The following is a 55,618-nucleotide window of genomic DNA, read 5'->3' as shown; positions in this document are numbered from 1 at the left end:
CGCCGAGTGGTACACGGAGAACGCCATCGAGCTGATCGCCGGCGATCCGGTCGATCACATCGACCGCGAGCGCAAGACCGTGGTCAGCCGTTCGGGCCGGGTCGAGCCGTACGACAAGCTGCTTATCGCGACCGGCTCCGACCCGTTCATCATCCCCGTGCCGGGCCGCGACCTGCCTGGCGTGGTGACGTTCCGCGATCTCGACGACGTCGACAAGATGCTTGCCGCGGCAGATCTGGGCGGGAATGCGGTGGTGATCGGCGGCGGTCTTCTGGGGCTGGAGGCTGCGCATGGCCTGTCCTTGCGCGGGATGAACGTCACCGTGATCCACCTGATGCCGACGCTGATGGAGCGGCAGCTCGACGAAGCGGCTGGCTGGCTGCTGAAGCAGGAGCTGGAACGGCGCGGGCAGACGATCCTGACCGGCGCGGATACCGAGGAAATCGTCGGGAAGGACGGCCACGTCGACGCCGTGCGATTGAAGGACGGGCGCGAGATACCCGCCGATATTGTCGTCATGGCCGTCGGCATCCGCCCGGCGACAAGGCTCGCCAAGACCGGCGGCCTCGAATGCGAGCGCGGCATCCTGGTGGACGATCACATGGTCACGTCCGATCCGGACGTGGTGGCGGTCGGCGAATGCGTCCAGCACCGCGGGCAGTGCTACGGTCTCGTCGCTCCACTGTGGGAGATGTGCCGGGCGCTGGCCGATCACCTGACCGAGCGAAAGCTCGATGGTTCGGGCGGCTACCAGGGCTCGGTCACTTCGACAAAGCTCAAGGTCTCCGGCATCGATGTGTTCTCGGCCGGCGACTTCTCGGGCGGCGGCGAGGGCGAGGACATCGTCATGCGCGACGCGGCGCGCGGTGTGTACAAGCGCCTGGTCCTCAAGGAAAACCGCATCGTCGGTGCGGTGCTCTACGGCGATACCGCCGACGGCAACTGGTACTTCGACCTCCTCAGGAAGGAGGAGGATATTTCCGACATGCGCGAGGGGCTGATCTTCGGCCAGGCCTTCGCGCTCGGCGGGGGTGCCCTCGCAGACTCTAACGCCGCCGTTGCCGCTCTTTCGGACGACGCCGAGATCTGCGGCTGCAACGGCGTATCCAAAGGCAAGGTCGTCGACACCATCCTCGCGGGGGCATGCAGCCTCGACGCGGTCCGTTCGCAGTGCAAGGCCTCGGCGAGCTGCGGGTCGTGCACCGGCCTGGTCGAAAGCCTGCTGGCACTGACGCTCGGCGACGAGGTTCAGGCCGGTGCCTCGACCATGTGCAAGTGCACCAGCTTCGGTCACGACGATGTCCGCCGCCTGATCCTGGAGAAGGAGCTGAAGGCGATCCCGCAGGTCATGCAGGAACTGCACTGGACCACGCCGGACGGCTGCGCCTCGTGCCGCCCGGCGCTCAACTACTACCTGCTTTGCGCCTGGCCGGGCGAGTACGAGGACGACCAGAAGAGCCGCTTCGTCAACGAGCGGCTTCACGCCAACATCCAGAAGGACGGTACTTATTCGGTCGTGCCGCGGATGTGGGGCGGGATCACCAACCCGCGCGAGTTGCGCGCGATCGCCGACGTGGTCGAGAAGTTCGATGCGCGGATGGTCAAGGTCACCGGCGGCCAACGGCTCGACATCTTCGGCATCAGGAAAGAGGACCTGCCGGCGGTCTGGGCCGACCTCAATGCCGCCGGGATGGTCTCGGGCCATGCCTATGGCAAGAGCCTGCGCACGGTGAAGACCTGTGTCGGCTCCGAGTGGTGCCGCTTCGGCACGCAGGATTCGACCGGTCTCGGCGTGAAGCTCGAGCAGATGAGCTGGGGCAGCTGGATGCCGCACAAGTTCAAGATGGCGGTCAGTGGCTGCCCACGGAACTGCGCCGAGGCGACGATCAAGGACTTCGGCGTGGTCTGCGTCGATTCCGGTTACGAGCTACACATCGGCGGCAACGGCGGGATCAAGGTTCGCGCCACCGACCTGCTGTGCAAGGTCGCCACCGAGGAGGAGGCGCTGGAGACCTGCGCCGCCTTCATCCAGCTCTACCGTGAGGATGCGCACTACCTCGAGCGGACCGCTCCGTGGCTCGAGCGCAAGGGGCTCGAGTGGATCAAGGCGCAGATGTTCGACGGTCTGGATGCGGTGCGGCAGCTCGCCGCGCGCTTCCGCCATTCGCAGAAATTCATGCAGGACGATCCCTGGGCTAAGCGGGCGGCGGGTGAGCGGCGCGACCTGCACAGTCACCTCGCCACCGTCGTCCCCGCCGGCATGGAGTACGCATGATGGAGGCGACATGGCTCGACCTCGGCCCGATCACGCAGATCGAACCGGGCATGGCGGCCACGCTGCCCGTGATCGGCGGCGACGAGATCGCCGTCTTCCACACCATGCGCGGCGAGTTCTACGCGCTGGTCAACAAGTGCCCGCACCGGCAGGGACCGCTCAGCCAGGGCATCGTGCACGGCGACAGCGTCACCTGCCCGCTGCACAACTGGCGCATCTCGCTCAAGAGCGGTCAGGTTCTCGGCGACGACGAAGGTTGCGTCCCGACCATACCGCTGAAGATCGACTGCGGCCGGATCTATCTGCTGCGCGAAAGCGTGGTCGGGCAGAAGGCCGCGTGATGCAGCACTTCGCGGGAACGAGCGAGAGGTCGGCCGGGAAGGGTCAGACCATGTCCTCCGGCCGCACCATACGGTCGAAGTCTTCGGCAGTGACGTGGCCACTCCGCAGCGCGGCTTCGCGGAGAGTGAGACCTTCCCGGTGGGCCGTCTTGGCGATTGCGGCCGCCTTGTCGTAGCCGATCGCGGGCGCCAGAGCGGTGACCAGCATCAGCGAGTTCTCGACCCCGCGGGCAATGTTCTCGCGCCGGGGCTCCAGCCCCTCCAGCAAGTGTTCGGTGAAGCTCTCCACCGCATCGGCGAGCAGGCGCACCGAGCGCAGGAAGTTCCACGCCATCATCGGGCGGTAGGTGTTGAGCTCGAACTGGCCCTGGCTGCCGGCGAAGGTCAGCGCGGCGTGGTTGCCGAACACCTCGATGCAGACTTGCGTCATCGCTTCGGCCTGGGTCGGATTGACCTTGCCGGGCATGATCGAGCTGCCCGGCTCGTTCTCCGGCAGCGCCAGCTCGCCCAGCCCGGAGCGTGGGCCCGAGCCGAGGAAACGGATGTCGTTGGCGATCTTGTAGAGGCTCGCCGCCAGCGTGTTGAGCGCCCCATGCGCAAAGAGCAGCGCGTCCTGCGCGGCGAGCGCTTCGAACTTGTTCGGTGCGCTGACGAAGGGCAGGCCGGTGATCGCTGCGATCCGCTCGGCGACCTTCTCCGCGAAACCCTTGGGCGCGTTGAGCCCGGTGCCGACCGCCGTGCCGCCTTGCGCCAGCTCGTAGAGACCGGGCAGCGTGGTCTCAATCCGTGCGATCCCGTTCGCGACTTGCGCCGCGTAACCGGAGAATTCCTGCCCCAGAGTCAGGGGTGTGGCGTCTTGGGTGTGGGTGCGGCCGATCTTTACTAAACTTGCCCAGTTGACCGCTTTGGAGTCCAGATCGGCCTGCATGGCCTTGAGCGCGGGCAGGAGGGTCCGGACGACCTCTCCCGCCGCGGCGATGTGGATGGCGCTGGGGAAGGTGTCGTTGGACGACTGGCTCTTGTTGACGTGATCGTTAGGGTGGACCGGCGCCTTCGAGCCGACCTCGCCGCCGAGCATCTGGATCGCGCGGTTGGAGATCACCTCGTTGGCGTTCATGTTCGACTGGGTGCCCGATCCGGTCTGCCACACGACCAGCGGGAACTGGTCGTCGAGCCGGCCCTCGATCACTTCCTGCGCCGCCGCGACGATCGCGTCGGCGAGCTCCGGCTCGAGAATGCCGAGATCGCGGTTCGCCTGCGCCGCGGCGCACTTGATGGTGCCCAGCGCGCGGATCAGCGGGAGCGGCAGGCGCTCGCCGCCGATGCGGAAGTTCTGCAGCGAGCGCTGCGTCTGCGCGCCCCAGAGAGCATCGACCGGCACCTCGACCGGGCCCAAGGTGTCGGTTTCGGTTCGCGTATCGCTCATCCCCGCCCTCGGTAGCTGGCGACGCCCTGATCGGGAACCCACAGCCCCTCTGGCGGCGCGCCGCTCTGCCAGAAAACGTCGATCGGAATGCCCCCGCGCGGATACCAGTAGCCGCCGATGCGCAGCCAGCGCGGCTTCATCTCGGCCGCGAGCCGCTGGCCGATGCCGACCGTCACATCCTCGTGAAAACCGCAGTGGTTGCGGAAACTGCCGAGGAACAGCTTGAGGCTCTTCGACTCGACGATCGTTTCGCCGGGGGCATAGTCGATCACGAGATGCGCGAAATCGGGCTGGCCGGTCACCGGACACAGCGAGGTGAATTCGGGCGCCGCGAAACGCACCAGGTACAGCGCGCCCGTGCGCGGGTTGGGGACATAGTCGAGTCGCGCCTCTTCCGGCGAGGCGGGCAGGCTGCTCGCCTGGCCGAGATGCATCGTCTGCGGTGTGTCGCTCATAAGCCGCATGTGGTCTCATCGCGTCACGGGCACAAGCCCGCGGGTTTGCCGTTTGCGATTCACAGCCTATTCAGCGCGACCCGGGATTCGGGAACACCTTCGGGATTTATGGACATTCGCACTTCAGTTTCGGCCGCCGTTCTGGCCCTGGCGCTCGCCACACCGTCGCTCGCGCAGCAGACGGGCTCGGTGCGCGACTTCCGGTTGCCGCCCGATCCGGATGCGACGCCGACGCCCGAGGTCCAGGGCCCGGTCGATCCGGAAGCCGAGGTGCGGACGACCCCGCGGGTGATCCCGACCGATACGCCCACGACAAGCACACCGACACCAACGCCGACGCCGACCCTGACCTTGCCCGCGTCGCGCTCCACCCCGGCCCGGCCCGCGCCGGCCGACACGCCGCGGTCGCAGCCGCAACCGGCCCCGGAGACCGCGCCCACCGCCACCCCGTCGCCCTCGCCGACCGCGGCAACAGACGAGCCGGCACCGCAGCCGACCGAATTCGCGCCCTCCATTCCGCCTACGGCTTCCGTGCCCCCGGCGACGATTGCCGAACCGCCGGAAAGCGGCAGCTCGATGATGATCTGGCTCGCGGCGCTGATCGCGGCGCTGGGCCTCGCCGGCGGCGCGTTCTGGTATCTCCGGCGCAGGGAAGCGCTCGCGCCCGTGCCGGTCATCGAGCCGCCGCTGGTGCGCCGCGAGACCCCGCCGCCCCAGCCGGACGGGCCGGCGCCGGCGACAGGCGAGGCACCCGCGCCCCGTCCCGCACCCCCTCCACCGCCGGTACCGGGAAGGACCTCCGGCCCGCCCGTCACGCTCCATGCGCTGCCGGTGCGGGTGAGCAAGAGCATGATGAACGCGACGTTCGCATTCCGCCTCACGCTCGAGAATCAGAGCATGGACCGGTGGGAGGGCGTCTCGATCGAGGCGGATCTCGTCACCGCCCACGGGTCCGCGCCGATCGGCGAGCAGGTCGCCGATCCCGCCACCGCGCTCGCGCCGCTGAGCACGCTCGAAGCCCTCGAACCGGGGGACAGCACCGAGATCGCCGGCGAGGTGCGGCTGCCGCTGGGCCAGGTCCGCGCGATCCCGCAGGGCCGCGCCGCGGTCTACGTCCCGCTGCTGCGTGTTCGCCTCACGGCAAGCGGCAAGCAGCCGATCGCGCGCACGTTCCTGGTCGGCCAGCTTCCCGACCGCCAGGGCGGCCGGCTGCGGCCCTTCCGGCTAGACGAGATGCCGCAAAGCTACAACGCGATCGGGTTGCGCCCGCTCGACTGACCCCCTCGACGCCGCGGACCGCCGCCGCTACCCCTGCGGCATGGACATGCTCGTCTCGACCGACTGGCTGGCGGACAATCTCGGCACGGTGACCGTGCTCGACGCCACCAAGCACCTGCCCAGCGCCGGGCGCGATGCGGCGGCGGAGTTCGCCGAAGGCCATATCCCCGGCGCGCGTTTTCTGGACCTCGCCACGCTGAACGACGACGCCTCGCCGATCGTCGCCGCCCTGCCGACGGCGGAGCAGTTCGCCCTGCGCCTCGCCGCGCTGGGGGTGAAGCCGGGCAGCCGCGTCGTGCTCTACGACGACAGCGCGCCGCGCACCGCCGCCCGCGCGTGGTTCATCTTCCGCCTGTTCGGGTGGGAGGAGGTCGCGCTGCTGGATGGTCGGCTGGAGAAGTGGCGCGCGGAGGGCCGCCCGCTGGAGACGGGCGCGAGCAACCCGGTCCCCGTCGCGCCCGGCACCTATACCGCCGACCTCCGCCGCGCGCGGGACAAGGCCGCCGTGCTCGCCAATATCGACGCCGGTGCCGAGCAAGTGGTCGACGCGCGCGACGCCGGCCGCTTCACCGGCGCGGACAAGGACACGATCCACGACCTGCCCGGCGGCCATATCCCCGGCGCCCGCAACCTCGACTTCCGCTCGGTGTTGAATGAGGACGGCAGCTTCAGACGGGAGGATGACCTGCGCGCCGCGTTCACGGATGCAGGCGTCGACCTGGCGCGGCCCGTGGTCACGAGCTGCGGCAGCGGCGTGACGGCGTCGGTCCTGCTGTTCGCCATGGCCCGGCTCGGCAAGGAGGAGGACACGGCGCTCTACGACGGGAGCTGGAGCGAATGGGGCGCCGACCCGGCCACGCCCAAGGAAACGGGGCCGGCCCGGTGAGCGCTTCGGACAAGAGCCACGGCGCCAACACGCGGCTCGTCGGCGCGGGCCGGCGGGAGGAATGGACCGGCCCCGTCGTCAATCCCCCGGTCTGGCGCGCGAGTACGCACCTCTACCCCGACACCGCCGCGCTCCGAGAAGGCGGCAAGCACAACGCGGACGGCCGGTTCTTCTACGGCCGCCGCGGCGCGCCGACGCAGTGGGCGCTGGCCGATGCGCTGACCGAGCTGGAGCCCGGCGCGGCGGGCACCGCGCTCTATCCGAGCGGCGTGGCGGCCATCGCGGGCGCGCTGATGGCCGTGCTGCGTCCGGGCGACGTGCTGCTGGTGACCGACAATGCCTACGAGCCCAGCCGGATCATGGCCAACGGGCTGCTCAAGCGCTTCGGCATCGAGAGCCGCTTCTTCGATCCGCTCGACATCGACGGGTTCGCGGACCGGTTCTGCGACCGTACCCGCGCGGTCCTGCTCGAAAGCCCGGGCAGCCTGACGATGGAGGTGTGCGACGTCCCCACGCTCGCCGCGATTGCGCGCGACAAGGGCGCGGTCAGCCTGATCGACAACACCTGGGCCTCCGCGCTCGGTTTCCCTGCGCTCGAACGCGGCTGCGACATCGCGATCATGAGCCTGACCAAGCATGTCGGCGGCCATTCGGACCTGATGATGGGCGCCGCCAGCGCGGGCGACCGCTGGTACCGCGCCCTGCGCCAGACCGGGCAGGCGCTCGGCCAGGTCGTCTCGCCCGACGACGCCTCGCTCGCCCTGCGCGGCCTGCGCACGATGGGCGTGCGGCTGGAAAAGTCCGCCGAAAGCGCGCTCGCGATCGCCCGCTGGCTGGCGGGCCGCGAGGACGTGGCACAGGTCCTCTGCCCGATGCTGCCGGGCGCGCCGGGACACAACCTCTGGCAACGCGACTTCAACGGCGGCTGCGGCCTGTTCAGCTTCATCCTGAAGGGCGGCGACGCAGCCGCCACCGCGCGCTTCGTCGACGCGCTCACCCTGTTCGGCATCGGCTTCAGTTGGGGCGGCTTCGAGAGCCTTGCCCTGCCGATCGATCCTTCCGCCATCCGCACGGACAGTCCCTGGCCTCCGGCCGCCTGGGACGCCGAGGATCGCTGGGGCATACGCCTCTCGATCGGGCTCGAGGACCCGCAAGACCTGATCCGCGATCTCGAACGCGGATTCGCCGCAATGGAGCGAGAATGAGTACCCCGACCGCCGCCACCGCCGCCCCGACAGCCACGCCTGTTCCCGCCGTTTCGCCCACCACGGTTCCCTCGGAAGTCGACGCAGTGGTGGGTGCCGAATCGCTGAAGGATGCGGTCGCGGAGCAGAGCCTGACGATCGGCGGCGCGATCGAGTGGCTCGACGCGATGGGCGTCACCATAGGCGACACGCGCATATCGCTGTGGAGCGTGCTGGTCGTGCTGATGGTGATCCTGGCGGTCTACCTGATGGCGCGCATCGGCGTGTGGATCGCACGCAATGCGATCCACCGGATGACCCGGCTCGATGCGACCCAGCGGCTGCTCGCAGAGAAGATCGTGTCGATCCTGATCTGGGCGGTGATGATCCTGATCGGCATCGACATCCTCGGCATAGACCTCACGGCCCTGGCGGTGTTCTCGGGCGCGTTCGGCCTCGCCATCGGCTTCGGTTTGCAAAAGACCTTCGGCAACCTGATCGCGGGGATCATCCTGCTCACCGACCGGTCGATCAAGCCGGGGGACGTGATCGCAGTCAGCGACATGTCGGGCAACGAGAGCTTCGGGCAGATCCGCAGGATCGGCATCCGGGCGATCTCGATCATCACCCGCGACCGCAAGGAATACCTGATCCCCAACGAGAACCTGATGATAAATCAGGTCGAGAACTGGTCGTACAGCTCGCGCGACGTGCGGGTGAAGGCGCCCGTCGGCGTCGCCTACGGCAGCGATCTCGATCTGGTCGAGAAGCTGCTGCTCGACGCGACGGTCGGCACGCCGCGGGTACTCGAAAAGCCGGAACCTGCCGTGCGCCTGATGGGGTTCGGCGACAATTCGATCAATTTCGAGGTCAGGTTCTGGATCAGCGACCCGGAAGAGGGGGTGAACAACGTGCGTTCCGACGTCTTCAAGAACGTCTGGCGCGCCTTCCAGCAGCACGGCGTCGAAATCCCGTTCCCGCAGCGCGACCTCAACCTGAAAGGCAGCGAGCAGTTCGAACAGCTCCTCGCCGCGATCGCGCAGCGGCAGGAAAAGAGCGAAAGCTAGGCTTGCGGTGCGCCTACCGGCGCTATCAAAACCAATCCTTACCGATCTGACATCCATTCTCGTTGGCGCCTGCGCGGCCCCCCGCGCATCTTGCACCCATGGAAAATGTCGGAACCGTCTATCTGGTCGGCGCAGGGCCCGGCGACCCTGACCTGCTGACGCTGCGCGCCGCCCGGCTGCTGGCGAGCGCGGAGCTCGTCGTGCACGACGGGCTGATCGATCCCGCCGTCCTGACGCTGGTGCCGCGCGATGCCGAGCTGATCTCGGTCGCCAAGCGCCGCGCGCGTCACACCTTGCCGCAGGAAGACATCTGCGCCCTGCTGGTGCGCGAGGCGCTTGCGGGCCGCGACGTGGTGCGCCTTAAGGGCGGCGATCCGTTCATCTTCGGCCGCGGCGGCGAAGAGGCCGAGGCCTGCCGCGCCGCCGGCGTGCCGGTCCAGGTCGTGCCGGGCATCAGCGCCGCCAACGGCGCGGCCGCCGCCGCGCAGATCGCCCTCACCCATCGCGATGCCGCGAGCGTGGTCAGCTTCGTCGCCGGCCAGTGCAAGGGCCTGTCCGACCAGAACTGGGCCGGCCTGGCCGGCAAGGGCCGCACGCTGGTGATCTACATGGGCGTGAAGACCGCGCCGCAGATCGCCGAGAAGCTCATGGGCGACGGCCTCGCGCCCGAAGTGCCGCTGGCGGTGATCGAGAACGCCTGCCGCGCGGACATGCGCGTGCTGCGCGGTCCGCTCGCCGGGCTGCCCGAACTCGTCGAGCGCGAACGGGTCAAGAGCCCGGCGCTCATCGTCATCGGCGAAGTCACCGCGCGCGCGGACGCGGCGCTCGCCCGGATCGCGCTGGAGGCGCAGGCATGAAGATTCTGACCGGCAACGACCTCAAGACCGGACAGGTCGTCTGGTGGGACGGCCAGGGCTGGTCGCTCCATGTCGAGGATGCGGTGGACGCGGGCGACAGGGCCGACGCGATCATCGCGCGCGAGGAAGCCGAGTGCCGGGTGAATGGCACCTACGCGATCGACGGCGAGAAGACCGCTGAGGGCTTCCGTCCCGCGCATATCAAGGACCGCATCCGTGCGCTCGGCCCGACCGTGCGCCCCGACCTGACTCTCAAACCGGCCGACCCCAGCGCCGGCAACTGGGTGATCTGATGTACAAGTACGACCAATACGACCAGGCGATGGTCGATGCGCGGGTGGCGGACTTCCGCGACCAGACGCGCCGCCGCCTCGAAGGCAAGATGACGGACGACCAGTTCAAGCCGCTGCGGCTGAAGAACGGTCTCTACCTTCAGCTCCACGCCTACATGCTGCGCGTCGCGATCCCCTACGGCACGCTGGACTCGCGGCAGATGCGCAAGCTCGCGTATATCGCGCGCACCTACGACCGCGGCTACGGCCATTTCACCACCCGCCAGAACATCCAGTACAACTGGATCAAGCTGGAGGACGCCCCCGATATCCTCGCCGACCTGGCGACGGTCGAGATGCACGCCATCCAGACCAGCGGCGAGTCCATCCGCAACATCTCCGCCGACCAGTATGCCGGCGCCACGGCGGACGAGATCATCGATCCGCGCCCCTGGGCCGAGATGATCCGGCAGATGACGACGTTCATGCCGGAATTCAGCTACCTGCCGCGCAAGTTCAAGATCGCCGTGATCGCCGCGGAAGCCGACCGCGCCGCCCTGCGCTGGCACGACTGCGCGCTGCGGATCGTGCAGAACGAGGCGGGCGAGATCGGTTTCCAGGTCTTCGCCGGGGGCGGCATGGGCCGCACGCCGTTCATCGCCTACAAGATCCGCGAATTCCTGCCCACGAACCAGATCCTCTCCTACCTCCAGGCGATCCTGCGGGTGTGGAACCGCAACGCGCGGCGCGACAACATTCACAAGCAGCGGATGAAGATCCTCGTCCACGAACTGGGCGAGGACGAGTTCCGCCGCCAGGTCGAGGAAGAGTTCGAGCATTTCCTCGCGCGCGGCGAGGACTTTCCGCAGGCCGAGTACGACCGCATCGCCGCCTACTTCGCGCCCCCGCCGTTCGAAACGGGTCTCAGCGAGGAGATCGACCGCTCGGATCCGGACTTCGCATTGTGGGTCGATCAACAGGTCGCTGCGCACAAGGCGCCGGGCTATGCGATCGTCAACATCAGCCTCAAGCCGGTCGGGCAGATCCCCGGCGACATCTCGGCCGAGCAGATGGAGCTCGTCGCCGATCTGGCCGAACGCTACAGCTTCGACGAGCTGCGGGCGACGCATGCGCAGAACCTCGTCCTGCCGCACGTCCGCAAGCAGGATCTCCATGCCGTCTGGAGCGCGCTCCACGAGGCCGGTCTCGGCGAGGCGAACCTCGATCTGGTGACCGACATCATCGCCTGCCCGGGTCTCGATTACTGCACGCTCGCGAATGCCCGTTCGATCCCGGTCGCGCAGAAGATTGCCGAACGCTTCGCGGACGCCGATCGCCAGAAGGATCTGGGCGAGCTCAAGATCAAGATCAGCGGCTGCATCAATGCCTGCGGCCATCATCACGCGGGCCATATCGGCATCCTCGGCGTCGATCGCAAAGGCACGGAGAACTATCAGCTCCTGCTCGGCGGCTCGGGCGACGAAGAGACCAGCCAGGCCAAGATCACCGGCCCCGGCTTCGACGAGGCCGGGATCGTCGACGCGGTCGAGCGCGCGGTCGAGCGCTACCGCGAGATTCGCGAGCCGGGCGAGCGGTTCCTCGACACCTACCGCCGCGTCGGAATGGATGGATTCAAGGAGGCGATCTATGGTTGACGGTCCCCGCGCGGGCGGCCCGGGCGGCGGGCCCGGCACCCTCGAACCCACGCCGGGCGGCGAGCGCGACTGGCTGCGCTTCCGCGACGATTCCGCTCCGGACGAGCCGGCCGTCTCGCTCGACGCGTTCCTCGATCAGTCGAACGCCGGCTCGGTGCGGATCGAGGCCGGCGACGACGTGCGGCTGCTCGGCCCTCACCTCGAGCGTCTGCGGCTGGTCGAGATCGACTTTCCCAAGTTCCGCGATGGCCGCGGCTTCTCCAGCGCGCGCATCCTGCGCGAGATGGGCTACGACGGGGAGATCAAGGCGACCGGCGAGGTTCTGGTGGACCTGATCTATTTCATGCGCCGCTGCGGGTTCGACAGCTTCGCGCCCAACGTGCCGCTCGATCGCGCCGACGTGGAGTCCGTGCTCAACCGCTATCCGCACGTGTACCAGCACGCGGCGGATGCGGCGGTGCCAATCTGGCAGCTTCGTCATGGCTGAAGCCGATCCGATCCGCATCAAGGACCGGATCGACACCGGCCCGCGCTTTACGGACGCCGATGCGATCCGGCTCAACCGCATGTTTCGCGGCGCGGACACGGTGGAGATGCTGCGCGCGGTGATCGCGGACGGACTGGTCGGCGAGCTTGCCACCGTCTCCAGCTTCGGCGCGGAAAGTGCTGTTCTGCTTCACCTTGTGGCGCAGATCGACCCTAGTCTGCCGGTGCTGTTCCTCGAGACCGGGAAGCACTTCCCCGAAACGCTCGCTTATCGCGACACGCTCGTCGAGCGGCTCGGGCTGACCGGGCTGGTCAACCTGCATCCCGATCCGGAGCTTCTCGCCAAGCGCGACGAGACCGGCCTGCGCTGGTCCTACGACCCCGACGGCTGCTGCGAGATCCGCAAGGTCCTCCCCCTCGCCGCGGCCCTGAGCGGCTTCGACGCGACGCTGACGGGGCGCAAGGCTTTCCAGTCGGCAACCCGCGCGAACCTGCCGCGGTTCGAGGTCGATACGTCGGACGCGCAGGGCCGGCTGAAGATCAATCCACTGATCGACTGGAGCGCGGAGGATCTCGCGAACTACATAGCCGAGCACGACCTGCCGCCGCACCCGCTGGTCGAGCAGGGCTATCCTTCGATCGGCTGCAGCCCCTGCACGCACAAGGTTGCGCCGGGCGAAGACCCGCGCTCGGGCCGATGGAAGGGCTGGGACAAGACCGAGTGCGGCATCCACACCCCGCTTACCAGCGAGGGTGAACTGCCTCCCGGGTTCGATCCGGCGTTCTAACTCCGCATGAGTCCGCGCGCAGGCGGGGACCTCAGGCCGCCAGGACCTTGGCTGAGCCTGCCAGCCTCAGCGAAAGCTGGGACCTTCCCCAAGCGAACGGAGCGCCAGCGGCACGAGGTCGCGGGGACCTCAGGCGGGGAGCCAGCCTTGTTCGCGATACCAGTCGGCCGTCGCCTTCAACCCCTCGCGCGTGGGAATGCGCGGCGTCCACAGGCTCTCGGGCACCTTGCGCGCCGGATCGGCCACCCAGTCGGGATGGCACATGTAGCTCACCCGGTCGGGCGTGAGCCGGGCACGGTTGCGCCGCACGGCGCAGTCAATGCGCGAGACCCATTCGAGTGTGCCGCGCGAGAGATGCGGCACCCACGGCCGCCGTCCCACGGCCCAGCCGATGGTGCGCGCGAGCTCGCGATGTGGCCAGCCGCCCTCGCGCCCGTCGTCGGGTTCGAACACGGCGCCGGTAACGCTCTCGCCACCCGGCACCAGGGCAAGGAGCAGGTCGGCGAGATCGTCGACATGGATCATCGAGGCATGGCCCGGCGGAGGCATGGGCACCACCCCCCGGCGGGCGGCGCGGAACAGCTCGAACATGTCTCGATCGCGCGGACCGTAGACCGCAGGCGGGCGGACGACGGTCCAGTCGAGCCCGCTGGCGGCGACGACCTTCTCCGCCCGCGCCTTCGATGCACCGTAGACCGAAAGATCGGGACGCCGCGCCGCGAGCGACGAGACGAAGATGAAACGCGGCACGCCTGCCGCCTTGGCCACCTCGATCAACGCCAGCGTCCCCGTGACGTTGGCCGCCTCGAATGCTGCCGGCTCGAGCGTGCTGGTGAGGCCGGCGATATGAATCACCGCCTCCGCGCCTTCCACGAGCCGGGCAAGCGCGGCTCGGTCGGCGAGATTGCCCCCGACCCATTCGATGCCCTTTCGCTGGTCCCTGGGGACGGTGCGAGCCAGCGCGCGCGCCGAGAGCCCGCGCCGCTCGATCGCATCGAGCGTCGCCTGGCCGACGAACCCGGTGCCCCCGGTCAGCGCGAGCGTCATAGCAGCACCATATGGTCGCGATGGACCACGGCCGCGCGCGGGGCGTAGCCGAGGAGTGCCGCATGCTCGCTACTCCGCCGACCCTTGAGCGCGGCGCAGTCGGCCGTGCCGTATTCGACGAGACCGTGCGCGATTGCGCGGCCTTGCGGATCGCGGATGGCAACGGCGTCGCCGCGCTCGAACGCGCCCTCGATCGCGGTCACACCCGCCGCAAGCAGGCTCCCGCCCTGTGCAAGCGCGGCAGCGCAGCCCGCGTCCACGGTAAGCGCCCCTTTCAGTCTCAGCCGCCCGCCGAGCCAGGCCTTGCGGCCCCGGTCACGGCGCGGCGGGAGAAACAGCGTGCCCGTGTCGCCACTCAGCGCACGCGCGATTGGCGCGTCGTGGGTGCCGTTGAGGATCGCCAGTGCGATCCCGGCCCGTCCCGCGATTTCCGCCGCCTGCAGCTTCGACACCATGCCGCCCGAACCGAGGCCGGAGGACGACCCGCCGTCCGCCATTGCGCGCACCGCGTCGTCCACCCCCTCGACCACCGGCACCAGCCGGGCGCCGACCTCGCGCGGGTTGCGGTCGTAGAGGCCGTCGACATCCGAGAGCAGCAGCACGGCATCCGCTCGCGCGGCCTGCGCCACGCGGGCAGCGAGCCGGTCGTTGTCGCCGAAACGGATTTCCTGCGTCGCTACGCTGTCGTTCTCGTTGACCACCGGCACCGCGCCGTTTTCGAGCAGGCGGGCGAGCGTGGAGGAGGCGTTGAGATAGCGGCGGCGATCCTCGAGATCGTCGAGCGTGAGCAGCAGTTGCGCTGCCGTCAGCCCCTGTGCGCCCAGCTTGTCCGACCACAGCGAAGCGAGCGCGATCTGACCGACCGAAGCGGCCGCCTGCGCATCGGCGAGATTGCCGCGTCCACCCTTCTCCAACCCCAGCCGCGCAGCGCCGAGTGCAATCGCGCCGGAACTGACCACGACCACTTCCTGCCCTCCGCGCCGCAGGGCCGCGATCTCTTCGCCGATCGAGTCGAGCCAGGCGCGGCGCGGCTGGCCTTCGCCATCGACCAGCAGCGAAGAGCCGATCTTGAGCACGATCCGCGGGCAGGCGGCCGCATCCGTCAGGTGGCGAAGCGCGAGGGTGGACATGCATGGCGCTTAGCCGAGGCTTTTTCCCCCGTCATCCCCGCGCAGATGGGGGTCCAGCCGACTTCTGCGGCGCTTGATCGAAAGGCTGGCCCGCTCGCCCCGGCGCGTGGCGGCGTTCCGCCGGAATGTCAGTCCAGCGGCGACCAGTCGCCCGCCTGGTCGGCCACGTCGTCCACTTCGCTGCCTTTGGTTTCGGTGGCGGTGCGGTCGGGGAGATAGCCGAGGATCGCATCGAGCAGGGCTTCGACGCCCTCGCCCGTCGCGCCGGATACGCCGAACACCTCGTCGGCGCCCGCAGCGCGCAGTTCCTCGGTGAACCCGGCGACAAGTTCCGGGTCGGCAAGGTCGACCTTGTTGAGCGCGATGAGCTGCGGCTTCTCGGACAGCCCTTCGCCGTAGGAAGCGAGTTCGGCCTGGACGACGCGCATCGCCTCCGCCGGATCGTTCCCCGCGATGTCGATCAGGTGGATGAGCACGCGGCAGCGCTCGATATGGCCGAGGAACCGGTCGCCGATCCCCGCGCCTTCCGCGGCGCCCGCGATCAGGCCGGGGATGTCGGCGAGCACGAACTCGCGCCCCTTGTGCCGCACCACGCCGAGCTTGGGGATCAGCGTGGTGAAGGCGTAGTCGCCGACTTTGGCCTGCGCATTGGTCACCTGGTTGATGAAGGTGCTCTTGCCCGCGTTGGGCAGGCCGAGCAGCCCGACGTCCGCAAGCAGCTTCAATCGCAGCCAGACCCACATCTCGTGCCCCGGCTCGCCCGGCTGGTGCTGGCGCGGCGCGCGGTTGGTGCTGGTCTTGTAGCTGGCGTTCCCGCGCCCGCCCATGCCGCCTTCGAGGAAGACGAGACGCTGGCCGACCTCGGTGAAATCGGCGAGCACCTCTTCCTTGTCCTCCGAGAGGATCTGCGTGCCCACGGGCACTTCGATCACGAGATCGGGGGCGGAGGCGCCGGTGCGGTCCTTGCCCATGCCGTGCGCGCCGCGCTGCGCCTTGAAGTGCTGGGTGTAGCGGAAGTCGATCAGCGTATTGAGGCCGGCCACGGCCTCGAACACGATGTCGCCGCCGCGGCCGCCGTTGCCGCCGTCCGGCCCGCCGTATTCGATATACTTCTCGCGCCGGAAGCTGACCGCCCCGGGCCCGCCCGCACCGGACTTCAGAAATATCTTGGCTTGATCGAGAAAGTGCATTTTTGTTTGGCCTCAAGCGCCGGCGGGGCGTTTTGTTTCCGCACGCACATCCGTGCGCGCGATATCCTCGCGCCTTCGGCGCTGCGGGCGGCCGGTCGGCCTTGCAGCCGGCTGGTCGCCGGCCGGACTAGCGCCACAACGAGACGAAGCGCAAGCTCGGTCGCCGAAGGCGGCCGCAAGCGCGACTGCGCGTCGCGGCCCCTGCCGCGAAAGCCAAGCGGCCCGGATGGGCCGCGCCCGGCGTCTGAGGGCCCACAAAAAAGAAACCAGGTTTTGATGAAATCAAAACCTGGTGGAGCCGAGCGGGATCGAACCGCTGACCTCGTCATTGCGAACGACGCGCTCTCCCAACTGAGCTACGGCCCCGTTCCAGGTCTGTCGCCAAGCGGCACGCCCGCTTGGCGAGGGCGCCCCTTAGCGAATGCGCAGCGCGCTGCAAAGGGCAAAATCGCGGCGCTTCACTCCCCGCCGGTTTCGCTTTCGTCCCCGCCTTCCGGGGTGGGTTGCACCGGGTCCGGCACGGGCGTGAGCACGATGGTGGGCTGCTCGGCCGGCTTCGCCGCCGCAGAAGCGCTTGCCCCTGCATCTTCGAGCGACGACCCGAAACCCGGCTGCGCCGCGCTCTCGCCCTGGACGACGGGCTGCGAAACCATCCGGACCGGCTGCTGCTCGGTGGCGGGAAGCGTAATCGCCTGCCCCGCCGCCGGCGCCGCGTCCATTGGCGGCAGGACCAGCATCCCGTCCGCAGACGGCTGGGCCGTGACGCTCGCCGCCGGATCGGACGTGGCGATCGACTGAACCGTCTCACCGCTGCCCGGAAGCGCATCCGATGTCGTCGCCGCCGCGCTGCTGACGTCGGTGAGCGTGCTGGCCGGCGGGGCCACCGCGCTCGGTGCGGGATCGATCGAAGAGGTCGCCGGCACCGTCTGATCGCCACTCGGAGGTGTATACGAGGCGGATAGCGCCGTACCGCTCAAGCCCGGGAGCATGCCAGCCGGCCGGGCCGCCGCGCTGGGCGAGGGATCGAACGACGCGATCGCCTGCGCGCCCTGATCGTTGCTCGGGAGCACGTCCGCCATCGCGAGTGCCGCGCCGGTCGCACCGGTGAGCCCGTCGGCCGGCTGCGGCGGCCCGTACTCGGCATCCCACGACAGCACGGCCGTGCGATAGCGCTCGAAGGCACTGAAGAAGTTTTCGAACACCGCCTCGATCACCGGCAGGCTGCGCAGCGCGAAGTTGTCGAGGTCGCCCGATTCCACCAACAGCGAATCGCGGGCGACTTTCTGCGAGGCGTCGCAGAAGTCGTCCAGCGCCGGCGGCAGCGCGAAGTAGTTGTAGACCTGCGTCATATAGCGGTCGTAGGCCTCGCGCCCGCTCGAACCATAGTTCTCGCGGTACTCCTTGAGCAGCGCGTCGTTGGTCTTGTCGAGCTTCCGCTCGTGCCGCTCGAGCAGCGACTTGTACGCCGGCAGAATGTCCGCGTGCTCGGCATCCATGCAATTGAGTGCGGCCACATTGAGCGCGGACCGCACGTTCCACACCGTCTGCGCGGTCGAGATGCCGTAGTTGACGGTACGCCGAATGCCATCGGGGCCGACCGGCGGAATGAACATCGAGGCGGTCGCGTTATCGGGCGGCGTCGGGCGCGGCGGAATGACTTTGACCGGCGGCGGAGGCGGCGGAGGAGGTGGCGGCGGAGGCGGCGGTGTCGCGCAGCCTGCCAGCATTGCCATGCCCCCGGCAATCGCCAGAAGCTGAATCCGACCTTTGGTCAGTGCGAACATTACTACGTACCCTCCATTGCCCGCGCCACGATCCCCCACCGTGGATTGCGCTAGCCTGAAGCACTGACTCTAAACGCTGACAGATGCAAAGAAAATGCCCGAGGCGCATGGAGCGCCCCGGGCACGATGAAACGAGTCCTGTACGCGATTATTCGCGCTGGCCCATGAAAGCCAACAGGAACTGGAACATGTTGATGAAATCCAGGTACAGGCTCAGCGCGCCGAGCACGATCGCCTTGCCGGCGAACTCGGTGCCGCGGAGCTGGAAGTACTGCTGCTTCAGCCGCTGCGTGTCATAGGCAGTGAGGCCCGCGAAGATCAGCACGCCGATGAAGCTGATCGCGTACATCAGGCCCGGCGACTGGAGGAACATGTTGATCACCATCGCAACCAGCAGTCCGATGACGCCCATGATCAGGAAGCTGCCGATGCCGCTGAGGTTCTTCTTGGTGGTATAGCCGAACAGGCTCAGGCCCGCGAAGGCCGCCGCTGTGGCGAAGAACGTCGCCGCGATCGAGGCGCCGGTGTAGACCAGGAAAATCGTCGACAGCGACAGGCCCATTAGCGCAGCGAAGGCCCAGAACATCGCCTGGAGCGCGGTCTTGCTGAAGCGGTTCACGCCGAAGCTCATCGCGAACACGATCGCCAGCGGCGACAGGATCACTAGCCACATGAGCGGGCTGCCGACCATCTGTGCCGCGAGGCCCGACCGCGCGGTCAGCGCGGCGATGATGCCGGTGAGCAGCACGCCCGAGGTCATGTAGTTGTAAATCGACAGCATATGCTGCCTGAGGCCCGCGTCGAAGGTCTCGCCGGTGGCGACCTGGCCGCGATAGCCGGGCGATGCACCGAATCCCGTCTGAGACCGGCGGGGTTCGTTCCAATCAGCCATTGTCTTTCAACTCTCCATTGCCAGCCTGCGGAATAGCGGCCGGCTCACCCCGCCAATATCTGCGGTTTGGGGAGGTTTTTCAAGGTCGATGCACGGAAATCGGACACGATTCGCGGGTCACCCGCCCCTGCGGGCGCTCAGGCTTCGCCCGCAGCGTCGATCAGCGCGCTGGCGAGCGCGTCGCGCGGCGCCTTGTCGCTCCACAGCACGAACTGGAAGGCGGGGTAGAACCGGTCGCACTCGTCGATCGCGGTTTCCACCAGCGCCTGCGCCTGATCGAGGCCCAGCAGCCCGTCGGAACCCAGCATCACGCCGTTGCGATAGACCAGCATGTCGCCCTGCGACCAGATGTCGAAATGGCCGAGCCAGAGCTGTTCGTTGACCAGCGCCAGCAGCTCGTAGGCGTCGCGCATCTTCTCGCGCGGGACACGGATGTCGGGCAGGCTGAGCAGCTGCAGCACCCGGTCCTCATGCCGCCAGATCCCGCGCAACTGATACTTGCCCCAGCTGCCCTGGATCTCGCCGAGGATTTCCTCCTCCGACAGCGATCTGCACGGCCACCCGCGCGCCTCGAACAACGCCGCGAGCATGTCCACGGGTGCCGCGTCGTCGCCGTCCAGAATGCCCTTCGCGCCCGTTCTCATGCAGTTAAGTCCCGGTTAGGAGTAACGAGCCGCTCGATGCAGCGAGAGGGGGCGGCGTGGCAATCGCCACCTCGCTTGCTGCTGGGGAGAACCGCACAAGACTGTTCAAAGCTTGTGCAAAAGCCGCGTATCCGGCCTAGCGGAGGGGGACGATCTCCTGTCCTTCCTCGCTGGTGAACGTGAAGCTGTCGAGCCCGGCTTCGCGCAACTTCGCGACCGCTTCCTCGGCAGCCTTCTCGCTCTCGAACGGCCCTGCCAACAGCCGGTTCGCCTCGACCCAGGGCGTCGTCATCGGCTTGAAATCACCCAGGATTTCCGGCGCCTTCCGGCTGATTCGGCGCCAGTCGTACTTGAAAGCGGAAAGATCGCGCCCCGTCGCAACCTGAACCCAGAAGCGCCGCGGATGCGCCGGCGGCTTGGGCTTGGCGGGCGGCTTCTCCGCGACTTCGCGGGGCGGTTCGATCAAGGTGATGTCGACCGCGCCCGTCGATCGTTCGAAGGACGGTTCGGGGCCGAGCTTGAACCCGGCGAAGGCGTCGGCGACGTTGGCCGGAGAGGGGGTGCTCGGGGCCGGGGCGCTGCTTTCTGCCACGGTCGACAGATCGAAGCCGGGCGCGGGTACCGGCGTAGCTGCCAGGGCGACCTGCGCCGGCGCCTGCGCGGCCTGCTGCGGCGCTTGAGCCCCTGGTTGCGGTGCTTGAGCCACTTGCTGTGGTGCCGCAGCTACCTGCTGCGGTGCCTCGGCTACCTGCTGCGGTTGCGCGGGCGGCAACTCGGCCGAGGTTGCACTGGCGGTCCGGGTCGGCTGTGGTTTTTCGGGTTCGGGTTCGGACTCGGGCACTTCCTGCACGACCGGCTGCGAAACCATGGCTTGCGGCGTAGCGCGCGTCGGGGTGTCGCCTGCGCTTGCCACCTGCTGCGCGGGCTGCTCGGCCGCACCCCGCGATCCGAGCGACTGGCCGGTCGGCGCGAGACGCGTGTCCGGCGCTGCCGGTGCACCGCCCGAATACTGCGCGATACGCGGATCGTCGCGGCCGATCTGCGCGGCTCGCGGAAAGACCCCGAGGTTGGCGGCCGCCGCCTGCTGGGCCTTCGTCAGGCGCCGCATGTAGCGCAGGTAGGGCGCGATCCGTGCCGAGAGATCGCGCGGCATAACCGTCTCGGCGATCGCGACCGCTTCCTCCTCGTCACCGAGAATGGCGAGCCCGAAGGCGCGCGTGCGAAATCCGGCGTAGTCCTCGCGCTCGAGCTGCGGGTAAAGCGTCGCCTCGAACCCCTTGCGGTCTCCTGCGATGGCCTGACTGATGGCGAGGCGGCGGACGGTCTCGTCGTTCTGCTCGGCCTCGAGCGCGCGGCGGTACTGCACCTGCGCGGCGGCGTTGTCGCCGACAAGATCGTAGGCAAGGCCCCGCGCGCTTGCGAGGGTCGCCGTCGACGCGCCCGCGCGTTCGGCTTCCTCGAACAGGCGAAGCGCCTCGATCGGACGTCCGGACCGGACGAAGGCACCTGCGAGTCCCAGCTTGACGCGCGCGTTCTCCGGCGAAAGCTCCTGCGCGCGGCCAAAGAACCCGATCGCCGCCTCGATATCGTTCAGGTCGAGCGACGCGTAGCCCGCATCGATCAATGCATCGACGTCGCGCGCATTGCGAGCGAGGCGGCGGAGCGCGTCGCCCAGGTTGCTGACGCTCGGCGGCGGCAGCGGCTGGACGACTTCGCGCGAGACCGGCTCGCCATTTTGCGCGGCGGCCGGCACCGTTCCCGCGAAAACCGCGACCGCGGTCGCTCCAGACAGGATATGGCCGAGATTTCTTCGCATAGCGATGGCGACCGGCCATAGTCGCCCATGGCTTACCTTCATAGGGCGGCTATCGCACAGGGCAGTTGAACCGTTGCGAAACGAAGCCCGGGTGCCCGCCTATTGATTGTTCTGGCGGCCCAGGAAGCGCGGGATGTTGAGCGAGCTGCCATCATCCTCATCGTCCCTGTCCTCGGTGCGGGCCTGATTCTTCGCATCCTTGTCGGCCGAGCCGCGCGAGAGGTTGGCCATGCGCTCGAACAGTGTCGAACCGCCGTTGGAACCGCCCTCGTCGCCGCTTACGAGCCCACGCCGGCGTCCGAGGCCGGGGCCCACGTCAACACGCGGCTGAACCGGGCGATTCTCCTCCGCGAGGCGGTCGGCATCGAGCAGAAGCTCGTCCTGCCGGGCCGACTCGCGTCCGGCGCCTGCGGGGGCTTCGGAAGTCAGATCGAGCGGCTCCTTGCGCGGACGCTGCTCGCCCTGTGCCGGTTCCTCCCGCGCGAAGCCGTGATCGGCGCCCACGACCCCGTGATCCGAATCGTCCGCCGGTTCGGTTATCCCTTCACCGCCGGCCGCACCGTTGCCCCGCGACTCGGCAATCTCGCTGCGCAGGCCAGCCAGCGGGTCGACCACGCCTTCTTCCTCCGCCTGATCCTCATCCTCGTGATCGGTCGAGGCGGCATAGGAGACAGGCTCACGGCTCGGCTCGGGCGCCTTCTCTTCCTCGTATTCGCTCTCGCTCGGCAATTCGAGCACCGGACGCTTCGGTGCGCGGCTGGCGGCGAGCGGCATCGGCCGGCTCTCCGCGCTGACTTCCGCATTCGCGTCGATGCCGGTGGCGACGACCGACACGCGAATCTTGCCTTCGAGATCGGCATTGAAGGCCGAGCCCCAGATGATGTTCGCGTCTTCGTCCACCAGTTCGCGGATGTGGTTGGCGGCCTCGTCGACCTCGAGCAGCTTCATGTCCTCGCCGCCGATGATCGAGATGATCACGCCCTTGGCGCCCTGCATCGAAACACCTTCGAGCAGCGGATTGGCGATCGCGCGTTCGGCGGCTTCGAGCGCGCGGTTCTCGCCCTCGCCCTCGCCGGTGCCCATCATCGCCTTGCCGGCTTCCTGCATCACCGATTCGATATCGGCGAAGTCGAGGTTGATGAGGCCGGGCATGACCATGAGGTCGGTGATCGAGCGGACGCCTTGCTGCAGCACTTCGTCGGCAAGCTGGAAGGCTTCCTTGAAGGTCGTTTCCGCCTTGGCGATCAGGAACAGGTTCTGGTTCGGAATGACGATCAGCGTGTCGACGTGCTTCTGCAGTTCGACGATGCCCGCCTCCGCCGCGCGCATGCGGCGCGTGCCTTCGAACAGGAACGGCTTGGTCACCACACCGACGGTCAGCACGCCCTTGCGGCGGGCGAGTTCGGCGATGACCGGCGCCGCGCCCGTGCCCGTGCCGCCGCCCATGCCCGCGGCGATGAAGCACATGTTCGCGCCGTCGAGCGCGTGCTCGATATCGGTCACCGTCTCTTCGGCCGCGGCCTTGCCCACTTCGGGGCGCGCCCCGGCGCCGAGCCCGCCGGTGATTTCCGGCCCGAGCTGGATGCGCGTGGGTGCGGGCGAATTGCTGAGCACCTGCGCGTCGGTGTTGGCGACGATGAACTCGACCCCCTCGATCTGCGCGGCCATCATGTTGGCGATGGCGTTGCCGCCCGCGCCGCCCACGCCGATCACCGCAATGCGGGGGCGCAGATCTTCGGATGCAGCGGGGCCGATATTGATGCTCATTGGGTGTCGCTCCAAGGGGTAGTATGCGCGAAGGTTTCTGGCCACACAGTTTGGCACAAAGCGAATCCCCGTTGCATAGGGCGCAATCGCTTATCCACAGTGGTTAACCGCCCGGCGTTCATATCAAAAATAGTCCCGCACGGCGCGAGCCACGCGGTTGACGAGCCCCAGGCCGGTATAACGCATGGTCGGCTGGTAGCTCGGACCCACCGAACGGATGTCGATCGGATCGTCCGCGGCATAGAGGCACAGCCCGGCGAGCGTCGCGAAGCCTGCGGTGGAGTGTGCCTCCGGCAAGCCGCGCAGCGCCGGCGGCTTGCCGATGCGCACCGGACGGCCGAGCGCGCTCTGCGCGAATTCCGCGATCCCCGCGAGTTCGGCGCCGCCACCGGTAAGAACGACCTGGCTGCCGCGCGATCCGGAAAAACCCATCGCCTTGAGGGCCTTGCCGACCTCGTCGGTGAGCCGCGCGAGCTGTTCGGTGACGACCGATACGAGTTCCGCGCGCGGAATACGGTTCGCCTCGCCGCCGCCGGCGTTGGCGGCGTCCTCCGCGCCGTCGCCCGGCCCGTTGACCGGGATCATCTCGCGGTGGTCGGTCGGGCTGGCGATCGCCGAGCCGGCAACGCACTTGAGCCGCTCGGCCTGGAAACGGCGGACGCCGAAGCTCGACGCGATCGCATCGGTGATGTCCGCGCTGCCGAACGGGATCGCCTTGAGGCCGAGCAGCATGCCGCCCGCGTAGAGCGACACATTGGTCACTTCGCCGCCGATCTCGATCAGCGCGGTGCCGAGTTCACGTTCTTCGGGCGTGAGGCAGGAGTACCCCGCAGCGACCGGCGCAGCGACCACGGCCTCGACATCGAGATGCGCGTTCTGGACCGCCTCGATCAGATTCCGCACCGGCGCACCGTCGGCGAGCATCACGTGGATGTCGACGCCGAGCCGCTCCGCATGGAGCCCCTTGGGATTGGAGACGCCGTGCGCGCCGTCGAGCGTATAATGCGCGGGCTGCGCATGAAGCACCATGCGGCCATCGGGCTGGATGCTCTCGCGCGCCGCGACGAGCAGGTGCTCGATGTCCTCTTCCTCGATCCGCCGCCCGCCGATGTCGATCTCGACTTTCGCAACCTGGCTTCCCAACCCCGCCCCGGCGCAGCCGATCCAGACGCTGGAGATGCTCGCGCCGGCATTCTTCTCCGCCCGCTCGACCGCATCGCGGATGGCGTAGGTCGCGGCCGCCATGTCGGTCACGTACCCCCGCTTGATGCCCTGGCTGGCCCGGTGGCCGGAGCCGAGCACGACCATCTCACCCGTTTCCGAGAGGCCCATGATCATCGCCGATATGCGGAACGACCCGACGTTGACCGCTCCGAAGACCTTGCCGATGCGCGGCATGCCCATCACTCGCCCCCCTTGGCTTCGAGCGTCTGCGCAGCGCGGCCCGGAATGCGCATGTAGATGCGGTCGGGCGCGCGCATGTCGAACGTCGCGACCTTGCCGCCGAGCAGGCGGTTGACCCCGTCGAGCCGCGCGAAGGCGACCAGCGCGCCGGCGGACTGGTCCTCGCCCTGCGGCAGCGCGAGAATTTGGCCGGTGTCGAACGTCAAATTCCACCGCCGGTTGCCGATCCATTCGGCTTCCTTCACCTGCGGCTCGAGCGCGGGCGCGGCGGCCAGCAGCTCGGACAGGGCCTGGACCTGGTTCTTGGCCCCGGGGCCGGCAATGACCAGCATCCCCTTCGCGTTGGCGGGTGCAATCGGCTCGAGCTCGGCCCCGGTCGGATCGATCAGCATCAGGCGGCCGGGCTTGCGCAGCACCGCATGCGGCGTACGCTCCACGACGTCGATCACGAGGCTGTCGGGCAACTGGCGCGAGACGCGCGCGTCCTCGACCCACGGCAGCTCGAGCAGCTCGGTGCGCAGCGCCTCCAGATCGACCAGCGGCATCGGCATGTCGCGCTGCGCCAGTGCGCGTTCGTAGACCTTGAGCTCGTTCATCCGATCGACGCCGGTCACCTTGACCTTGCGGACCTCGAACCCGGCATCGGACGCGAGCAGCGCCATCTGTTGCTGGGCCATGGCAGGCACGCCCGCGAGATTGGCGACGAACAGCGCCAGCGCGATCGCGCCGCCGAAAATGAGCGCCAGGAAGATGCGGTGAAGCTGCTCTTCGGTGAAGGGCAGCACCGCCATCAGCTTGTCGAGCAGGGAGCCGGTCTTCGCCCGCGCCCGCCGAGCGGTCTGCGCGCGTCCCTTGGCCGCGGCAGAGCGCCGCACGCCTTTCGTGGCCTTGCGGCTAACCGTCGCCATCGTCCCCTCCCCCCGCGTCGCGCCCATCCCCGGCAAGCGCATTGGCGACGATCGCCTCGACCAGATCCTCGTAGCTCATTCCGCAGTGCCGCGCCTGCTCGGGCACCAGGCTGAGCGGCGTCATGCCGGGCTGGGTATTGGTTTCGAGCACGAACAGCCCGTCCTCGCCCTGCTCGTCGTCCCAGCGAAAATCGGTGCGGCTGCAGCCCTTGCAGCCGAGCACGCGGTGCGCGCGTACGGCGAGGTCCATGCACAAGTGCGCGATAGATTCGGGGACCTGTGCCGGGCAGATGTGCTCCGTCAGCCCGTCGGTGTATTTCGCATCGAAGTCGTAGAAGCCCGACTTGGGCACGAGCTCGGTCACGGTCAGCGCACGCGGGCCGTCCGCCGCGTCGACCACCGCGACGGTCAGTTCGCGGCCGCGGATATAGGGCTCGGCCAGCAGATGGTCGAACTCCTGCCACGGGCCCTTCGCCGCGCGGGCGATGGGGTTGCCGTAGTTGCCGCCCTCGGTGACGATGGCGACCCCGACGGAGCTGCCCTCGTTGACCGGCTTGAGCACATAGGGCCGCGGCAGCGGGTCGCGTTCGTAGAGGCTCTCGCTTTCGACGATGCGCCCACCCGGCATCGGTATGCCGTGCGGCACGAGAGCCTGCTTGGTCAGTTCCTTGTCGATCGCAATGACCGAGGTGGCGAGGCCCGAATGGGTATAGCGCACGCCCATCAGGTCGAGCATGCCCTGCACCGTGCCGTCTTCACCGGGCACGCCGTGGAGGGCGTTGAACACAACGTCGGGCGCGGCCTCGGCAATGCGGGCAGCGACCTGCCGGTCCATGTCGATCCGGGTCACCCGGTGCCCGCGCGCTTCCAGCGCCTTGGCGACGCCCTCCCCGCTCATCAGCGAGACCGGCCGCTCGTGCGCCCAACCGCCCATCAGGACGACGATGTGGTGCTTCTGCATATCGCTCACGGCCGGCCCACCCGCTGGATCTCCCATTCGAGCATCACGCCCGAATGCGCGTAGACGCGCCGTCGCACTTCTTCGCCCAGCCCTTCGATATCCGCGCTCGTCGCGTCGCCGGTGTTGATCAGGAAATTGGCGTGCTTCTCGCTCACCTGCGCCCCGCCCATCCTGAGGCCGCGGCAGCCGGCCGCGTCGACAAGACGCCAGGCCTTGTCGCCTTCCGGGTTCTTGAAGGTCGAACCGCCGGTCTTGGTGCGCAGCGGCTGCGATTCCTCGCGCGCCTTCGCGATGCGATCCATCTCCGCGCCGATCTCGGCCGGATCGCCTGGCGTGCCCTGAAGCCGCGCAGCGACGACGACGGCGCCTTCGGGCAGCGCCGAGTGCCGGTAGGTATAGCGCAGGTCCGCGGCCGGCAAGCGAACCAGCTCTCCGCCGGGCATCACCACGTCGCAATCTATCAGAACGTCGGCCACTTCCCGCCCGTAAGCACCGCCGTTCATGCGCACGAAGCCGCCGACCGTGCCGGGGATGCCGCGCAGGAACTCGAGCCCGGCGATCCCGGCGTCGCGCGCCGTGGAGGACACGAGGATCCCGCTGGCCCCCCCGCCGCATTCGAGCACGTGATCGCCCTTCGCCTCGACCTTGGCAAAAGCCTTGCCCAGCCGCACGACCACGCCCGGCACACCGCCGTCGCGCACGATCATGTTCGAACCGAGGCCGAGTGCCATGACCGGCAGATTTCCGTCGAGCCGGAGCAGGAACTCCCGCAAATCGTCCAGATCGGCGGGTTCGAACAGCCAGTCGGCCGCGCCGCCCGTCTTGAACCAGACAAGCTTGGCGAGCGGCGCATTCGGCGTGAGCGCGCCGCGAATGCCCTCCGCCGAGACCGGCCCAGCCACGGCCCCTTCGACCGCGCAGTCCGGCGCCATGCCATCGTCGAGTTCGGCCCAGTCGAACTGGTCCATCGTCATGTCGCCCGCTCCCGGCCGATTGCATCGGCAAGGCCCGCCGCCCACTTGGTGATATCGCCCGCACCGAGGCAGACCACCAGATCGCCTTCCTCGACTTCACCCGCCAGAGTCCGCGCCAACTCGGCCTGATCGGCTATGGTCGTCGCCGCCCGGTGACCGCGCAGCTTCAGACCGGCAACCAGTGCGTCGGAATCGACGCCCGGCACCGGCTCCTCGCCTGCGGCATAGACCGGGGTGACATAAACCTGATCCGCGTCGTTGAAGCAGTTCTGGAAGTCGTCCATCAGGTCGCCGAGCCGCGAATAGCGATGCGGCTGCATGACGGCGATCACCCGCCCCGCGGCACTGCTCGAGACGCTCTCGCGCGCCGCGGCGAGCACGGCACGGATCTCCACCGGATGATGCGCGTAGTCGTCGATGACGATCGCGCCCGCTACTTCGCCGACCTTGGTAAAGCGCCGCCGTACGCCGCCGAACTGCCCGAATCCGTTGCAGATCGTCTCGTCCGAACACCCCATCTCGATCGCCACCGCGATAGCGGCGAGGGCGTTCTGGACGTTGTGCCGACCCGGCATCGGCAGGCGAACGCATTCGATCCTGCGGTCTCCGTCGTTCCGCTGGCGCACCACCACGTCGAATTCGTTTCCGCCCGGTACCGGCCGCACGTTGACCGCGCAGACGTCCGCCTGAAGCGAGAACCCGTAAGTCACCACGCGCCGGTCGCGGACCTTGCCGATCACCGCCTGGACCTCGGGGTGGTCGATGCACAGGATCGCCGCGCCGTAGAACGGCACGTTATGGATGAACTCGATGAAGGCGTCCTTCACCCCGTCGAAGTCGCCGTAGTGATCGAGATGCTCGGGATCGATGTTGGTGACGACCGCGATCGTCCCGTCGAGCCGCAGGAAGCTGCCGTCGCTCTCGTCGGCCTCGACCACCATCCAGTCGCTGTCGCCGAGGCGCGCGTTGGAGCCGTACTGCTCGATGATCCCGCCGTTGATCACGGTCGGATCGACCCCACCCGCATCGAGCAGTGCGGCGATCATGCTGGTCGTGGTCGTCTTGCCGTGCGTACCCGCCACCGCGACGGTGTTCTTGAGCCGCATCAGCTCGGCGAGCATCTCCGCGCGGCGAACCACGGGAATGCGATGCTCGAGTGCGGCGACGACTTCAGGGTTGGTGCGCCGCACTGCCGTGGAGGTGACGACGACCGCCACGCCTTCGACATTCTCCGCCACATGGCCGATCGCCACGTCGATCCCGCGTGCGCGCAGCCGCTCGACACTCGTGCTTTCGGCGATGTCCGAGCCCTGCACGCTATAGCCGAGATTGTGCATGACCTCGGCGATGCCGGACATGCCGATCCCGCCGATGCCGACGAAGTGGATCGTTCCGATATCGGTCGCGACGCCCTTCATGCCGCGCCTCGTCCGGCGGTTACGCCTTGCGTCGCGCCGCGCGGCTTGTCTGCGCCCACCCGGATCACGTCCATCATCTCGGCCCCGCCAAAGCTCTCGACGAGATCGGCGAGGTCCTTCACCGCGTCGGGCCGGCCGCAGTTCCAGGCCGCGTGCGCCGCGTTGGCAAGCGCTTGCGGATGCTGGGCGAGCGCCTGGATCTGCTTGGCCAGTTCCTTGGGCGTGAACCGTTCCTGCCGGATCATCCGCGCACCGCCCGCCTTGGTCAGCTCGCGGGTATTCGCGGCCTGGTGGTCGTCGGTCGCGATCGGCAGCGGGATCAGGATCGCAGGGCGTCCGACGGCGGTCAGCTCGGCGATGGTCGAAGCGCCCGCGCGGCCGATGAACAGGTGCGCGTCGGCGAGACGCGTGGCCATGTCCTCGAAATATGTGCCGAGCTCGGCGGGAATGTCGTGGCTGCGATAGCGCTCGCGCACCGCGTCGATATCCTCCGCTCGGCACTGCTGGGTGATCTGGAGCCGCTGGCGCAGCGCCGGGGGCAGCATGGCGAGCCCGTCCGGCACGATCTCCGAAAGCACGCGCGCACCCTGGCTGCCGCCGGTCACCAGCACGCGCAGCAGTCCGTCTTCGCTGAGGGGCGGAAACGGTTCCTGCCGCAATTGCAGCACCTCGGCGCGCACCGGATTGCCGACGAGGTGGACTTTCTCCGTGTGCTTCGGCTTCAGCCGCGCAATGTCGGGATAGGCGGTCGCGATCGCCTGCACGCGTCCGGCGAGCATGCGATTGACGCGGCCGAGCACTGCATTCTGCTCGTGCACCAGGCTCGGTATGTCGGCGGAGGTCGAGGCGAGCAACGCCGGCAGCGCCGGATAGCCGCCGAAGCCGACCACAGCGCTCGGCTCGAAAGTCTCGAACAGGCGGAGCGCCATCTTGCGGCCTTCCAGCACGGCGCGCGCGCCCTTTATCCAGGTGAGCGGGTTCTTGCCGAAGCGCCCGGCGGGCAGAACATGCGCCGGCAGGAACGACGGCTTGCCCGGGATCACAACGCCCCGTTCGTCGGTGACCAGCGCAACGTGATGCCCGCGCCGTTCGAGCTCGGTCGCCAGCGCGAAGGCCGGAATCAGGTGCCCGCCGGTGCCGCCCGCGGCGAGGACATAATGGCGGTTCGCGCCGGTCATGCCTGTGCCTCCCGCCCCAACAGGCGCTGTTTCAGCCCGGGCGAGGTACGCCGAAGGAACGGATTGCGCCGCGTGATCGCGAGCAGGAGTCCGACCGTGAGGCACACCGCGATGGTCGAAGAGCCGCCGTACGACACCAGCGGCAGTGTCATTCCCTTCGAAGGCGCGAGCTGAAGATTCACGAGGATATTGATGAACGCCTGCCCCCCGACCAGCACCGCGAGCCCGGATCCGGCGAGCAAGGTGAACAGATCCTCCTCGTCCACCAGGCGGAGGAGCACGCGCACGATGATCGCAAGATAGAGCAGCACGATCAGCCCGCAGACGAGCAGGCCGAACTCCTCGCCGATGACCGAGAAAATGTAGTCCGTGTGGGCCTCAGGCAGGCTCATCTTGCGCACCCCGAGCCACAGCCCGCTGCCCGTCCATCCGCCCGCAAGCAGCGTGCGTTCGGCGAGGTCGACCTGATCGTAGGCCGTGCCGCCGGCGAAGAAGTCGTTGATGCGGTTTCGGCCGTTCTCGTAGAACAGGTAGGTCATGCACGAGACGAGCGCGCCTGCGCCGAGCACCATGCCGAGCCGCTGCGTGGACACGCCCGAGAGAATGACCAGCGCGAACCATACGCCGGCGAAGAGCACCGTGTCGCCCAAGTTGGGCTGGAGCATCAGCAGCATGCCGACGGCGCCCATTATGCCGGTCGCGATGGGGATCACCGGCAGGTTCGGATCGCGGGCGCGCCAGGAGATCACCCAGGCGAGCGCGATGGCGAACGCCGGCTTGAGGAACTCGGACGGCTGAAACGAGAAGCCGAGATTGATCCAGCGCTTCGCGCCATTCACCTCGTAGCCGAGGATCGGCACGAGCATCAGCAGGGTGAACATCACTGCGAACAGCATGATGCCGGCGCGGCGTGCATTCTCGCGCGAGAGCATCGCGGCGGCGAACATCACCGTCAGGCCGACGATCTGCCAGCGCAAGTGCGCCCAGTAGAAATAGAGATCGGGCAGCGTCTCCTTGGCGGTCGAGAGGCGGCTCGCACTCGCCGGCGATGCCGCCGCGACGGCGGCCGTGCCGACCGCCATCAGCGCAAGAATAAGGAACAGCAGCACGCGGTCGATCTCGCGCCACCAGATCTTCAGCTCCGCGCGCCGCGTGCTGCGGTAGCGGTCGGCCCGCGGTGCGCGCTCGCCGGCGCGGGGGATATAGGGCGGGCTCGTGGTCATGCCGCCGACTTCCCGGCAAAGCAGTCGATCGGTGAATTCGGTTCACCAATGAGCATGGCGACGAGTTCGCGGAAGTATTCGCCGCGCTTTTCGTAGTCGCGGAATTGGTCGAAACTCGCGCATGCGGGCGATAGCAGGACAACATCGCCGGGGCTCGCTGCGGCCATTGCCAGGCGGAGCGCCTGACACATCAGTTCCGCCTTCTCGACACGCACCCGGCCCTCCAGCAGTTCCGCGAAGCGCGGCCCCGCCTCGCCGATGGTGTAGGCGGAGGCGACATTGCCGAGGAACGCCTCGCACTCGCCGAGCCCGTCTTCCTTCGGCAAGCCGCCGACGATCCAGTGAATGCGCGGACGCGGATCGGGCGGATAGGCCGCGAGCGCCGGCGCGGCCGAGGCGGGATTGGTCGCCTTGCTGTCGTTGACGAACAGCACGCCGCGATGGTCGGCGACGATCTCCATCCGGTGCGGCAGGCCGCGGAAGCTCGCCATGGCGGCGAGGATTGCATCACGCGCCGCGCCCAGCTCCTCGCACAGCGCGGCAGCGATCGCCGCGTTCTCGAGGTTGTGCGGCCCCTGCAGCGCCGGCCAGCGCGCCTGATCCCCGGCGAGATCGGCGCGATCCGCGCAGACCACCCGCCCAGCGGGCCGTCGAGCCCGCTCGGCAGCGAAGACCGCATCGGTCGGCTCGTCCGCGCAGCCGAACACGGCGAACTGGTCCGCCGCCTGCATTGCAAAGAGCCGCGCCTTGGAGGCCGCATAGGCCGGGAAATCGCCATAGCGATCGAGATGGTCGGGGGTGACGTTGCCGAGCGCCGCGGCGTCGCAGGCGAGCGAGTGCGTCAGATCGATCTGGTAGCTCGACAGCTCCAGCACGTAGACGCCGCCTTCGGGCAACGGCTCCTGCGCCAGGATCGGCAGCCCGATGTTCCCGCCCATGCGCGCGGGCACGCCAGCGCTTTCGAGGATGTGGTGGACGAGCGCGGTCGTGGTGGACTTGCCGTTGGTGCCCGTGATGCCGACCATCTTGTGCGCGGGCAGCGACCCGCGGGCGAGCGCGAACAGCTCGATGTCGCCGATCACCGGCACGCCGAAGCGCGCGGCCCGTTCGGCGATCGGGTGGGTGTTGAGCGGCACGCCCGGCGAGACGACCACGCCGTCGAAGCCCGTAAGATCGATCTCCAGCGGATCGGCCAGGCGGGCCCGGCCGCCCACCTTGTCGCGCGCCACGTCCTGCCGGTCCCACGCGACGACCTCCGCCCCGCTGGCCAGCAGGGTGTCGACCGCGGCCAGCCCGGACCGGGCGAGACCGAGGACCGCGTAGCGTTTGCCGCAGAAGGCGCCCGAAACGATCATCGCAGCTTCAGCGTCGCCAGGCCCATCAGAGCGAGCACGATCGCGACGATCCAGAAGCGGATCACGACTTTGCTCTCGCTCCAGCCGAGCTGTTCGAAATGGTGGTGAATCGGGGCCATGCGGAAAATCCGTTTGCCCGTACGCTTGAACCAGAAAACCTGAATGATTACCGAAAGCGCCTCGACCACGAACAGGCCGCCGACAATCGCGAGCACGATCTCGTGATGCGCTGCAACCGCGATCGCGCCCAGCGCGCCGCCCAGCGCGAGACTGCCGGTGTCGCCCATGAATACCGCCGCCGGCGGCGCGTTGAACCACAGGAAGGCGAGGCCCGCCCCCATGATCGCGGCGCAGAAGACCGCTAGCTCACCGGCGCCGGGCACGTAGGGAATGCCGAGATACTGCGAATAATCGACGCGGCCGACGAGATAGACGATCAGCGCGAAAGTGCCCGCGGCAATGATCACCGGCATGGTCGCCAGTCCGTCGAGCCCGTCGGTGAGGTTCACCGCATTGCCGGCGCCCACGATCACCACCGCTGCGAAGACGTAGTAGAACCAGCCGAGCTCGAAACCGAGATTGTTGAAGAACGGCACGTAGAGGAACGTGTTGATCTGGCCCACCACGATCCACGAGGCGATTCCCGCGACGATGAACTCGAGCAGCAGCCGGACTTTGCCCGATACGCCGTGATGGCTCGACTTGGAGACCTTGTCGTAATCGTCGAGGAATCCGATCACGCCGAACCCCACGGTCACCGCGAGACAGGCCCAGACGAACGGGTTCTTCAGATCCATCCACAGCAGCATGGAGATCACGAGCGAGACGAGGATCATCAGCCCGCCCATCGTGGGCGTGCCGCGCTTGGCCAGATGGGTCTGCGGCCCGTCCTCACGGATCGGCTGCCCCTTGCCCTGGCGCACGCGCAGCATGTTGATGAAGCGCGGCCCGATGAGCAGGCCGATCAGCAGCGCGGTCATCAGTGTCGCACCGGCGCGGAACGTCTGATAGCGGACGAGGTTGAGGGCGCCTTCGAAACCCAGCCACTCGGCAAAGAGGTATAGCATTCAGCCGTCCCGGCCGCCGTGATCCCTGGCGGCGAAATGAGTAACCAGCCTGCCGAGACCAACCGAGTTGGAACCCTTGACGAGGATCGCATCGCCAGCCGCGATGCCGAATTCCTCGAGCGCCGCGATCGCTTCGGCAGGCCCATCGCAATGCGCGAACGTCAGCCCGCCCGCAAGCGCACCGCCTGCGCCTTTCCCCAAGTCCTGTGCGAGCGCGCGCATTTCATCGCCTACCAGCACCGCGTGGTCGACTTTCGCCTCCGCCAGCGGCTCGGCAAGCTGCGCGTGGTAGGGCGCGGAGAAATCACCGAGTTCCTTCATGCTGCCGAGCACGGCGATCCGGCGCGAAGCCGGCGTCTGGCCGAGCTGACGCAAGGTCGCGCGCATCGAGGTGGGATTGGCGTTGTAGCTCTCGTCGATCAAAAGCGCGCGGCCGCCGATCGCGGCGATGCGGTGGCGTGCGCCGCGGCCCTTGAGCCCGCCCATTTCCGCCAGCGCGAGCCCGGCCGACCCGAGATCGCCGCCCGCCGCCCGCACTGCGGCCATGACCGCGAGCGAGTTGGCGATCCAGTGTTCGCCCGGCTCGGCGACCGAATAGCACAGCCGCGTATCGCCGAGATCGGCCGTCACCAGCGCCCCCCCGTTGGCGGCGGGGATCGCGTCCAGCAGCCGCAGGTCGGCATGCGCGGCGCGCCCGAACGAGATGATTTTTGCTCCCGCGGCGAGCGCCTGGTCGCGCAGACGCTCGAAATGGGGGGAATCCGCCGGGATCACGGCCGTGCCGCCCGGTTCGAGCGCGGTGAAGATCTCCGCCTTCGCATCGGCGATCGCCTCCTCGCTGCCGAGGTTCTCGATATGCGCGGGCGCGATGGTCGTGATCACCGCAACCTGCGGGCGGACCTGCGCGGTCAGCGCGGCGATTTCGCCGGCGTGGTTCATCCCCATCTCGAACACGCCGTAGCGCGCGCGCACCGGCATCCGCGCGAGGCTCAGCGGCACCCCGACGTGGTTGTTGTAGCTGCGGACCGAGCGATGCGCCTGACCGCGGCTGGCGCGGTCGAGCGCGGCGAAGATCGCTTCCTTGACCCCGGTCTTGCCGACCGATCCCGTGACACCGATGCGCACCGCCGCCGAGCGGGCGCGCGAAGCGGCGGCGAGCGCCGCCAGCGCCGCATTGGTGTCGCGCACCAGAATGTGCGGCCAGTCGATCGGCCGGTCGACGACCGCTGCGGCTGCGCCGTTAGCGAACGCCTTGTCGAGAAAGCGGTGCCCGTCGGTCGCTTCGCCCTTCAGGGCAAAGAACAGGTCGCCCGGACGGACGTCGCGCGAGTCGATCTCGACGCCGGCAACCTGAAACGCGCCGCTGGCGGTGCCGCCCATGGCCTGGGCGAGCGCAACCGAGTCCCACAGCGCCAGTCCGAGGCTGTCGCGCGGGCGGACGGGCCAGGCCCGCAAGGCGCGATGCGCGCTCATGCCTCGGCCCCCTGCGCCGCAGCGCATTCGCGTGCAACGGTAACATCGTCGAATGGCAGTACCCGCATCATTTCCCCCGAACCAACGATCTGGCCCTGTTCGTGGCCCTTGCCGGCGATGAGCACGATATCATCCGCCTCGGTCATTTCGATGGCAGCGCAGATCGCCTTGCGCCGATCGCCGATTTCCATGGCGCCGGGCGCGCCTGACATGATCGCGCTGCGGATCGCGGCCGGGTCCTCGCTGCGCGGATTGTCGTCGGTCACGATCACCGCATCGGAATGCTCGCTGGCGACGCGGCCCATCTCGGCGCGCTTGCCTGCATCGCGATCCCCACCGGCCCCGAACACGGTGATCAGCCGCCCGCGCACATGCGGACGAAGCGCAGCGATCGCCGCTTCCAGCGCATCGGGCGTGTGGGCGTAGTCGACATATACCGGCGCGCCGGACTGGGCGATCACCGCGCGTTCCAGCCTTCCCCGCACCGGCTGCAAACGCCCGACGCCATCCAGCGTCGCTGCCGGGCGGCCGCCGGTGGCGATCACCAGCCCTGCTGCGACAAGCGCATTGGCGACCTGATAGGCGCCGATCAGCGGCAGGCGGATCGTGCGCCGCTCGCCGGCATGCTCGACCGTCAACTCCTGCCCCAGCTGCGTGGGGGTATGCGCGATCAGCCGGATATGCTCGCCCCGCTCCCCCACCGTCAGCACGCGCAAGGAACGCTTGCGCGCATGCTCGATCGCGCGGTCGGCCCACTCGCCCTTGCCCGTCCAGACGACCACGGCCGCGTGATCCGACACCACTTCGTCGATCAGCCGCATCTTGGCCGCGAAATAGTCCTCCATCGTCGCGTGGTAGTCGAGATGATCGCGGCTGAAGTTGGTGAAGGCGGCGGCCGAGACCGGCAGCCCCTCGTTGCGGAACTGCGACAGCCCGTGGCTCGAGGCTTCGTAGGCGACATGCGTCACGCCCTCGCGCGCCAGGCCGCTCATGTTCGACAGGAAGGTGACGATATCGGGTGTGGTGAGGCCGGTCGAAACGCTCTCGTCCGAGGTCGTGACACCCAGCGTGCCGATCGACGCGGCGCGCTCGCCCGCCATGCGCCAGAGCTGCCGGGTCATCTCGACGGTCGAGGTCTTGCCGTTGGTCCCCGTCACCGCGACGATCGTCTGTGGCACGGGTGCGAAGAACTTCGCCGCAAGCCGGGCGAAGGCGCGGCGCGGTTCGGCATCGGCAATGTGGACCGCGCCCTCCACCTGCACGTCCGGGCGGGCGACGATCGCCACGGCCCCCGCAGCGATCGCAGCCGGAATGAAATCCTCGCCGTTGACGGCGCTGCCCCGGAAAGCGCCGAAGACCGTGCCGGGCGCGACCTTGCGGTGGTCGATCGCGAAGCCCGTGACCTGAAGGTCGGAGTCGCCGCCCGGCACCATTCCGGCAGCGCTGAGCAGCCGCGCCAGCCTCACTTGTCCGCTCCGCCGATCAGCGGCCGCAGATCGCTGATGTCGACGTCGCGTGCATTGTCCGGACGCACGCCGAGCAGCGGCCCGATCCGCGGGATGAGATTGCCGACGATCGGCGCGGCATTCCAGGCGGCGGTCCGCTGGAACGAGCTGGCCGTGGTGCCCTTGGGCTCGTCGAGCATGGCGACGACGACGTAGCGCGGGCGGTCCATCGGAAAGGCTGCGGCGAACGTCGAGATGAGCGCGCTGTGCTGATAGCCGCCGGCGCCCGGCTTCTCGGCCGATCCGGTCTTGCCGCCGACGCGGTAACCCGCCGCGTTGGCGTTGCGGCCGGTGCCGTAGACCGCGATCATCCGCAGGAGCTGGCGCATCCGCGCACTGGTCGAAGCCTTGAACACCCGGCGTCCCCGGGGCGCTTCGCCGGCCTCGAGCTTGTGCATCGTCGCCGGCCGCCAGATGCCGCCGTTGACCATGGCGGCGTAGCCGCTCGCGAGATGCAGCGGGGTGACGGCGATGCCGTGCCCGAAGCCGACGGTCATCGTGCGGATGCGCGACCAGTCCTCCTTGGGCCAGAGGGGCATGCCGCGCGCGGGCAGCTCGATATAGGGCCGCTCGTTCATGCCGAGATCGATCATCGTCTGGCGCAAACGTTCCGGGCCGAGCTCGTCCGCGATCCGCGCCGTGACGGTATTCGACGAATGGATCAGCGCTTCGGGCACGTTGAGCGTCGCGCCGAGCGGGTGGCTGTCCCTGATCGTGTAACCGGCGATGGGCACGGGGCCCGCGTCGTAGCGGTAGCCGAAGTCGCGCACCACCCCGGCGTCGATCGCCGCGGCGACAGTGAGCGGCTTGAAGGTCGATCCGAGCTCGTAGACCTGGTTGGTCACCCGGTTGAACATGTACGATTCGCCCTCGGCGTCGATCTTGTTCGGGTTGAACTCGGGCAGCGAGGCAAGCGCGAGGACTTCCCCGGTGTCGACGTCGAGCACGATCCCGGCAGCGCCGAGCGCGTTGACCGCGAGCATGCCGCGGCGCAGCTCGTCCTCCAGCGCGCCCTGCACCCGCACGTCGATCGACAGCGCAGCCGGCTCGCCGCGATGCGCCGGGTCGGTCAGGCGCTTGTCGAGGACCTCCTCCATTCCGACCTGGCCGTTGCCCATCGCGTCGACATAGCCGAGCACGTGCGCGGCCATGCGCCCCTGCGGATAGTAGCGGTCGGTCTCCTGCGGCATCTCCAGCGCGAGCTCGCCGATCGCCTGCACCCGGTTCGCGTCCTCGGGCAGGACGCGGCGCCGGATATAGCCGGGCTTGCCCGAGGCGAGCTGCCCGGCGACCTCATCCACATCGAGGTCGGGGAAGATCGCTGCGAGTTCGGCTGCGACCTGTTTGGGGTCCTTGACCAGTGGCTCTCCGTCCTCGCCCAGCGCATCGGGATTGTACCACAGCGCATAGGCCGGGAAGGCCCGGGCCAGCGGCACGCCGTTGCGGTCGGTGATTTCGCCGCGCGGCGGGAGAAGCGCTTCCTCGAGCGAGGCGACGGTGGTTGCCCGATCGCTGAGGCCGAGGAAGGCGATCCGCACGAGCGCGACGACGCCGATCGCAACGAACAGCAGCGCCAGCCACAACGCCCGCCACCGCGCGACGGTGAGCGAGCGCTGGCGGTTGGTGATGAAATGAACCCGCCCGACCGAAATCGCCGTGCTGACGGTCAGCGCATTCATTCGGAGAACTCTGCGAACGCCGTCTCGAACGCGACCTTGTCGGACAACCGGTCGGAGAGCGAACGCGCGGTGGCGACCCGCTCTCCCTCCGGGCGATCCTCGTCCGTGTCGGCGGGCTGGCCGGTGACGGGAGACACCATCTTCGGGAAGCTCGTCGTCTCGGCAGCGGGCGCGCGGGCCACGCGGATCGGTTCCGGTCCGCCGATCGCGCGCGGCAGACCGAGCGCAGCGAGCTCCCGCTCGTTATCGAGGAACTGGTCGGCCCGCGGCGCCTGATAGCCGAATTCGACCCGATTCCAGTTCGCCAGCTGCTGCTGGTTCGCGCGCGTTTCGAACTCGGTTTCGAGCAGCAGGTTCTCGCGCTCGAGCGCGATGATCTGGCGTTCGGCCAGGCGCACCTCACTCTTCACCGCGTTGACCCGGAAGGTCAGCACGACGAATCCGGCGAGGCAGATGCTGAGCACGACGGCCCACCCGATCTGACGCATGCGGCTACCGACCGTCATCATGCCGCCTCCCGCGCCGGCGCGGCAGTGCGGACCGCGTGGCGCAACACGGCCGAGCGCGCGCGCGGATTGCGCGCGACCTCGGCCTCGCCCGGGCGCACGGCCCGCGATATCTTGGTGAAGACTGCCGGCGCGGCCTGAACCTGCGGCAGATGGCGCGAGCCGGCGGTCACGGCCGAAGCCTCGCGCAGGAAGCGCTTCACGATACGGTCCTCCAGGCTGTGAAAGCTGACGACCGCAAGCCGCCCGCCTTCGCGCAGCAGGGCTTCGGCGGCGGCAAGGCCGGTCATGAGTTCGTCCAGTTCGGCGTTGACGTGAATGCGGATCGCCTGAAAGCTGCGCGTCGCCGGGTCTTTCGGCGCGCCCGCGCGGTAACCGAGGGCCTTGCGCACCACGCGCGCCAGATCGCCCGTCGTTGAAAGCGGCCGCGCTGCGACGATCGCGCGCGCGACCCGGCGCGACTGGCGCTCCTCGCCATAGCGGTAGAGCACGTCGGCGATCTCCGCCTCGTCGGCATTATTGACGAAATCCGCAGCATTGGGCCCGGACCGGCTCATGGTCATGTCGAGCGGCCCGTCGGCCGAGAAGGCGAAACCGCGTTCCGCCTGGTCGAGCTGCATCGAGGACACGCCGATGTCCATCGCCACGCCGTCGACTTGCGCCATGCCCGCCTCGCCCAGCGCCTCGACCATCTCGGAAAAGCGCCGCGGGTGGAGGACGAGGCGCGGGGGCTGCTCGGACGTTTCCGGCCAGGTGCGGCCGGCGGCGATCGCGTCGGGATCGCGGTCGAAGGCATGGACGGTCGCGCCCGCGTCGAGCAGCGCCCGTGTGTAGCCGCCGGCGCCGAAGGTGGCGTCGACGATCACGTCGCCCGCGGCCGGGGCGAGCGCCGCGAGCACTTCGTCGAGAAGCACCGGGACATGCGGAGTTGCGGCGCCGCTCATTTGCGCGCCGCCTTGGCTTCCTGCTCGGCGACGAGATCCGCGCAGGCACCCTTGGCGCTCGCCCAGTCGTCGTTCATCCGCGCCAGTTCGGCCGGGTTCCAGATGGTGAAGAAGCGGCCGAGTCCGTGGAAGTAAAGCTGGTCCTCGATCTTTCCGAGACGCACGAGGTGCGATGGCATGATGAAGCGCCCGCTGTCGTCGAACGGGACGCGCATGTAGCCGAAGAGCTGCGCGGCGCGGGTGTCGCGGTCGAAATCGAGCCCGCGCTTCCAGGCCATGTCCTCTTCCCGGTCGAGCTGCGCCTCGAGCTCGTCATGGCGCGAGAGGCCGAAGCCGACGAGGCAATCGAGCTTGGGATGCTTGTCGATGCAGAGGATCCGGCCGTCGCTCGATTCCTTGACGAGGTTGCGGAAGGCGGACGGCAGGACATAGCGGCCCTTGTCGCCTGCCAGCGACAAGGCCTGACCGCTAAATCCTGTGAATTTCTGCGCCTCCGGCACCGGGTCCGCCCCCATCACCCAAAGGGTTTGCTCCTGCGGACATGCCTTCCCCGCCTCCGCCAGCGCGCAAACACTGGCGGCTCACCCCGCGAATCGGGACGCAGCGCGAGACGACCTGTCCGATAGAAGGCATTTCTAAACCGGGTAGATGCGGGAAGAAAGGGAAATTTAGGGGATTATAGGGGATGAGTCTGTAATCCATTGCTAAACAAGCAAAAATTATGGGCACCACCGCTCTTGCAGGTGTTCGCAAGGGCACGGATTCCCCGCAGATTCCCGCGCGATCCCGCACGGAGCCCCATCCCGTCCCGTAAAATCCCCGGTTGTGCCGATACTCAGCGCCGAGCGTCGCTGAAGGCGCTCGCGGTAAGCCATTCGAGCGCGTCGGCCCGCACCTCGCCTCGCTCGCCGTCCGCTTCCTCGAACAAGGCAGCATCGGCGACCACTGTGGCGACGCCCGCCTCGATGGCGCACTGCGCGAACAGCCGGTCGTAGGCGATCCAGCAATCCTCGGTGCTGGTCGGGTAGCCGTCGACCGGATGGAGAGTTCCCGCGAGATTGACCGGGATCGGCGTGGTGTCGGTGGCGATCGTCCGCTCCCCGGCGGTCTGCTCGGGATCGAAATGCATCTCCAGTCCCCAGCGGCGGAGGATCGGCGAAAGCAGCGCGACGTCCTGCGGCCGGCGCCGATCGCCGATCGCGAAGCGCGACTCCACCGTCAGCATCGGATCGGCGAAGACCAGCACGTGGCCGCCCGCCCGGACCCAGTCGTCGAGCGCGACGTTCTCCTGCGGCGACAGCGCGCGGGGCTGGGCCAGGAGAAGGACGTCGATATCGTCGAGATCGCGCGCCGCGCCGCTTTCCGGTGCGGCGAGCGTATCGAGCGGGAAGAGTTCGAAACGATCGTCCAGCGCGCCGCGGACCCAGCCGGGGTGGGCCTGCCGGTTGAGCATTTCGGACATGTCGGCGGCTTCCGCCCAGTAGATCGGCAGCGTGGTGAAGAGTCCGAGCACAGGCTTGGGGCGCCCTGCACCGGCGAGCCCCCAGCCCGCAAGCGCAATGACGACTGCCGTCGCTGCGGCGAGAATCGCCAGCTTATTCCGGGTCAGGCGCATCGTCCGGATCGAGCACTATCACCGGAACTTGCGTGGACGTCGGCGTCGGTTCCGGACGGACCGGAACGTCGGGAACCACGCCCGCGTCGGCCAGAGGATCGTTCTGCTGGCTGTGCACCGGAGGCAGCACGGTCGCCGCGGCATCGGGCACGCTGGCCGCCTCCGTGCGGTTGGCGCGGTCCATGATCACGTTGGCGAGAGCCAGCATCAGCACGATTGCCGCCAGACCGGAGAGCCCGACCTGCAGCCGGTGCAGCGACTCCGAACGCGTGCCGGCGATGCCCACGGCCGTTTCCTCGGGGCCGCCCCGGCGCCTCGCACCGAGAATGTCGCCTATCCTGCGCATGCTGTCAGGCTACGCCATCGCGCAGGCCAGTCAATCGCGTTCGAGCCAGTCGAACACCGGGAGGCCCTTCGCTTCGAGCCACTCGCGGTTGTAGAGCGTGGAGAGATACCGGAAGCCGGTGTCGCACAGCACGGTCGCCACGCGCGATCCCTTGCCGAGCTGCCGGCCGAGCGCGACCGCGCCGGCGACGTTGATGCCCGACGACAGGCCCAGGCACAGCCCTTCCTCGCGCAGGAGCCGTCCGACCCATTTGAGCCCTTCCTCGTCGGAAACGCGGAACTGGGTATCGATCGGCGCGCCTTCGAGGTTGGCGGTGATCCGGCCCTGCCCGATCCCTTCCGCGACCGAGCTGCCTTCGGCCTTCAGCTCGCCATGCGCGTAGAAGTTGAACAGCGCGGCGCCGTGCGGATCGGTGAGCGCGATGGTCACCGTCTCGTCGAATTCCTTGAGGCCCATGCCGACGCCCGCGATCGTGCCGCCGGTGCCCGCGGCGCAGGTGAAGCCGTCGATCCGGCCTTCGAGCTGTTCCCACAGCTCCGCCGCGGTGCCTTCGATATGCGCCTTGCGGTTGGCGACGTTGTCGAACTGGTTGGCCCAGATCGCCCCTTCGGTCTCCTCCGCCAGACGCCGGCTGGTGTGGACGAAGTGGTTGCAGTCGGAATACTTGGTCGGCGGGACGAGCACGAGCTCTGCGCCGAGCGCGCGCAGGGTCGCCATCTTCTCGCGGCTCTGGTTGTCCGGCATGACGATGATCGTGCGGTAGCCGAGCGCATTGGCGACGAGCGCGATGCCGATACCGGTATTGCCCGCCGTCCCTTCGACCACGCAGCCGCCGGGCTTGAGCTCCCCGCGTGCCTCGGCATCGCGGATGATCCCGAGTGCCGCGCGGTCCTTCACGCTGGCGCCTGGGTTGGCGAATTCGCATTTGCCCCAGATTTCGCAATCGGCCGCCTCGCTCGGCCCCTTGAGCAGAACGAGAGGCGTGTTGCCGATGAGGTCCAGGGTATCGGGAGTAGGCGCAGGTGCGGTCATCAGCCTACAGCTAGGTTTCCCGCAGCGCGCACGCAATGCAATTGCAGTTTGCGCGCGGATATGAGTCCTATGATGTGATGATCCTCAGCTCCTCCCCATTTTGCGAAGCCCAATGGGGAGGATCGGTTCGTCAGTCTTCCTCGGCGATCGTCACCTTCAGACCGTCGAGATCGGCAGTGAAGGGAATCTGGCAGCCGAGGCGCGAATTCTCGTCGCGGTGGTCGCTGCTTTCGAGCAGGTCGTCCTCGTCCTCGCTCATCGCCGGCAGGGCGTCCTTGAATGCCGGGTCGACGTGCACGTGGCAGGTCGCGCACGAGCAGCAGCCGCCGCACAGCGCGAGCAACTCGTCGAAGCCGTTGTCGCGGATGGCCTCCATCACCGTCAGGCCGTCGGCCACGTCGATGGCGGATTCCTCGCCGGCGCGATTGACGACGATCAGCTTGGGCATTGCGTACTCTTCCCCTATGGCCCGGCCAGTACAGGCCGCTTTGCGCGGGCTGCTAGGCAATCGAACGGATGAAGGCAAGCGGCGGACGATGGGATTGACGAGCGAGCAGCTGCGCGAGGGGCTGGACGAAGTGGCTGCGCGCGAACCGAAGCTGGCGGAGGCGCTGTCGCGGGTCGGCTATCCCGAGCCGCGTATCCGCCCGACCGGATACCTCACGCTGCTGCGCACGATCGTCGGCCAGCAGGTCAGCGTCGCGGCCGCCGCGTCGGTCTGGCGCAAGCTGGAGGCGGAACTGGGCGAAGAGGTCGCCCCCACCGAATTGCTGTCGCGCGATTTCGACACGCTGCGCGCCTGCGGCCTCTCGCGTCAGAAGCAGGGCTACGCCCGCTCGCTGTCCGAACTGGTGGTGAGCGGCGAGCTCGACCTGGACCGGCTGCCCGCCGACGACGAGGAAGCCATCGCCGAGCTGACCCGGATCAAGGGCATCGGCCGCTGGTCGGCGGAGATCTACCTGCTCTTCGCCGAGGGACGGCCCGACATCTGGCCGGCGGGCGACCTTGCTGTGCAGGTCGGTATCGGCAAGATCCTCGGCCTCGAGGCGCGACCATCCGAAAAGGAGACTCGCGCACTGGCCGAAGCATGGCGGCCGCATCGCGGCGCCGTGTCGCTCCTGACCTGGCACAGCTACAACAACCCTGCGCTCTGACGAAACGCGGCTGACAAGCCTGTCAGCCCAGTCTATCCCTCCGCCCCGGAGATGGGAGGGAGAATACCGAAATGAGTGAGCGGAAAGCGATCTTCATAACCGGCGGCGGCTCCGGCATAGGCCGGGCGATCGCGCAACTCTTCGGCCAGCGGGGCTGGTTTGTCGGGGTAGGCGACATCGACAACGCCGGCATGCGAGAAACGCTGGCCGGGATCGGCAACGAGTTCACTTACGCGCACAAGTTCGACGTGCGCGACCGCGCCGCCTGGGACACGGCGCTGGAGGCGTTTGCCAAGGCGGCCGACGGGCGGATCGACGTGGTCGCCAACAATGCCGGCATTCCCCTCGGCGGCTCGCTCAGCGAGAACACGGTCGAGGAAATCGACCGCTGCATCGACATCAATCTGAAAGGCGTGCTCTACGGTGCGCAGGCCGCGCTCCCGCACCTGCAGAGGACGGCGCCGGGAAGCTGCCTGCTCAACACCGCGAGCGCCGCCGGCATCTACGGCACCAGCGGCGCGTCGGTCTATTCGGCGACCAAGTTCGGCGTGCGCGGTGTGACCGAGGCACTCGATGCCGAATGGGCCGAGTTCGGGATCCGGGTGCGCTCGTTGTGCCCCGGCTTCATCGACACGCCGCTGCTCGAGCACACGCCCAACGCCGCCAGCAACGAGGCGATCCGCGATCGGGTCAAGGCGGCGGGGCTGGAGATCACGCCGGTCGGCGACGTCGCCCAGGCGGCATGGGATGCGGTGCACGGCGACCGGCTGCACACGCTGGTCGGACAGACGGCGCGCCGGATGGCCTTCGCCTCGCGCTGGATGCCCGGGCGGGTTCGCAAGATGGCGCGCCAGCAGGCGCGTCCGCTCGGCCGCTAGAGCGCGTCGATCGACTTCGCCATGTCGATGTCGCGCTGCGACAGGCCGTCCGCATCGTGGGTGGTCAGCGCGATCTCGACCCGGTTGTAGACGTTCGACCACTCGGGGTGATGGTCGGCCTTCTCGGCCAGCAGCGCCACCCGGGTCATGAAGCCGAAGGCCTCGACGAAATCGGCGAAGGTGAACGTGCGCTCGATCGCGTCGCGGTCGCTTGCGAGCGACCAGCCCTGCAGATCGCCGAGGGCGATCGTGCGTTCTTCCTCGGTGAGTTTGGCGACGGCCATCCGATCTTCTCCGCTTGCGGTCGGCTTGTGAGCAGGCAGCCTTTCGCCTATCGGGCGCGGTCATGCAAGCGATGCTCGCCGCCCGGGACCTGGCCTGCCGCCGCGGCGAGCGACTGCTGTTCCGCGGCCTGTCGCTGTCGTTGTCGCGGGGAGAGGCGTGCCACGTCGCCGGGCCGAACGGGATCGGCAAGACGAGCCTGATCCGCATTCTCGCCGGCCTGCTGCGGCCGTTCCACGGATCGGTCGAATCCCGCGCCTCGATCGCCCTGCTCGACGAACGCCACGCGCTCGATCCGCAGGTTCCGCTCGAACGCGCCCTCGCCTTCTGGAGCGAACTCGACGGCAGCGGCGCTTCCCTGATGGCGGCGCACCGCGAGCGGCTCGGCCTTGCCGAGCTGGCCGACGTGCCGGTGCGCTATCTCTCGACCGGCCAGCGCAAGCGTGCCGCGCTCGCCCGTCTGCTCGGCCAGCGCGCGCCGGTCTGGCTGCTGGACGAGCCGCTCAACGGGCTCGACACCGCCGGAACCGAGCTGGTCGAGACGCTGATCGCGGAGCACCGCGCTGCGGGCGGCACCTGCGTCGTCGCCTCGCACCAGCCGATCAAATTGGTCGAGGCTACCCGTCTCAAGATCACGGATTTCGCGGCGTGATCGGCCGGCTGCTCCTGCGCGACCTTGCGCTGCTGATGCCGGGCGGACGGCGCGGCGGGGCGCTGCTGCCGCTGCTGTTCTTCCTTGCCGTGGCGATGCTCTATCCGTTCGCCGTCGGACCCGACGCGCCGCTTCTCGCGCGAACCGGCGGGGGAGTGATCTGGGTCGCGGCGCTGCTCGCGGCGATCCTTCCGCTCGACCGGCTCGTCGCGCCCGACCTGGACGAGGGCGTGTTCGATCAGCTCGCGGTACGCGGTGTGGCGGAGGAACTGGCGATCGCCGTGCGGATGCTGGCGCACTGGCTCAGCTTCGCGCCGCTGCTGCTGCTTGCCGCCCTGCCCGCTGCCGCGCTGCTGGGGCTGGAACGGGAGACCTTGCGCACGGTGCTCCTCGGCCTGCTCGCGGGCACGCCGGGCCTCGCCGCGATCGGCGTGCTGATCGCGGCGCTGACCGCCAGCCTGCGCAGCGGTGCCGCTCTTTCCGGACTGCTCCTGATCCCGCTCAGCGTGCCGATCCTGATCTTCGGTGCGGGCGCCCTCGCCCGGCCCGACGGCGGCGGACTTGCCTTCGCTGCGGCGATCAGCCTGCTGCTCGTCGCGGTGACGCCGTTTGCGGCGGGAGCGGCGGTGAGAGCTGCTCGGGAGGAGTGATCTCTGTCGTCCTCCCGGAGTGCCAGACCAAGATCACTCGTAAGGCGGCTTGTGCAGGCCCTTCTGGCTCAGGGTGAAAATCTCGTTCCCGTCCTCGGTGATGCCGATCGAGTGTTCGAACTGGGCCGAGAGGCTCTTGTCGCGCGTCACGGCGGTCCAGCCGTCCTTGAGCAGCTTCACCCACGGCTTGCCGAGGTTGATCATCGGCTCGATGGTGAAGAACATGCCGGGGCGCAGTTCAGGGCCGGTGCCGGCCGTCGCCGCATGGACCACTTCCGGCGCGTCGTGGAACAGGCGGCCGACGCCGTGGCCGCAGAACTCGCGCACCACGCCGTAGCGGAACTGCCGCGCATGTTGCTCGATCGCCGCGCCGATGTCGCCGAGCCGGGCACCCGGCTGGGCCTTCTCGATCCCGATCATCAGGCATTCGTGAGTCACGTCGACCAGCCGCCGCGCCTTCAGCGGCACGTCGCCGATCAGGTACATGCGGCTGGTGTCGCCGTGCCAGCCATCGAGCAGCGGGGTGACGTCGACATTGACGATGTCGCCGTCCTTCAGCGCCTTGTCGCCCGGGATGCCGTGGCACACGACGTGGTTGATCGAGATGCAGCACGAATGGGTATAGCCGCGGTAGCCGAGCGTCGCCGGGACCGCCCCGCCCGCCAGCGTCAGCTCGCGGACCTTGTCGTCGATCTCGGCCGTGGTCACGCCCGGCTGCATCAACGGCACGATCGCGTCGAGAATGCTCGCGGCGAGTTGCCCCGCACGGCGCATTCCCTCGAATCCTTCGGGTCCGTGAAGCTTGATGGTGCCGTCGCGGATGACGGTCTCGCGGCTGTCGATCACCTGGTATTCGGTCATGCGGGCCGATGTAGTGCGAGAATGCGCCGATTGCGAGGGCGCATTCCCGCTTTGCAGCCCGAGGGCGCTTACTCCTTCGCGCCGAACGCCTCGCGGTATTCGGGTTTCACGGCTTCGATCACGGCGGCGTCGACCGGGAAGTTGAGCTCGTAACTTCCCTCCGCATAGGGCCCGGCGACATAGGGGCCGAACCAGATGCCGATCCGGTCGAACTTCCCCCCACCGGAGGAGCCGACGAGCACGGTCGCGTCCTTCACGTGCTGGCAGGAGTTGAAGCCGGTGTCATCATCCCCGGCATCGGCCGGAACCGCCTCGCCGCGGCGCTTCGCGCGTTCCGCGTCGAGCGCGTCGCACAGCTTCTGCCCCAGCGCTTCATCGAGCGCCTCGGCCGACTGGAACAGAGCGACTCCGTCCATCCCGGCCTTCGCCTGCTTGTCCCACACCAGCGACTCGAGGCCGTACATCCCGTGCGCCCCGCCCGAGTAAGTCGCGAACTCGCCGGAGAGGCTGAGATAACGCGGGAGATCGGCCACCACCTTCCATTCCTTCGAGAAGCTGTGCGCGCGGTAGGGATAGTCGTTCGCTTCCGCCTGTGTCTGATCGTCCTTCGATTCGGAGACCAGTGTGGCCTTTGCCTCTTCCGCGTCCTGGTCGAGGTGTACGGCGAGTTCGGGAAGCGCGCCCGCAGCCGCCGGGTAGGCGTAGGAGAAACTGTAGAGGTCGTTCTCCTCCTCCACCGTCTTCGCCGCGCCCGCGGCGGCATTGGCGGTAGCGGATGCGGTCGCATCTTCCCGAGCGGCGTCGGAGTCACTCGCATCCTCGGCGGAGGAGCATGCCGCGAGCACGAGCGCGAACGGAGCGGCGGCGGCAAGGGTGCGAAACGACATTGGATTTTCTCCCGAGAATGGCGCTAAGGCCCGAGTATGAGCCATGACACCGACCTTGTTCAAGCAGATCGCGGGCAGGACGCGATTTCCATCCACCTCGTCGCCCGCGACGGCTTCGACAACTGGGTGAAGAAGCTCTCGGCCGGGCAGCGCGCGGCGCTGACGGCGCAGAAGTTCACCGGCGGCGGGTACGAGGTCGGCATCGTGCCCGATGGCGACTCCTGGTTCGCGGTTGGCGGCGTGGCCGATCCGGCGAGCCTGTCGAGCTGGTGCATGGCGAAGCTGGCGGAGTCGCTGCCCGCCGGGACCTATCGCCTCGCCAGTGGAGAGCCCGGCCCCGCGCTCCATGGCTGGCAGCTCGCGCAGTACCGCTTCGACCGCTACCGCAAGGACGACGAACCGACCGGCCCGCGCGTGCTGCTGACCGGCGAGGCCAAGGCGATCGAACCCGCGCTGGCCGAAGCGCGCGCGGTGTGCCTGGTGCGCGATCTGGTCAACACCCCGGCCGAGGACATGGGGCCCGCCGCGCTCGAAGCGGAATGCGAAGCGCTGGCCAAGGCCCACGGCGCGAAGCTCTCGGTTACCAAGGGCGACGCGCTGGAGCAGGGTTTTCCGATGGTCCACGCCGTCGGCCGTGCCGCCGCGCGGCACCACGCGCCGCGCCTGATGCACCTCACCTGGGGCAAGGAGAGCGACCCGGTGCTCGCCCTCGTCGGCAAGGGGGTGTGCTTCGATTCGGGCGGGCTCGACGTGAAATCGGCCGCCGGCATGCTGCTGATGAAGAAGGACATGGGCGGCGCCGCGCACGCGATCGCGCTTGCCGGGCTGGTCATGGGCGCGGGCCTGCCGGTGCGGCTGCACCTGATCGTGCCGGCGGTGGAGAACGCAATCTCGGCCAATTCCTTCCGCCCGGGCGACGTGCTCCGCAGCCGCAAGGGGTTGACGGTGGAGATCGGCAACACCGACGCTGAGGGACGGCTGATCCTTGGCGACGCGCTGGCGCTGGCGAGCGAGCACGGGCCGGACCTGGTGATCGACTTCGCAACCCTCACCGGCGCGGCGCGCGTAGCGCTCGGGCCCGACTATCCGGCGCTGATGACCCGGCGCGACGAGACCGCCGCCGACCTGATAGCGGCAGGCAAGGCGCACGACGACGAACCGTGGCGCCTGCCGCTGCCGGAAGCCTACATCGAATGGCTCAAGTCGGACGTCGCCGACACCAACAACGCCCATGCCAATGCCTTCGCGGGCGCGAGCGTGGCCGGGTTGTTCCTCGACAAGTTCGTCGGTGAAGGCGTCGACTGGGCGCACTTCGACACGTTCGCCTGGCGTCCCGCCGCGAAGCCTGGACGGCCCAAGGGCGGCGAGGCCTACGGTCTGCGCGCAGCGTTCCATATGTTGCGCCAGCGCTACGGCAATCGTTGACGATGAGCGCGGGGCGCTTGCCGGGGGCGCCGGCAGCGTTTAAGCGCGCGGCCTGCCAATTTCCAAGGGCCAAGAAGACAACACGTGAGCGCGGCGACCGAATACCATTTGCCTGACGGGCCGATCGGCCTGGAAGGGTCCGTCGTGCGCCCCGCGCCCGGCACGCTGCCGCTGCGCGGCGATCTGGCGCATATCGCGCTCGCCGGGCGCTATCTGGCCGCGCACTACGTCGTGCCCCAGCCGCGCGAGATCGGGCCGGAGGGTGCCGCGCTGCACCTGATCCCGCGCGACGACTCGGATATCGTCGTCCGGCTCGATGCGGGCACGGCGATCGAGGCGCTCGACTATGCCGGCGACTGGTGCTGGGCCACCTGCGGGCCCGAGGGGCCGAGCGGCTACCTGCGCACCGCGCTGCTGGCGCCATGACCACCACCGTATTCATCGACGGCGCCGCCGGCACGACCGGCCTCGAGATCCTCGGCCGGCTGCAGGACCGCGCCGAGTTCGCGCTGCTCACGCTCGACGACGCGCGACGCAAGGATCCGGCCGCGCGGCGCGAGGCGCTGAACGACTGCGACGTGGCGATCCTCTGCCTGCCCGACGATGCGGCACGCGAGGCGGTGGCGATGATCGATCCGGCCTCCGGCACCCGCGTGATCGACGCTTCGAGCGCGCATCGGACGGCCGAGGGCTGGACCTACGGCTTTCCCGAACTGGTCGGCCGTGAAGCCGTGGCTGGGGCCGAGCGGGTGAGCAATCCCGGCTGCTACCCGACTGGCTTTCTCGCGCTGGTCGCCCCGCTCGTACGCACCGGGCTGATCCCGGCCGACTGGCCCTACACGGTCAACGCGGTGAGCGGTTATTCGGGCGGCGGCAATGCGCTGATCGACCGCTTCGCGCGCGAGCCGGATATCGCGTTCCGCACTTACGCGCTCGATCTGGAGCACAAGCATCGCGCGGAAATGAAGATTCACGCGGGACTCGAGCATGGGGTGATCTTCGCGCCGTCGGTCGTCGCCGCCTATCGCGGGATGGTGGTCGAGGTGCCCCTGCACCTGGGCGCCATGGACCGCGAGACGACCGCCGATCGCCTGCGTGATGCCTTGCGCGAGTACTATGCCGGCTCAAGAGTAGTCCGCGTGCGCGAAGGCGGGGACCTTTCCGAACTCCTGCTTCACGCCGATCAGCCCGCCAATGATGGCATGGAGCTCCATGTCCGCGGAAATGCTGAAGGCTATCATGCTCGCCTGATCGCTGTGCTCGACAACCTCGGAAAAGGCGCCAGCGGCGCCGCGATCCAGTCGCTCAACCTGATGAGCGGACTCGATGAGACTGCCGGCCTGCGCCTCTCTGCCTAAAATTCAGGCAGTCACTGGATTCCGATTGGGCACAAGGCCCGCGAAATCGTCTCCGCGGTGACCGCTACCGCCCTGCGCGCACTCTGGCACGCTTCTTGATTTGGTATCTGAGGTAAGCGATGAGCCGACCGGGCGGACGAAGATCCGCGCGCGTCGGCACATTGCGTAGGATCGGGATGACATGAAGAAGATCGAAGCGATCATCAAACCCTTCAAGCTCGACGAGGTGAAGGAGGCGCTGCACGAGATCGGCGTGTCCGGCATCACCGTGACCGAGGCGAAGGGTTTCGGCCGCCAGAAGGGCCATACCGAGCTCTATCGCGGCGCCGAATATGTCGTCGACTTCCTGCCGAAGGTGAAACTCGAAGTCGTCGTCGGCGACCAGATCGCCGAGCGCGTGGTGGAGGCGATCGCCGCCGCTGCGCAGACCGGCCGGATCGGCGACGGCAAGATCTTCGTCACCAACATCGAATCGGCGCTCCGCATCCGCACCGGCGAGAAGGACGAGGACGCGATTTGAGATTACCCCCTCCCGCTTGCGGGAGGGGAGCGAGACCTGGGTCTGCATAGCAGGCCCTAGTCGCAGCGGGGTGGGAAACCCGGATCGCTGCGACTGGCCCACCCCCGGCCCCTCCCGCAAGCGGGAGGGGGAAGATAAGGAAGAAACCACATGTCCAAGGCCAAAGACGTCCTCAAGCAGATCGAGGAGCAGGAGATCGAATGGGTCGACCTGCGTTTCACCGACCCCAAGGGCAAGTGGCAGCACCTGACCATGACGGCGGCGATGCTCGGCGAGGACGAGCTCGAGGACGGCCTGATGTTCGACGGCTCGTCGATCGCCGGCTGGAAGGTGATCAACGAGAGCGACATGATCCTGAAGCCGGATCTGGAGCGGACCTACATCGATCCGTTCAGCGCGACCCCGATGATGATCCTGTTCTGTGACATCGTCGAACCCTCGACCGGCGACTGGTACGCCCGCGATCCGCGCTCGACCGCCAAGCGGGCCGAGAACTACCTCAAGACGACCGGCATCGGCGACACGATCTACGTCGGCCCCGAAGCCGAGTTCTTCATGTTCGACGACGTGCGCTTCGAGGACGGCTATGCCGGTTCCGGCTTCGCGATCGACGACATCGAGCTGCCGACCAACACCGGCCGCGAATACGAGGCCGGCAACCTCGCCCACCGTCCGCGCGCCAAGGGCGGATATTTCCCGGTGGCGCCGGTCGACAGCGCGGTCGACATCCGCGGCGAGATGGTCTCGACCATGATCGAGATGGGCCTCAAGTGCGACAAGCATCACCACGAGGTCGCCGCCGCGCAGCACGAGCTCGGCCTGCTGTTTTCGACCCTGGTCGAGACGGCCGACAACATGCAGATCTACAAGTACGTCGTGCACCAGGTCGCACATGCTTACGGCAAGACGGCGACTTTCATGCCCAAGCCGATCAAGGACGACAACGGCAGCGGCATGCACACGCACATGTCGATCTGGGACGGGGGCAAGCCGACCTTCGCGGGCAACGGCTACGCCGGTCTGTCGGACAACTGCCTCTACTACATCGGCGGCGTCATCAAGCACGCCAAGGCGCTGAACGCCTTCACCAACCCGACCACCAACAGCTACAAGCGGCTGGTACCGGGCTTCGAGGCGCCGGTCCTGCTCGCCTATTCGGCGCGCAACCGTTCGGCGAGCTGCCGCATCCCCTACGGCGCGGGCGACAAGGCGAAGCGCGTCGAGTTCCGCTTCCCCGATCCGATGGCGAACCCCTACCTCGCCTACGCCGCCCTGCTGATGGCGGGTCTCGACGGGATCCAGAACAAGATCCATCCGGGCGAGGCGATGGACAAGAACCTCTACGACCTGCCGCCGGCCGAGCTGGCCGACGTGCCGACCGTCTGCGGCTCCTTGCGCGAAGCGCTCGAAGCGCTCGCGGCCGACCACGACTTCCTGCTCAAGGGCGACGTGTTCACCAAGGACCAGATCGACGCCTATGTCGAGATCAAGTGGGACGAAGTCCTGCGCGTCGAGACCACGCCGGCGCCGGTCGAATTCGACATGTACTACAGCGCCTGATCGGCGCGATCGGGGAAAGAAAAAGGGCGCCCGGACGTAAATCCGGGCGCCCTTCTCGTTTGAACCGCGGAACCGGTCAGTTGGGCCCGCGAACGAGCAACCCACGGCGCCCCACCTGCCAGAAGCAGCCGACCAGCAGGAAGACGGCGAACATCGTCAGCCAGTCCAGCGGCGCAGGGGCCTCGACGAGGCCGCAATGGGCCAGCAGCGCCCAGCCGCCGCCGACGACGAACAGCAGGTAGAACGCGCTCGCGACCGAATCCCGCGACATCGCCCGCTGAAGCTCGTCCAGATGCCGCGCCTGAAGCAGTCCGAGACCGTTCGCCAGCAGCAGGAGCCCGATGGCGCCGGCCGCCGCCAGCTCGCCCCCGATCGGCCCCACCGGCTCGACCAGCACGAGCACGAACAGCGCTCCGCTCAGCGCCGCCATGGATATGCAGCTGTAGCCGAGCATGCGGCGCTGCTCGCGCAGCTCGTCGGCATCCTCCACATTCAGGAAGCGCGCGCCGATGCCGGGGCGGGCAAGCCCGACGCCGACCCCCAGCGCGGTGAGCAGGTAGAGAACGCCGACGACGCCCGCGATCTCGCGCGACCGCCCCAGGCTTCGCGCACCTTCCCCGTCGACGAGGTTGAAGAACAGCATGGTGGCGGCGAAGCCCGACACCGCCCCCACGACCATCGGGACCGCGAGGCGCCTCGCGAGCGACTTCTCCTGCTTTGCGACATTCATAGCTCGGGCTCCCACTCGTCGATGAACAGATCCGGCACTGCCACGCGGAACAGCTTGGCCATGCGCAGCGCCAGCGGCAGCGAGGGGTCGTACTTGTCGGTCTCGACCGCGTTGATCGTCTGCCGCGAGACGCCGAGCCGCCGGGCAAGCTCGCCCTGGCTCCAGCCCTGCGCTTCGCGGTGTTCCTTCAAACGGTTGCGCACCGATGCGACTCTCCTGCCTGACAAGAGCTCTTTACTGTAAAGACTTCTTGTCAGTCAAGAGCTCTTTACAGGCGCACTGCGGCGGGATGGCCGGTCACAGCTTGTCGCCGCGCCCATAGCGCCCGTGGACATCGCCCTTGATCCAGTCGGCGAGGAGCCGGAGGTAGCCGTCGGTGATCCGGGTTCCCGTCCGCGAGCCGTCGGGATTTTCGCGGAATTCGAACATGCCGTGGTCGGTGTCGGGGAAGAGGTAGACGTCGATCGGCTGGCCGGTCTCGGCCAGCGTGGTGAGCACGGCGCGGGTCTGTTCGATCGGGGCTTCGCGGTCCTTCTCGGCCAGCACCCAGAGCAGCGGGACCTTCAGCTTTCCGAGGGCGGCTGCGGCATCGTAGTCCCAGATCAGCTCGAGGTTGTCGAACCGTGCGCGGCCGATACGGCGCAGGTCCGCGTCGCTCATCCGCAGCATGTCGCCGCTGTATTCGCCCTGGATGGTCGTCGCCCAGGGGGCGCTGCCGATCTCACGCCGCACCTCCGCCAGATCCTCGAAGCCCTGCTGGAAGTGCGTGCGCACCAGCACGGCCGTGGCCCGCGAAAGGCGCTCCACCTGAGCGACCTCTGCGGGATCGAGGCCCATCCTGTGCGCCTCGTCGAGCAATTGCGCGCGGTCCTCCTCGATCGGCGAGACCACCAGCCCGAAACCGATTGCGACGAAGTCGGCCGGTGTACGCGTGGCGGCAAGCGGTGCGACCCATCCGCCCTGGCTGCCGCCGAAGAAACCGGCGCGGCCGAAGCGGCCCGCTGCCAGCCTTCGCGCCTTCTCCAGCGCGGAGGCTGCGTCCTCCGCGAGGAGCTCGAAGTTCTGGGTGTAGGTGCCTTCCGACGCACCGGTCCCGCGCTTGTCGTAGACGAACGCGGAAATTCCCTGCGCGGCCAGCATGTAGGCATAGACGCTGCCGATCGCGGCGGTCTGTTCCGAACCGTGCACCATCACCACCAGCGGCCGTGTGGGATCGGGTGGCCCCGCCGGTTCGATCAACTGCCCGGCAAGGCGGGTGGCGGCGCTGTCGAACGCCGTGTCCGTTTCGCGGGTCTCGCGCCGCGGCCATTGCTGCGTCGTGCCATCGGCTGCGGCGACGGTGGCAATATCGTCCTCGCAGGTGACCATGGCTCCCGCTTCGCCCGTGCTGCCGCGGCGACCGTCACGGAACAGATAACGCCGGCCGGGGCCGGCCGCACTGCCCGCGCCGAGAACGACGAATGCGTCCTCGCCTGCGCCATAGATGCCGGGCCGGCAGTGATCTTGCGCCGCGACTGCCGCGGCCGGTGACGACAGCGCCAGCGTCATTGCCGCCCATCGCAGCGCGACCGACACTCTTGCGTTCCCGTTCGATATTCTCGGCATTCCGATCTCCTTTGCCGGACGGAATAGGCCGTGCGAGGCGCGCGGGATTGAACGTTATTGCTGGCGATAGCGCTGCGGCGACACGCCCACGATCCGCTGGAACCACCGCGTCAGGTGGCTTTGATCGGCAAAGCCGACGTCGAGCGCGACTTGTGCGATGGGCTCCCCTCCGAGCAGGCGCCGCCGCGCTGCGTTCACGCGGCACTGGTTGCGGTAGGCCATCGGGCT

Annotated in this window: 56 protein-coding genes and 1 tRNA gene (2 of these 57 only partly in view); 20 read left to right on the top strand and 37 right to left on the bottom strand. The window is 68.3% G+C overall.

Annotation, left to right across the window (positions count from 1 at the left end):
• On the top strand, positions 1–2,275 hold the 3' portion of the coding sequence (gene nirB / locus D2V04_RS09405; RefSeq protein WP_119513362.1) for a nitrite reductase large subunit NirB. Its footprint begins 227 nt before the window's first position; the window shows 2,275 of its 2,502 coding nt (coding positions 228–2,502); the start codon falls outside the window, past its left edge; the stop codon is at positions 2,273–2,275.
• A complete protein-coding gene (gene nirD / locus D2V04_RS09400; protein ID WP_119513360.1) occupies positions 2,275–2,616 on the top strand; it encodes a nitrite reductase small subunit NirD in 342 nt (113 codons plus the stop codon). Before nirB ends, nirD begins: the two co-directional genes overlap by 1 nt.
• A 43-nt stretch (positions 2,617–2,659) precedes the next feature.
• On the opposite strand, the gene fumC is transcribed toward nirD, so the two are convergent.
• Both fumC and queF read right to left on the bottom strand, forming a co-directional pair.
• Positions 2,660–4,042: a class II fumarate hydratase gene (fumC, locus tag D2V04_RS09395; RefSeq protein ID WP_119513358.1), complete on the bottom strand. Its 1,383-nt coding sequence runs from the start codon at positions 4,040–4,042 to the stop codon at positions 2,660–2,662.
• Positions 4,039–4,497: a preQ(1) synthase gene (gene queF, locus D2V04_RS09390; protein WP_119513356.1), complete on the bottom strand. Its 459-nt coding sequence runs from the start codon at positions 4,495–4,497 to the stop codon at positions 4,039–4,041. The genes fumC and queF overlap by 4 nt, the downstream gene beginning before the upstream one ends.
• 108 nt (positions 4,498–4,605) lie before the next feature.
• Here queF and D2V04_RS18305 point away from each other — a divergent pair, with 108 nt between their 5' ends.
• From D2V04_RS18305 to D2V04_RS09340, 9 genes are all read left to right on the top strand, one after another.
• Positions 4,606–5,775 (top strand): LPXTG cell wall anchor domain-containing protein, encoded by a 1,170-nt coding sequence (locus D2V04_RS18305; RefSeq protein WP_147391805.1) that lies wholly within the window; start codon positions 4,606–4,608, stop codon positions 5,773–5,775.
• A 40-nt stretch (positions 5,776–5,815) separates the two neighbouring features.
• Positions 5,816–6,661, top strand: coding sequence for a sulfurtransferase (locus D2V04_RS09375; protein ID WP_119513352.1), 846 nt, complete (start codon positions 5,816–5,818; stop codon positions 6,659–6,661).
• A complete protein-coding gene (gene metC / locus D2V04_RS09370; RefSeq protein ID WP_119513350.1) occupies positions 6,613–7,866 on the top strand; it encodes a cystathionine beta-lyase in 1,254 nt (417 codons plus the stop codon). Before D2V04_RS09375 ends, metC begins: the two co-directional genes overlap by 49 nt.
• Positions 7,863–8,912, top strand: a complete 1,050-nt coding sequence (locus tag D2V04_RS09365) for a mechanosensitive ion channel family protein (RefSeq protein WP_119513349.1) — start codon at positions 7,863–7,865, stop codon at positions 8,910–8,912. Before metC ends, D2V04_RS09365 begins: the two co-directional genes overlap by 4 nt.
• Positions 8,913–9,010: 98 nt before the next feature.
• Positions 9,011–9,769: a uroporphyrinogen-III C-methyltransferase gene (cobA, locus tag D2V04_RS09360; protein ID WP_119513347.1), complete on the top strand. Its 759-nt coding sequence runs from the start codon at positions 9,011–9,013 to the stop codon at positions 9,767–9,769.
• The gene (locus D2V04_RS09355) at positions 9,766–10,062 is read left to right on the top strand and encodes a DUF2849 domain-containing protein (RefSeq protein ID WP_119513345.1); all 297 of its coding nucleotides are present in this window, start codon (positions 9,766–9,768) and stop codon (positions 10,060–10,062) included. The genes cobA and D2V04_RS09355 overlap by 4 nt, the downstream gene beginning before the upstream one ends.
• Positions 10,062–11,696 carry a nitrite/sulfite reductase gene (locus D2V04_RS09350; protein WP_119513343.1) on the top strand — a complete coding sequence of 545 codons (1,635 nt, stop codon included), beginning with the start codon at positions 10,062–10,064 and terminating at the stop codon, positions 11,694–11,696. The genes D2V04_RS09355 and D2V04_RS09350 overlap by 1 nt, the downstream gene beginning before the upstream one ends.
• Entirely contained in the window at positions 11,689–12,183 is a 495-nt protein-coding gene (locus D2V04_RS09345) for a DUF934 domain-containing protein (protein ID WP_119513341.1), read from the top strand. Before D2V04_RS09350 ends, D2V04_RS09345 begins: the two co-directional genes overlap by 8 nt.
• Positions 12,176–12,970, top strand: coding sequence for a phosphoadenylyl-sulfate reductase (locus tag D2V04_RS09340; RefSeq protein WP_119513339.1), 795 nt, complete (start codon positions 12,176–12,178; stop codon positions 12,968–12,970). Before D2V04_RS09345 ends, D2V04_RS09340 begins: the two co-directional genes overlap by 8 nt.
• A gap of 129 nt (positions 12,971–13,099) precedes the next feature.
• Here D2V04_RS09340 and D2V04_RS09335 read toward each other — a convergent pair whose 3' ends face one another.
• The 28 genes from D2V04_RS09335 to D2V04_RS09200 all read right to left on the bottom strand — a co-directional run bounded on the left by D2V04_RS09335 (position 13,100) and on the right by D2V04_RS09200 (position 43,276).
• Complete coding sequence (locus D2V04_RS09335; protein WP_119513337.1) at positions 13,100–14,017, bottom strand: NAD-dependent epimerase/dehydratase family protein; 918 nt, start codon at positions 14,015–14,017, stop codon at positions 13,100–13,102.
• Positions 14,014–15,147, bottom strand: coding sequence for a glutamate 5-kinase (gene proB, locus D2V04_RS09330; protein WP_119513335.1), 1,134 nt, complete (start codon positions 15,145–15,147; stop codon positions 14,014–14,016). Before proB ends, D2V04_RS09335 begins: the two co-directional genes overlap by 4 nt.
• Positions 15,148–15,275: 128 nt before the next feature.
• A complete protein-coding gene (gene cgtA / locus D2V04_RS09325) occupies positions 15,276–16,337 on the bottom strand; it encodes an Obg family GTPase CgtA (RefSeq protein ID WP_119513333.1) in 1,062 nt (353 codons plus the stop codon).
• A 290-nt stretch (positions 16,338–16,627) separates the two neighbouring features.
• Positions 16,628–16,703 (bottom strand) — tRNA-Ala (locus D2V04_RS09320).
• A gap of 92 nt (positions 16,704–16,795) precedes the next feature.
• On the bottom strand, positions 16,796–18,121 hold the full coding sequence (locus tag D2V04_RS09315; protein WP_119513331.1) for a hypothetical protein: 1,326 nt from the start codon (positions 18,119–18,121) through the stop codon (positions 16,796–16,798).
• A gap of 148 nt (positions 18,122–18,269) precedes the next feature.
• Positions 18,270–19,013, bottom strand: a complete 744-nt coding sequence (locus tag D2V04_RS09310) for a Bax inhibitor-1/YccA family protein (RefSeq protein WP_119513329.1) — start codon at positions 19,011–19,013, stop codon at positions 18,270–18,272.
• Between the two features lie 137 nt (positions 19,014–19,150).
• Complete coding sequence (locus tag D2V04_RS09305; RefSeq protein ID WP_119513327.1) at positions 19,151–19,657, bottom strand: type III secretion system chaperone family protein; 507 nt, start codon at positions 19,655–19,657, stop codon at positions 19,151–19,153.
• Positions 19,658–19,793: 136 nt separating this feature from the next.
• Entirely contained in the window at positions 19,794–21,515 is a 1,722-nt protein-coding gene (locus tag D2V04_RS09300; RefSeq protein WP_119513325.1) for a tetratricopeptide repeat protein, read from the bottom strand.
• 57 nt (positions 21,516–21,572) lie between these two features.
• Positions 21,573–23,240 carry a cell division protein FtsZ gene (gene ftsZ / locus D2V04_RS09295; protein WP_119513323.1) on the bottom strand — a complete coding sequence of 556 codons (1,668 nt, stop codon included), beginning with the start codon at positions 23,238–23,240 and terminating at the stop codon, positions 21,573–21,575.
• A gap of 123 nt (positions 23,241–23,363) precedes the next feature.
• Positions 23,364–24,644: a cell division protein FtsA gene (ftsA, locus tag D2V04_RS09290; protein ID WP_119513320.1), complete on the bottom strand. Its 1,281-nt coding sequence runs from the start codon at positions 24,642–24,644 to the stop codon at positions 23,364–23,366.
• On the bottom strand, positions 24,644–25,552 hold the full coding sequence (locus D2V04_RS09285; RefSeq protein ID WP_119513318.1) for a cell division protein FtsQ/DivIB: 909 nt from the start codon (positions 25,550–25,552) through the stop codon (positions 24,644–24,646). The genes ftsA and D2V04_RS09285 overlap by 1 nt, the downstream gene beginning before the upstream one ends.
• Positions 25,539–26,513: a D-alanine--D-alanine ligase gene (locus D2V04_RS09280; RefSeq protein WP_228766370.1), complete on the bottom strand. Its 975-nt coding sequence runs from the start codon at positions 26,511–26,513 to the stop codon at positions 25,539–25,541. The genes D2V04_RS09285 and D2V04_RS09280 overlap by 14 nt, the downstream gene beginning before the upstream one ends.
• Positions 26,514–26,518: 5 nt before the next feature.
• A complete protein-coding gene (gene murB, locus D2V04_RS09275) occupies positions 26,519–27,445 on the bottom strand; it encodes a UDP-N-acetylmuramate dehydrogenase (RefSeq protein WP_228766368.1) in 927 nt (308 codons plus the stop codon).
• A gap of 38 nt (positions 27,446–27,483) precedes the next feature.
• Positions 27,484–28,905, bottom strand: coding sequence for a UDP-N-acetylmuramate--L-alanine ligase (gene murC, locus D2V04_RS09270; protein ID WP_119513314.1), 1,422 nt, complete (start codon positions 28,903–28,905; stop codon positions 27,484–27,486).
• Positions 28,902–30,083 (bottom strand): undecaprenyldiphospho-muramoylpentapeptide beta-N-acetylglucosaminyltransferase, encoded by a 1,182-nt coding sequence (gene murG / locus D2V04_RS09265; RefSeq protein WP_119513312.1) that lies wholly within the window; start codon positions 30,081–30,083, stop codon positions 28,902–28,904. Before murG ends, murC begins: the two co-directional genes overlap by 4 nt.
• On the bottom strand, positions 30,080–31,306 hold the full coding sequence (locus D2V04_RS09260; RefSeq protein ID WP_119513310.1) for an FtsW/RodA/SpoVE family cell cycle protein: 1,227 nt from the start codon (positions 31,304–31,306) through the stop codon (positions 30,080–30,082). Before D2V04_RS09260 ends, murG begins: the two co-directional genes overlap by 4 nt.
• The gene (gene murD, locus D2V04_RS09255; RefSeq protein ID WP_119513308.1) at positions 31,303–32,661 is read right to left on the bottom strand and encodes a UDP-N-acetylmuramoyl-L-alanine--D-glutamate ligase; all 1,359 of its coding nucleotides are present in this window, start codon (positions 32,659–32,661) and stop codon (positions 31,303–31,305) included. Before murD ends, D2V04_RS09260 begins: the two co-directional genes overlap by 4 nt.
• Positions 32,658–33,728, bottom strand: a complete 1,071-nt coding sequence (gene mraY / locus D2V04_RS09250) for a phospho-N-acetylmuramoyl-pentapeptide-transferase (RefSeq protein ID WP_119513306.1) — start codon at positions 33,726–33,728, stop codon at positions 32,658–32,660. The genes murD and mraY overlap by 4 nt, the downstream gene beginning before the upstream one ends.
• On the bottom strand, positions 33,729–35,201 hold the full coding sequence (locus tag D2V04_RS09245; protein WP_119513304.1) for a UDP-N-acetylmuramoyl-tripeptide--D-alanyl-D-alanine ligase: 1,473 nt from the start codon (positions 35,199–35,201) through the stop codon (positions 33,729–33,731). It abuts the gene before it with no gap.
• A complete protein-coding gene (locus D2V04_RS09240; protein WP_119513302.1) occupies positions 35,198–36,667 on the bottom strand; it encodes a UDP-N-acetylmuramoyl-L-alanyl-D-glutamate--2,6-diaminopimelate ligase in 1,470 nt (489 codons plus the stop codon). Before D2V04_RS09240 ends, D2V04_RS09245 begins: the two co-directional genes overlap by 4 nt.
• Complete coding sequence (locus tag D2V04_RS09235; RefSeq protein WP_119513300.1) at positions 36,664–38,385, bottom strand: peptidoglycan D,D-transpeptidase FtsI family protein; 1,722 nt, start codon at positions 38,383–38,385, stop codon at positions 36,664–36,666. Before D2V04_RS09235 ends, D2V04_RS09240 begins: the two co-directional genes overlap by 4 nt.
• A complete protein-coding gene (locus D2V04_RS09230) occupies positions 38,382–38,891 on the bottom strand; it encodes a hypothetical protein (RefSeq protein ID WP_228766342.1) in 510 nt (169 codons plus the stop codon). Before D2V04_RS09230 ends, D2V04_RS09235 begins: the two co-directional genes overlap by 4 nt.
• Complete coding sequence (rsmH, locus tag D2V04_RS09225) at positions 38,891–39,835, bottom strand: 16S rRNA (cytosine(1402)-N(4))-methyltransferase RsmH (RefSeq protein WP_119513296.1); 945 nt, start codon at positions 39,833–39,835, stop codon at positions 38,891–38,893. Before rsmH ends, D2V04_RS09230 begins: the two co-directional genes overlap by 1 nt.
• Positions 39,832–40,350: a division/cell wall cluster transcriptional repressor MraZ gene (locus D2V04_RS09220; RefSeq protein WP_119513294.1), complete on the bottom strand. Its 519-nt coding sequence runs from the start codon at positions 40,348–40,350 to the stop codon at positions 39,832–39,834. The genes rsmH and D2V04_RS09220 overlap by 4 nt, the downstream gene beginning before the upstream one ends.
• A gap of 320 nt (positions 40,351–40,670) precedes the next feature.
• Positions 40,671–41,450 carry a Gldg family protein gene (locus D2V04_RS09215; protein WP_119513292.1) on the bottom strand — a complete coding sequence of 260 codons (780 nt, stop codon included), beginning with the start codon at positions 41,448–41,450 and terminating at the stop codon, positions 40,671–40,673.
• A complete protein-coding gene (locus tag D2V04_RS09210; protein ID WP_119513290.1) occupies positions 41,431–41,796 on the bottom strand; it encodes a hypothetical protein in 366 nt (121 codons plus the stop codon). Before D2V04_RS09210 ends, D2V04_RS09215 begins: the two co-directional genes overlap by 20 nt.
• Positions 41,797–41,826: 30 nt before the next feature.
• Complete coding sequence (locus D2V04_RS09205; protein WP_119513288.1) at positions 41,827–42,828, bottom strand: cysteine synthase A; 1,002 nt, start codon at positions 42,826–42,828, stop codon at positions 41,827–41,829.
• Positions 42,829–42,958: 130 nt separating this feature from the next.
• Positions 42,959–43,276: a 2Fe-2S iron-sulfur cluster-binding protein gene (locus D2V04_RS09200; protein ID WP_119513286.1), complete on the bottom strand. Its 318-nt coding sequence runs from the start codon at positions 43,274–43,276 to the stop codon at positions 42,959–42,961.
• An 88-nt stretch (positions 43,277–43,364) separates the two neighbouring features.
• Here D2V04_RS09200 and D2V04_RS09195 point away from each other — a divergent pair, with 88 nt between their 5' ends.
• Together D2V04_RS09195 and D2V04_RS09190 are read left to right on the top strand one after the other, a co-directional pair.
• A complete protein-coding gene (locus tag D2V04_RS09195; protein WP_119513285.1) occupies positions 43,365–43,982 on the top strand; it encodes a DNA-3-methyladenine glycosylase family protein in 618 nt (205 codons plus the stop codon).
• Positions 43,983–44,053: 71 nt separating this feature from the next.
• Positions 44,054–44,860 carry an SDR family oxidoreductase gene (locus tag D2V04_RS09190; RefSeq protein ID WP_119513283.1) on the top strand — a complete coding sequence of 269 codons (807 nt, stop codon included), beginning with the start codon at positions 44,054–44,056 and terminating at the stop codon, positions 44,858–44,860.
• Here D2V04_RS09190 and D2V04_RS09185 read toward each other — a convergent pair.
• Positions 44,857–45,183: a 4a-hydroxytetrahydrobiopterin dehydratase gene (locus D2V04_RS09185; RefSeq protein WP_267463453.1), complete on the bottom strand. Its 327-nt coding sequence runs from the start codon at positions 45,181–45,183 to the stop codon at positions 44,857–44,859. The two genes, D2V04_RS09190 and D2V04_RS09185, sit on opposite strands and share 4 nt — an antisense overlap.
• A 23-nt stretch (positions 45,184–45,206) precedes the next feature.
• Between D2V04_RS09185 and ccmA the strand changes: the two genes are divergently transcribed.
• Both ccmA and D2V04_RS09175 read left to right on the top strand, forming a co-directional pair.
• Entirely contained in the window at positions 45,207–45,794 is a 588-nt protein-coding gene (gene ccmA, locus D2V04_RS09180; protein WP_119513279.1) for a heme ABC exporter ATP-binding protein CcmA, read from the top strand.
• Positions 45,791–46,444 carry a heme exporter protein CcmB gene (locus D2V04_RS09175; protein ID WP_119513277.1) on the top strand — a complete coding sequence of 218 codons (654 nt, stop codon included), beginning with the start codon at positions 45,791–45,793 and terminating at the stop codon, positions 46,442–46,444. Before ccmA ends, D2V04_RS09175 begins: the two co-directional genes overlap by 4 nt.
• Positions 46,445–46,477: 33 nt before the next feature.
• Here the strand turns inward: D2V04_RS09175 and map are convergent, their stop codons facing one another.
• Both map and D2V04_RS09165 read right to left on the bottom strand, forming a co-directional pair.
• The gene (gene map / locus D2V04_RS09170) at positions 46,478–47,305 is read right to left on the bottom strand and encodes a type I methionyl aminopeptidase (RefSeq protein WP_119513275.1); all 828 of its coding nucleotides are present in this window, start codon (positions 47,303–47,305) and stop codon (positions 46,478–46,480) included.
• Between the two features lie 68 nt (positions 47,306–47,373).
• Entirely contained in the window at positions 47,374–48,192 is an 819-nt protein-coding gene (locus tag D2V04_RS09165) for a DUF4163 domain-containing protein (protein WP_119513273.1), read from the bottom strand.
• 36 nt (positions 48,193–48,228) lie between these two features.
• Here D2V04_RS09165 and D2V04_RS09160 point away from each other — a divergent pair, with 36 nt between their 5' ends.
• From D2V04_RS09160 to glnA, 5 genes are all read left to right on the top strand, one after another.
• Entirely contained in the window at positions 48,229–49,617 is a 1,389-nt protein-coding gene (locus D2V04_RS09160; RefSeq protein ID WP_119513271.1) for a leucyl aminopeptidase family protein, read from the top strand.
• An 84-nt stretch (positions 49,618–49,701) separates the two neighbouring features.
• Entirely contained in the window at positions 49,702–50,043 is a 342-nt protein-coding gene (locus D2V04_RS09155) for a hypothetical protein (protein WP_119513269.1), read from the top strand.
• Positions 50,040–50,975, top strand: a complete 936-nt coding sequence (argC, locus tag D2V04_RS09150) for an N-acetyl-gamma-glutamyl-phosphate reductase (RefSeq protein WP_119513268.1) — start codon at positions 50,040–50,042, stop codon at positions 50,973–50,975. Before D2V04_RS09155 ends, argC begins: the two co-directional genes overlap by 4 nt.
• A 181-nt stretch (positions 50,976–51,156) precedes the next feature.
• Positions 51,157–51,495, top strand: a complete 339-nt coding sequence (locus tag D2V04_RS09145) for a P-II family nitrogen regulator (protein WP_119513266.1) — start codon at positions 51,157–51,159, stop codon at positions 51,493–51,495.
• A gap of 150 nt (positions 51,496–51,645) precedes the next feature.
• Positions 51,646–53,055, top strand: coding sequence for a type I glutamate--ammonia ligase (gene glnA / locus D2V04_RS09140; RefSeq protein ID WP_119513264.1), 1,410 nt, complete (start codon positions 51,646–51,648; stop codon positions 53,053–53,055).
• A gap of 76 nt (positions 53,056–53,131) precedes the next feature.
• Here glnA and D2V04_RS09135 read toward each other — a convergent pair whose 3' ends face one another.
• The 4 genes from D2V04_RS09135 to D2V04_RS09120 all read right to left on the bottom strand — a co-directional run.
• Entirely contained in the window at positions 53,132–53,785 is a 654-nt protein-coding gene (locus tag D2V04_RS09135) for a hypothetical protein (protein ID WP_119513262.1), read from the bottom strand.
• Positions 53,782–53,988, bottom strand: coding sequence for a helix-turn-helix transcriptional regulator (locus D2V04_RS09130; RefSeq protein ID WP_119513260.1), 207 nt, complete (start codon positions 53,986–53,988; stop codon positions 53,782–53,784). The genes D2V04_RS09135 and D2V04_RS09130 overlap by 4 nt, the downstream gene beginning before the upstream one ends.
• Positions 53,989–54,082: 94 nt before the next feature.
• A complete protein-coding gene (locus tag D2V04_RS09125; RefSeq protein WP_228766341.1) occupies positions 54,083–55,390 on the bottom strand; it encodes an alpha/beta hydrolase family protein in 1,308 nt (435 codons plus the stop codon).
• A 54-nt stretch (positions 55,391–55,444) separates the two neighbouring features.
• A protein-coding gene (locus D2V04_RS09120) for an AraC family transcriptional regulator (RefSeq protein ID WP_119513258.1) crosses the window boundary here: on the bottom strand, positions 55,445–55,618 show its 3' portion. 639 nt of this gene lie beyond the right edge of the window; 174 of the gene's 813 nt are visible here — the last part of the coding sequence; its start codon lies beyond the right edge, outside the window — the gene reads right to left on this strand; the stop codon is at positions 55,445–55,447.

Origin of the sequence: Pelagerythrobacter aerophilus (genome assembly GCF_003581645.1) — a bacterium.
Classification (GTDB): Bacteria; Pseudomonadota; Alphaproteobacteria; order Sphingomonadales; family Sphingomonadaceae; genus Pelagerythrobacter; species Pelagerythrobacter aerophilus.
This window is presented reverse-complemented; position numbering and strand designations above follow the sequence as displayed.

Bases quoted from the DNA above. Each gene is read 5' to 3' on its own strand.
- nirD (WP_119513360.1), top strand. From the start codon at position 2,275: ATGGAGGCGACATGGCTCGACCTCGGCCCGATCACGCAGATCGAACCG.
- fumC (WP_119513358.1), bottom strand. From the start codon at position 4,042: ATGAGCGATACGCGAACCGAAACCGACACCTTGGGCCCGGTCGAGGTG.
- queF (WP_119513356.1), bottom strand. From the start codon at position 4,497: ATGAGCGACACACCGCAGACGATGCATCTCGGCCAGGCGAGCAGCCTG.
- D2V04_RS18305 (WP_147391805.1), top strand. From the start codon at position 4,606: ATGGACATTCGCACTTCAGTTTCGGCCGCCGTTCTGGCCCTGGCGCTC.
- D2V04_RS09375 (WP_119513352.1), top strand. From the start codon at position 5,816: ATGGACATGCTCGTCTCGACCGACTGGCTGGCGGACAATCTCGGCACG.
- metC (WP_119513350.1), top strand. From the start codon at position 6,613: ATGGGGCGCCGACCCGGCCACGCCCAAGGAAACGGGGCCGGCCCGGTG.
- D2V04_RS09365 (WP_119513349.1), top strand. From the start codon at position 7,863: ATGAGTACCCCGACCGCCGCCACCGCCGCCCCGACAGCCACGCCTGTT.
- cobA (WP_119513347.1), top strand. From the start codon at position 9,011: ATGGAAAATGTCGGAACCGTCTATCTGGTCGGCGCAGGGCCCGGCGAC.
- D2V04_RS09355 (WP_119513345.1), top strand. From the start codon at position 9,766: ATGAAGATTCTGACCGGCAACGACCTCAAGACCGGACAGGTCGTCTGG.
- D2V04_RS09350 (WP_119513343.1), top strand. From the start codon at position 10,062: ATGTACAAGTACGACCAATACGACCAGGCGATGGTCGATGCGCGGGTG.
- D2V04_RS09345 (WP_119513341.1), top strand. From the start codon at position 11,689: ATGGTTGACGGTCCCCGCGCGGGCGGCCCGGGCGGCGGGCCCGGCACC.
- D2V04_RS09340 (WP_119513339.1), top strand. From the start codon at position 12,176: ATGGCTGAAGCCGATCCGATCCGCATCAAGGACCGGATCGACACCGGC.
- D2V04_RS09335 (WP_119513337.1), bottom strand. From the start codon at position 14,017: ATGACGCTCGCGCTGACCGGGGGCACCGGGTTCGTCGGCCAGGCGACG.
- proB (WP_119513335.1), bottom strand. From the start codon at position 15,147: ATGTCCACCCTCGCGCTTCGCCACCTGACGGATGCGGCCGCCTGCCCG.
- cgtA (WP_119513333.1), bottom strand. From the start codon at position 16,337: ATGCACTTTCTCGATCAAGCCAAGATATTTCTGAAGTCCGGTGCGGGC.
- D2V04_RS09315 (WP_119513331.1), bottom strand. From the start codon at position 18,121: ATGTTCGCACTGACCAAAGGTCGGATTCAGCTTCTGGCGATTGCCGGG.
- D2V04_RS09310 (WP_119513329.1), bottom strand. From the start codon at position 19,013: ATGGCTGATTGGAACGAACCCCGCCGGTCTCAGACGGGATTCGGTGCA.
- D2V04_RS09305 (WP_119513327.1), bottom strand. From the start codon at position 19,657: ATGAGAACGGGCGCGAAGGGCATTCTGGACGGCGACGACGCGGCACCC.
- D2V04_RS09300 (WP_119513325.1), bottom strand. From the start codon at position 21,515: ATGAAGGTAAGCCATGGGCGACTATGGCCGGTCGCCATCGCTATGCGA.
- ftsZ (WP_119513323.1), bottom strand. From the start codon at position 23,240: ATGAGCATCAATATCGGCCCCGCTGCATCCGAAGATCTGCGCCCCCGC.
- ftsA (WP_119513320.1), bottom strand. From the start codon at position 24,644: ATGGGCATGCCGCGCATCGGCAAGGTCTTCGGAGCGGTCAACGTCGGG.
- D2V04_RS09285 (WP_119513318.1), bottom strand. From the start codon at position 25,552: ATGGCGACGGTTAGCCGCAAGGCCACGAAAGGCGTGCGGCGCTCTGCC.
- D2V04_RS09280 (WP_228766370.1), bottom strand. From the start codon at position 26,513: ATGCAGAAGCACCACATCGTCGTCCTGATGGGCGGTTGGGCGCACGAG.
- murB (WP_228766368.1), bottom strand. From the start codon at position 27,445: ATGGCGCCGGACTGCGCGGTCGAAGGGGCCGTGGCTGGGCCGGTCTCG.
- murC (WP_119513314.1), bottom strand. From the start codon at position 28,905: ATGAAGGGCGTCGCGACCGATATCGGAACGATCCACTTCGTCGGCATC.
- murG (WP_119513312.1), bottom strand. From the start codon at position 30,083: ATGACCGGCGCGAACCGCCATTATGTCCTCGCCGCGGGCGGCACCGGC.
- D2V04_RS09260 (WP_119513310.1), bottom strand. From the start codon at position 31,306: ATGACCACGAGCCCGCCCTATATCCCCCGCGCCGGCGAGCGCGCACCG.
- murD (WP_119513308.1), bottom strand. From the start codon at position 32,661: ATGATCGTTTCGGGCGCCTTCTGCGGCAAACGCTACGCGGTCCTCGGT.
- mraY (WP_119513306.1), bottom strand. From the start codon at position 33,728: ATGCTATACCTCTTTGCCGAGTGGCTGGGTTTCGAAGGCGCCCTCAAC.
- D2V04_RS09245 (WP_119513304.1), bottom strand. From the start codon at position 35,201: ATGAGCGCGCATCGCGCCTTGCGGGCCTGGCCCGTCCGCCCGCGCGAC.
- D2V04_RS09235 (WP_119513300.1), bottom strand. From the start codon at position 38,385: ATGAATGCGCTGACCGTCAGCACGGCGATTTCGGTCGGGCGGGTTCAT.
- D2V04_RS09230 (WP_228766342.1), bottom strand. From the start codon at position 38,891: ATGACGGTCGGTAGCCGCATGCGTCAGATCGGGTGGGCCGTCGTGCTC.
- rsmH (WP_119513296.1), bottom strand. From the start codon at position 39,835: ATGAGCGGCGCCGCAACTCCGCATGTCCCGGTGCTTCTCGACGAAGTG.
- D2V04_RS09220 (WP_119513294.1), bottom strand. From the start codon at position 40,350: ATGGGGGCGGACCCGGTGCCGGAGGCGCAGAAATTCACAGGATTTAGC.
- D2V04_RS09215 (WP_119513292.1), bottom strand. From the start codon at position 41,450: ATGCGCCTGACCCGGAATAAGCTGGCGATTCTCGCCGCAGCGACGGCA.
- D2V04_RS09210 (WP_119513290.1), bottom strand. From the start codon at position 41,796: ATGCGCAGGATAGGCGACATTCTCGGTGCGAGGCGCCGGGGCGGCCCC.
- D2V04_RS09205 (WP_119513288.1), bottom strand. From the start codon at position 42,828: ATGACCGCACCTGCGCCTACTCCCGATACCCTGGACCTCATCGGCAAC.
- D2V04_RS09200 (WP_119513286.1), bottom strand. From the start codon at position 43,276: ATGCCCAAGCTGATCGTCGTCAATCGCGCCGGCGAGGAATCCGCCATC.
- D2V04_RS09195 (WP_119513285.1), top strand. From the start codon at position 43,365: ATGGGATTGACGAGCGAGCAGCTGCGCGAGGGGCTGGACGAAGTGGCT.
- D2V04_RS09190 (WP_119513283.1), top strand. From the start codon at position 44,054: ATGAGTGAGCGGAAAGCGATCTTCATAACCGGCGGCGGCTCCGGCATA.
- ccmA (WP_119513279.1), top strand. From the start codon at position 45,207: ATGCAAGCGATGCTCGCCGCCCGGGACCTGGCCTGCCGCCGCGGCGAG.
- map (WP_119513275.1), bottom strand. From the start codon at position 47,305: ATGACCGAATACCAGGTGATCGACAGCCGCGAGACCGTCATCCGCGAC.
- D2V04_RS09165 (WP_119513273.1), bottom strand. From the start codon at position 48,192: ATGTCGTTTCGCACCCTTGCCGCCGCCGCTCCGTTCGCGCTCGTGCTC.
- D2V04_RS09160 (WP_119513271.1), top strand. From the start codon at position 48,229: ATGAGCCATGACACCGACCTTGTTCAAGCAGATCGCGGGCAGGACGCG.
- argC (WP_119513268.1), top strand. From the start codon at position 50,040: ATGACCACCACCGTATTCATCGACGGCGCCGCCGGCACGACCGGCCTC.
- D2V04_RS09145 (WP_119513266.1), top strand. From the start codon at position 51,157: ATGAAGAAGATCGAAGCGATCATCAAACCCTTCAAGCTCGACGAGGTG.
- glnA (WP_119513264.1), top strand. From the start codon at position 51,646: ATGTCCAAGGCCAAAGACGTCCTCAAGCAGATCGAGGAGCAGGAGATC.
- D2V04_RS09135 (WP_119513262.1), bottom strand. From the start codon at position 53,785: ATGAATGTCGCAAAGCAGGAGAAGTCGCTCGCGAGGCGCCTCGCGGTC.
- D2V04_RS09125 (WP_228766341.1), bottom strand. From the start codon at position 55,390: ATGCCGAGAATATCGAACGGGAACGCAAGAGTGTCGGTCGCGCTGCGA.